The organism is Metabacillus sp. KH_069 (assembly GCF_057838075.1).
Genome location: NZ_JBYQOB010000002.1, coordinates 1 through 57,671 on the forward strand (window position 1 = coordinate 1; position 57,671 = coordinate 57,671).

Below are 57,671 nucleotides of genomic sequence, written 5' to 3' on the forward strand. Positions count from 1 at the left end.
ATGGGTGAATTAGTTGATGGACAGCATAACGAACTTGAAAATATAGATATAAAAAATTGGGTAACGAAATCTAACGAACTAATAGAAAGTACATACAAACTCTCCTTGCAAGAACAACGGATCCTATTAGTTATGGCATCTAAGGTTCAACCAAATGACGAAACCTTAAAGACTTATCGCTTCAGGGCAAGAGACTTCATTGAAATTATTGGGAATAAAAAGGGGACAGGCTTCTATTCTTACCTCAAAGAAATAGTTAATGGACTTCAATCGAAGGTTTTAACAATAAAGGAAGATGGAAAACAAAGAAATTACAATTGGGTTATTACTTCCATCTATGAAGATAAAGAGGGATACATAACATTACAATTCCACCCGAAACTTAAATATTTATTTTTAGAACTGAAAGAAAAGTTTACTACATACCAGCTTGAGAATGTAGTGCGGTTGAACTCAGTTTATTCTATTCGGATTTATGAGTTGCTTAAGCAATATGAACGATTAAAAAAACGGCAATTTACCATTGAAGAGATCCGAAAATTACTAGCAATCGAACCCGACAAATACAAGCAGTACGGTCACTTTAAAAGTAAAGTGCTTTTGGTAGCTCAATCAGAAATTAATGAAAAAACCGATATTGAATTTATTTTTACAGAGATAAAGACTGGAAGAAAAGTAACAAGTATAGAATTTCTGATTAATAGTAAAGTCTTAAAAAGGCTAAAGGAGCTTGGTGATCAAGTAGATCTAAAAGGTAGAAGTGAAAAAGATTCTATTAGAAATCTTCCCGAAGTCAATTCGTTATTACAAGAAAGCAAGGGCCTTAGAGAAAAACTAATTGAACTTGGAGTAGAAAAAAGTAAACTAGAATGGCTCTTAAATGAGTTCACGCATGATCGAATCGAACGCAATGTAAATTATGTCACAGAGCGACTTAAAACGTCACAAATCACTCATACAGGTTCATATACTGTAAAAGCAATACAACAGGATTATGGAAATGTTATTGAGAATAATCGGATACAAAATCAAAAAACAACCAAGAAACCAATACGTTCTGAGGTGATTCCTGAGTGGATGAAAAAAAATCAAGCAGAAAAAGAAATAATGGAGAATGGATCTACTGAAAAAAAACAACAGCTATATTTTGAAAAAAGAGGAAGCCAAGAGGAATTTGAGGATTTTTTACTTAATACCAAAGAAATAAAAATTAAATTAAATAAACGTGATAAAAATAAAAAATCCCCTGAAGAATTAGATGAAAGTATTAAAAAGTCAATTATTGAGGCAATAAAAAACGATATCAAAGAAAGACAAGAAGTTGGATTGAAACCTCAACTTATCAGTGATTTTAAAAATTTAGAATTACAAGATATTTATCAGAACCTTCTTTTAGAACAGTTATCACTGAGCCTATAACCAATTTGGTTTAGTTTTGAAGATTTACATAATGGCTGCAGCTATTGTGGTCATAACAGATGAACCACCTGCACTTATCTTTATAAAAAAGATAAACAGGTGGTTTTTTATTGTGTAAAAAGGATGATTACAGGAACATGCTGCTGAAAACTCATCTTATCTTAAAAATGCATTAATCACTTAAAGCGTTGACAATGTTAGCAAGAATAGAATAGTCCCCTTTTTTTATCTGATTTAAGACATCCCTGAACCTTAGACAAATCAGCTCCTCTACAGTTAAATTAATATCAGGATGTAGTTCACTTAGATCATGCAGCAATACTTCTCCCCTTAATACGTATTTTTTTAGAATTCTAAAAGAAATAAGTCTCTCTTGATTCATTCTCTGATTTTCCTTCTTCTGGTGCATATGGCGGACAATATCATTCAATTCAATTTTATTCTCCTGATTATCGTGATAATGTGTAACCTTTATATTCCTTACCTCTAGTTCGTTCAATTTAATTCTAATGGCATTTCCTAGAGTTTCTAGAGTCATTCCATAATCAATCTGCCTTAAAAAATCCTCATAAAGTAAAATAATAAATTTGTCTATTGAAAACAACTCAATATCTTCATCTTCATCATCTAATAAATCATTAACTGTACTTACAAACACTTGGGCACGTTTAAGATCGTACTGAGGAACCCATATATCTAGACGAGCATATTTAGAGTCAAACATTCTGTTAATGATATCCCCGGTTGGAGACAGCATCACATTATTTAGAAGGTCGAATCGGCTGAACTTCTTCATGAATTAAGGATCCTCCCTTATGAAGATACTCAACGACAGATAAAACGATATTACGGATCGTTTTTCTTTCTGATACATCCCAATCAATTGCTAGGTCAACGATTAGCTGCTTTTCTAATTGATTGGGTTTAACCGTTTTATAGTTACCTGTATCTTTATACTGATCAAATTCTCTAACCACACTTCGATTCCTTAACCCATATCTAACCATCATGGTCATAAACTCTGTAATGCTACCAGCTCCAACCTTTCCTCCATATTGGATAAATAGCCTACGTAACAACTTGCTTTCTGATTCTGTAACAGGGTATTTTATTGGGCTTGTCTTATCAAATCTTGTTGCTCTGTCCGATATTTTTTTTTCGTTTCTCACTGGCTGTAAAGGTATGTCACTGAATATAGGTGCAATCATCTTATTTTTTTTCATCCTCTTCTCTCCCCCACTTCCACTGTCTGAATCATGATTATCTAAGAGTCATAATTCCATAATTCCATTTTTTTATAGTCTATGAGGGAGGATGGAGGTCTATGAGTATAAGTTTCTAATTTTTTGTCCAAACTGATTTTAAAGGAGCTGATTACAGTGAAACTAAACAAAGCATTAGCTAAAGCCATCGCAAAAGCTGGGAACAAAAGTGCAAAAAAGTTGGGGTTACAAAGTACAAAAAAGAATAAAAAATAAAGTGGATGTAAATCGAAAAAAATTAATACATCAAAGAGTCTTACAAAATACACACCTAAGATGCATATTCAATACGTGAAAAGAAACCTGGTATTTCTTTTTATTTAACTTTATGCAATTCTTATCCGGAAAGATTAAAAGGACATAGAATGGGATTAAATATGTCTTCTCCTATTCGCTTCAATATAGAGTGGTGTCAAGAAATTAGCATCATATAACCCCTCTTCACGTCACAACTAAAACAAGAAGAATTTGAAAATACAGCATTCCAACAAAGTGCCATGTGTTGCCTTCCCCCTACTCCATGATGAAGAGCAAGTAATTGCGCTGCGGCTCGCTTAAAGCGCTATTAACGCTGCAAATCATATATGATCCGTATGAAACAGATACAAATTCTTAATGTAGAAACACCACATAAAGGGAAATGGCTAGTTAATCATTGTCTTCCAGCAGACCTCTCTTCTTCAGAAGACTAACCCACTCCGAATATATTTCAGATAATACATACCCCCTTTTTTAAATAACAACAATTACTTCTAAATTATCAGTAGATCCAAAAATAATTTTGTCTGGTAGTTAATTAAACTCTAATCCAATAGGTTATAGTGTATTTGAATTGCGCTGGCAATAAGGTATATAAATTTAGTGCAAATTACAAGCGCTATACAACGTGCACTACTTAATCTGAACGGATTGTAACGAATAATAGGATGCGTTTATTAATTATCTGGCAGCTCAAACCAGAAAGTACATTCACATTCTTTCTTTATCGCTACGCAGCGGCCAAATAACCAAACCGCCAAATAAAGATTAGGGAAAATAATAGAATTTAGCATTCAGCAATACAATAATAAACAGCTAATTAAGCATTTTTATTTAGAGTCCTCTCTGAGAGTCCTTATACAGAGTCTATGTTAAGAATATTATGAAAAAAATAATACATAGTCTGATTCTAAAGACTTCATATTCAGACTCTAAATATAGAGTCTAAATAAAATTATCGGTTCTTTTAGATTGATAAAATCTTATTTTTAATAAAAGTAATTATAGATTTATATAATAAATGACGATATTCTGAATAAAATTAATAAAAAAATGACTATTTATCAATAAGGGAGTCTTTATAAAGAGTCCTTATTTAAACTCTTGTGAATTATACATTTATAGGAGATGAAAAGAGTTGTTATAGTTTGAATAAATAGATTTAGAGTCTTGTATAAGAGTCTCATATAAGGTAACATATACTAAATCATGAATATTAAGGAGGCTTTGTATAATTGATTACAGAACTTCATTTGAAGTATGAAAAGGTAGTATTCAGCGGTGAGGTCGCATCAATGTTTGCAGAAATTATCGACAAAGATGTTAGTTCAAAAAAAGTATTAGTGTATATCTCTAAAAAAGCTAAAGAGCAGCTAACACTAGACGGACCCGGAAGTGGTGTTACCATTAATGAGATCGTAGAGAATGTAGAAGTCGATCGGTCTATAAGACAGGCAGCTAGAGGGAAATCCTTTACATATAAAACAGTAAATACGAACATACAGAGAAAAACCGCAGAAAGAATTGTTGATAAATTATTGGATATGTCTTTGATCTATTATAGGCCTGTAAAACCTTATAAATTTTTATATCCAACAAGACGCGGACTACAGGTACTTGGGGAAATCAGCAAAAGAACCAAAGGAGATGAAGCATAAAATGGCTAAAACCTTCACTATTAACAAACCAGCGATCAACATGACAATGGTTGGCTTCGGACAAGCTGGAACCAGAATGGTAGATAACTTTGCAGCATTAAAAGATGATAATAACAAGCCCTTCTACAACTGCTTAGCACTAAATAGTAATGACGGTGATTTACAAGGTTTAAAGCACGTTGACAAGGCAAATCGTGTTTCATTAAATTTAGGCGGATTAGGAAAAAACCCTCAAAAAGCGATCAAGATTCTTGAAGAAAATGAAGAAGTAAATTATAAATTAAAGCAATTTATTAATGAAAGAGTAAGACCGTCTGATGACCTTGTAGTGTTTTTTGCGGGTCTTGGCGGAGGTACAGGCACCTCAACTATTGTTAGAGCGATGGATGAGTTTCATAATACTTACAATAAGCCAAAAATAAAAGAAGAATTTGAAAAACTTCAAGCTAAAGTTCCTGGCACAGAATTAAAGGATAATCTTAAGAAGTACATGAAAATAGCCTTAAAGAATGCAGAAGAAAAATTTGTTAAAGTAGGTATTATTGTTACTCTCCCATTGCGTGCAGACGGCCCAGATGCGTTAAGGCAAGTAAATGACTTTGCACAAAGAATATGGAAAGTTGCAAATGATAAGACTAAGGGTATTGCCTTTGTATTATTTGCTGATAATCAACACTTTTATGATGAATTTAAGAGGTTACCTGAGAATGAGCGTGCTGGCATAGAGAACTACCGTGACTACGCCAACATAAGAATCAGTGAAATCATACACGAACTGAATACTGCAACTACCGGTGGAGGAACTGAAGTTACCTTCGATTCTCAAGACTTTAGAAGAATTATCCTTGAGAACACAGGGTGTTTAGTCGTTAATCGCCTTTCACACCCTATAAATGAAGTTAATAACGGATATGATGTTAAGAATATGTTCATTGAAGCGATGAAAGGAAGTTCTTTTCACCAACCTATTGAATTAATGAAGCAAGATGGTGATTCAATTTATGCTTCTAAGGTACACCATATGGGCCTGCTAGCTATTTTGGATCAAAAAAAGACAATTGGTAGCGGATTTATTGATGATGCGCGTGTTGAAATAACTGAAAATCCATCTTTCTCTATCACTGGAACTGTATTTACCGGATATCTTGAAGAAAAAAATGACCATTCAGCAAGTGTTTACACATTTTATAAAACAGATGGCCTCCCTACTCGGCTATCCAAAGGGCTAGTTACGGAATTTGAAGAATTTCAGGAGCGTCAAAAAGCCATTGTTTATGAAAAATCATCCATACAAACCATTACGACTGATGATGATGATGAAGATTTTGAGTTTAACTTCGAGGATTTTGGATTAACAGATGAAGTTGCAGCATCAAAATCAAAAGATCCAGATGAAAAGGAAGAAAAACTCAATTATGAGGATATTGATTGGGATAATTTAGATGATTAATTAAGAGACCGCATAAGTTGCGGTCTTTTTCTATTTCAAATTTACGCTGCGGTCTGTCCTGCTGCCAAAATAGCGAAAAATCAGTTGCGCTACAATAAAATCAATTCAACTTCACGAAGCGCTGCACTTCGCCCGCGGCGCTACACCTTGAAAATACAACCAAATTATCAGACGCAGTAAAAATGTCTGGTAGTTAGCAGAAAACTTAAGCTGCGTTAAACTCAATCTCGAAACAAACGCTTTAGATGCGAATCAAATCGAAACCTAAACGCTTAACAGCGTATTATTGAGCTATAGCTGAATTCAATTCATTTCAATTAACTTGATTTCACTTAATAGCTGTCAAACATATGCGTTTCGATCTGGTGCAATCATATAGCGTTTTGGTTGTTTCTCGTCCACGAAGCTGTAGCGCAAATAAAAACATTGAAATATAGCGGTTTGAAGGGTAGTATTGAATATAATGTTGTAAAATTTCACAATGAATTTGTGGAGGTGATTAATAATGGAGAAGACAATGCATGAGATATTAGAGGAAATCTTTAAAGATGATCCTATACGAAAAGAAATAACAATAAATAAATTAGAAGATGAACTATTTACTAATTCAATATTAGAAATGCATCATGAAACTACATATAGCACAGTAGATACTGGTAGAATAATAGGAAGACCTGATTCAACAATAAGAAACTACTTTAGAACTGATCTATTACAATACATAGAGCCTGTTAAATTTGGAAAATATTATCGGCTGGATTATAAAAGTGTTTTTAAAATGCATATGATTCTTTTATTAATTGAAAAAGCAGGGAAATCCACATCCGATATAGCATATTTTGTAGGTATTACTCCAGGAGTCTCAGTTTCAAAAGCAAAGAGAACCGGATATGTTGTGAATAATAATGAGGAATCACTGACACCTGATACAATAACAGATGCAGATAATAGAATTTCGAGATTAGAACAATTAATGCAATATAATCAAATGAAGTTGATGTATAAAGAAGAAGAGGGGGCTCTTATTTCTTTAGAAAACAAAATCGAACTCTGCGACACGGAAATCGAATCGATTAAGCTAAAAATTACACAAAAAGAACAAGAAATTAAGATTAAACAAGTAGAAAGTAAGTATTATAGAGTCCTTGATTTATCTCTTAGAAAAGCAATCAAACAAAACGTTCCTAAACAGACTGGGTTTTTTAGCAGCCTTTTTGGTTCTTCGAAAAGCAATGAACCAGAACTGGATATGGATGAATTATTGGCAAAAGCGAAGAGGACAGCAGAACAAGAAGTAGCTGCTGCAAGTAACGAAATATTAGAGAAACAAATAGATGATTTGAATAAAGAGTTTGAAGCTAAACAAAGAGTAAAAGAAAATATTCAAGAGAAATATGAAAAACAGAAGAAAAGGTTAATTGAACTGAAAGAAAATAATTTAAAGAAATTGCAGAGTCCTGACATGGAATTACTATCAGAAGACGATTTATAACATTCATATGACAAAAAAATGCAGATAATATTGTAGATTTAATTGAAGAACAAGGTGAAATTTATAAATTATTTGAATACAAGTAACATGCAGCCAAATCTTGGCTGCTTATTTAATTTTTTCATTTCTCAAATATATAGTTCTCGAGAACTTTTATAGTAAGAATATCGATTTAAGAAACCCTTGAATTAATATAATTTAAGGGATATTTATGTTCCGAATCAGTCAGAAGATAAAATGGTAAATCAATAGAACAATAGGGCATTTTTAAGAAATGCGATTCACATTTAAGGGATGAAAAATGAAAAGAAACCTAGGTGATTTCGACATCTACCTAGGTTTTTTAATATCATATTCCAAGTGCTTTTTTCGTAGCAGGACCAACGATACCATCTACAGACAGGTTTTTGGATTTTTGGAAAGAACGAACTGCTTTTTCTGTGTTAGAACCAAAAACCCCGTCTACGCCTTTAGTGTTGTAGCCTTTTGCAGTAAGTGTACTTTGAAGTGTTTTTACTCCGGTTCCGCGACTGCCCATTTTTAAAGTACCGCTGACTTTTCCCGTGGATGGTTTATCAGGTGTTGTTGGCTTTGTTCCATCTAGTGCTTTTCTTGTTGCAGGACCAACAACACCATCCACTGTTAAGCCGCGGGATTTTTGAAACTGACGAACTGCCTGATCTGTATTATTTCCAAACGCTCCATCAATACCTTTGGTGGTAAAGCCAAGAGAAGTAAGTTTGCGTTGCAGGTCTTCAACTGCAGGACCTCGGCTACCTTTTTTCAGAATCGAACCATTATTCATTGCAGGAACAGAAGATGATACTTTGTATCCGTTCGATGCAGCAATAGAATCAAATGACTTACCTGAAGAAGTAATAATTACTGGTGTGTTGGTCGGCACTTGGCTAAACAGCCATTCTACTTCATTGTCGAACATTCGAACACAACCACTGCTAACGTATCCACCAATTGAGTTCGGATTGTTATTGCCATGAATGGCATACGTTGTACCCCATGTTCCCCTCGCATTTAATCCTAACCAACGGTTTCCAAGGGGATTACGCGGATCACCGCCTGGAATGTTGTCCTTGTAGTAAGGTCTGTTCACAATTTTATTCACAATCTTGAATTTTCCTTCAGGTGTAAGTGATTGACTTCTGCCTGTGCCTACCCTAAACACTTTTTTCAGCTGACTGTTTTCATAATACGCAAGCTGATTAGTGCTCTTGTTGATGATGATGAATTTGCTTCCTGCTGCAGATGCATAACTCAAATCTAAACTAAAAATCATAAGAAAAGATAACACAAAAAGAATAAACATTTTCTTAATCACGGTCCCCATCCCCCTTATTCACCTGTATTCAACCTATATAACGAAGGATATTTCAATATTGTTCCATTAATTAACAATATTTTGAAAATAAAAAACAATCATATAAGATTGAATTAATCACTTAAAAAATTGGTCTTAAGCAATTGGACAATTGAGTTGAATAAGAAATTCTAAGGAACTTTTCTAATAAATACTCGCCTTATTAAATAAAGGGGTATAAATATGAAATATCAAACGGCAAGGATGTTCAAAAGGTAAGGGATATTCCAGATAAAACTGATTGGGAAAATGCAGTTGTAAATATTTCGAGTTCTTATGATTACCGATTTTTTTCAGTTTAAGAACCCTGAAATAGAACTCAATTAGCTGAAGAAAATTCGAACTATTGGTTAATTTTTTAATTTGGTGATAAAGTGGTTAACTTAATATAGTAGTTATTAAATCAGCAATTGAAAGCTATAATTGAAGAACAAAGGGAACTTCCAGTTAGAATGGAGTTCTCTTCTTTTTGTGCTGTCATATAACATACATGTATTAAATGTCAAAGAAAATAGAACACTCATTAGCAGCCAGCGATTTGAACCATTCTATAGAACCGATAACTATCAGCTTTAAATTATTTAGAACTTCTGTAATTTTTTTGTGAAAAAGAAAGAAAATATAAATAAGTCTTGAAAATATAATGGCTCTTTGGAATAATACATATATGAACATATAATCATATAACGAGGAAGTGAAATTATGGGACATTCACATGATCATCACGATCACGGTGGACATCACCATCACACGAATAACAAAAAGGCATTATTGCTGTCATTCATCATTATTACTGTCTATATGGTAGTGGAAGTGATTGGCGGTATCCTGACAAATAGCCTGGCTCTGTTATCAGATGCAGGGCATATGTTAAGTGATGCGGCAGCATTGGGTTTAAGCTTTTTGGCTATAACGTTCGGAGCAAAGGGATCATCAAGTTCAAAGACATTTGGTTATCAAAGGTTCGAAATTCTTGCAGCCTTTATTAACGGGATCACTTTAATTGTTATCTCACTCTATATTTTTTGGGAAGCTTATCAGAGGTTTTTAAATCCGCCTGAAGTTATCAGCTCAGGAATGCTCTTGATTTCTACAATTGGATTACTTGTAAATATTATTGCTGCGTATATTCTTATGCGGGGGGATAAAGATGAAAACCTGAATGTTCGAAGTGCATTTTTGCATGTAATAGGAGATATGCTGGGCTCGGTTGGAGCCATCATCGCGGCTCTTCTTATTATGTTCTTTGGGTGGAGTTTAGCAGATCCCATCGCAAGTATCATTGTGGCCATATTAATTATTATTAGCGGTTTTCGTGTGACAAGGGACTCGTTTCACATTTTAATGGAAGGGGTACCTGGCAACTTAAAAATTGAAGACATACGAAACGCTTTATTAAATATGGATGAAGTTAAGAATGTCCATGATTTACACGTATGGTCGATTACATCTAATTTTCCTGCTTTAAGCTGTCACCTGGTTGTTGAAGAAGGAACCGATAATCAAGAAATTCTAAAGAAAACCAATCAATTGTTACACGATACCTTCCATTTGGAACATACAACCATTCAAATAGATGAAAAAGAATCTTCCTGCAGTGAAAATTGCTGCAATTAAAAAGAGGAGACGTTATGTTTTCGTCTCCTTTTATCTAGTGCCTAGCATGTTCAATTGTTTGATTTAGAAGGTCAATGACATGCTCATCATCACAAGAGTAATAAAGGGTTGTACCTGCTCTGCGGAATTTCACCAGCCGAATATTTTTTAAAAATCGGAGTTGATGAGAAACAGTGGATTGGAGGAGAGATAATTTTTCTGCTATTTGATTAACTGGATGTTCACCCTGTATTAATAGGTTTAAAATTCTTAATCTTGTTGGATCGGATAACGCCTTAAAGGTTTGTGAAGATATGAGTAACGTTTCTTCGTCTAAATCTTGAAAATCAATCGGAGTATTAACTTCTTTCTCTGGATGTTTAATAGGAATCCCTCGTTTCTTGCACTCTTTCTTCAATTATAAGAAAGTCATAATATGAATACAAATGAAAAACATTCAAACAAATGATTGACCATTTTGAAATTTCATCATACACTAATATTCAAATGAATGTTTGAACATTGAGGTGAGAGTATGAAAACTAAAAGTCAGGATATATGCGAAATAACCTGTGTCGATAGTGAAAAAGTACAACGACTTAAAGCACAAATTGATGATCAAGAGACTTCGAATATCGCAAAAATCTACAAAGCTTTAGCTGATGATACGAGAGTGAAGATTGCGTTCGCGCTCTCTTTAGAAGAAGAACTATGTGTATGTGATGTTGCGCATATTGTAGGTGCAACGACTGCAACAGCTTCCCATCATCTGAGGCTCCTTCATAATCTAGGACTTGCTAAGTACCGGAAAGAAGGAAAGCTTGTTTATTATTCACTGGATGATGACCATGTGAAACAGCTTATACAAATTGCTTTTGCTCATCAAAAGGAGTTGAGTTATCGTGGCAAATGAAGGATTGGATCAAACGGCTGAAAAAAATGTGTACCGCGTACAAGGATTTACATGTGCTGGATGTGCAGGGAAATTTGAACGAAATGTTAAAGAGTTAAACGGGGTTCATGATGCAAAAGTTAATTTTGGCGCTGCTAAGTTGACAGTGGTAGGAAATGCGAGTGTTAAAGAATTAGAGAAAGCAGGGGCATTTGAAAATCTTAAACTATCACCTGAAAAAGGGAAAGTTCAAGCTGTAAAAGAACCTTTTATGAAGAAGTATGGATCTTTACTTGCTTCTGGACTATTTATTGCTATAGGGTATTATGCGATGATGACGTATGGGGAAGAAAGTGCTCAATCTATTCTTGCCTTTCTAGCAGCTATCATCATTGGAGGATATTCTCTGTTTATCGTCGGGCTTAAAAATCTGATCCGATTTGAGTTTGATATGAAAACGTTAATGACGATTGCCATCATTGGTGCTGCTATTATCGGTGAATGGAGCGAGGGAGCAATCGTTGTCATTTTATTCGCAATCAGTGAAGCATTAGAATCTTATTCGATGGATAAGGCACGTCAATCCATCCGTTCCCTGATGGATATCGCACCTAAGGAAGCTCTTGTTCGCCGTAACGGAATTGAAAGCATGATTTCGGTTGATGACATCGAAGTTGGGGATGTCATGATTGTCAAACCAGGTCAAAAGATTGCGATGGATGGTTTGGTTGTCAAAGGAATTTCAGCGGTGAATCAAGCTGCTATAACTGGGGAATCTGTCCCTGTTGAAAAAGGGATAGATGATGAAGTTTTTGCAGGAACATTAAACTCTGAGGGCTTATTAGAAGTCAGAGTTACCAAACATGTTGATGACACAACAATCGCAAAAATCATTCACCTTGTTGAAGAGGCTCAGGCAGAACGTGCTCCATCACAAGCTTTTGTAGATCGATTTGCGAAGTGGTATACCCCAGCTATTATGGTTGTTGCTGCACTTGTGGCTATTATGCCTCCTCTTTTCTTAGATGCCAGCTGGGAAACGTGGATTTATCAAGGATTAGCTGTACTCGTAGTCGGTTGTCCGTGTGCTTTAGTTATTTCAACGCCTGTTTCAATTGTGACAGCTATTGGTAATGCTGCAAAAAATGGCGTATTAATCAAAGGCGGAGTCTATTTAGAAGAAATGGGTGCATTAAAGGCAATTGCTTTTGATAAAACGGGTACACTTACAAAAGGTGTACCTGCTGTTACAGATTTTGAAATGTTAAATCCAAGTGTTGATGACAAAGAAATGCTGTCAATTATTACTGCATTAGAAAATGGTTCTCAGCATCCTCTAGCCTCAGCCATAATGAAAAAAGCAGAACAAGAAGGAATTGACTATAAGAGTATTCAAGTAGAAGAGTTTAAATCTATTACAGGCAGAGGCATCAAAGGGATGATTAATGGAAATTCCTATTACATCGGCAGTCCCAAACTCTTTGATGAATTGTTGCAAGGCAAGATACCAAATGATGTGAAAGAACGTGTCTTAGCTTTACAAAATCAAGGGAAAACCGTTATGGTAATTGGTACAAACACAGCCCTCCTGTCGATTTTAGCTGTGGCTGATGAGGTACGTGAGAGCAGTCAAAGTGTCATTAAACGTTTACACGAACTTGGCATCAAAAAGACAATCATGCTGACAGGTGATAATCAAGGTACCGCAAACGCGATTGGAAAAGAAGTAGGAGTATCTGATATTCAGGCTGAGTTATTGCCACAGGATAAATTAGAGACTGTGAAAAAATTAAGAAGTGAATATGATCGAGTCGCAATGGTCGGAGATGGCATCAATGATGCGCCAGCATTAGCTTCTTCAACAGTTGGCATCGCGATGGGTGGGGCCGGAACTGATACAGCTCTGGAGACAGCTGATGTTGCGTTAATGGGAGATGATTTAAGAAAACTTCCATTCACGATTGAGCTTAGCCGTAAAGCACTTACAATTATTAAACAGAACATCACATTTGCTTTAGGAATTAAGTTGCTTGCTTTATTACTTGTTATTCCAGGCTGGTTGACCTTATGGATTGCCATTTTTGCAGACATGGGTGCAACGTTACTTGTTACATTAAATAGTTTAAGACTTTTAAGAGTAAAGGATAAGTGATTAATAGGCTTTCTAAATGAAAGCCTTTTTGCTTGTAAAGACCACTAAAATGTCCAGCAAAGGTTTACAAAATTGTAGAAAATGATATCTGTTTGCTGTTTGATTAGGCGTTATGATAAGGATATGCATATTAGATTATTTCAAAAAGAAGGTGGATCAGTATGAAAAAAATCACACTACTATTATTCTTTATTTTAATTCTTATACCTACCATGGCATCTGCCCATACAGCCCTCACATCTTCAAATCCTGAAGAAGGAGAAGTAGTGCAAGGGAGTTTGAATAAGGTAAGTGTTCAATTTGAAACGGAGATTGAAGAAATCAGTACAATAAAACTGATTAAAGAGGATCAAGAAATTCCTTTTCAAGAAGTGAAAGTAGAAAGCCAGCAAATGATCGGCAAATTAAAAGAGCCCTTAGCAAATGGAACTTATACCATTCAATGGACGATTGTCGGTGAGGATGGTCATCCGATCAGTGGAGAAGTACCTTTCTTAGTAAAAGGAACTGAACCAGCTGTTGATTCCAATTCTCCAGAACAAGATCAAAATACAAAAGAAGAATTTAAAGACGAAACTAAAGAGGAAACTAATAAAGAAATAGCTGAAAGTAATTCATCAACTGAGAATAATCCTAAAGAAAAACAAGATAAAGAGACCGAGGAATCTCTCTTTGTTTTAGTGCTAATTGTTGCTTTCACAATTATTTTAGGAGTAAGCATCGGACTCATTTTCAAAAAGAAGAGGTAAATTATGAATCTATTTGTTCCCGTTACTGAATTTTTTCTTTATGTTCTTTTTTCTTTTATAGTCGGACATGTTGCCTTGCAGTTTGTGCCTGAATCAAACAAGCCGAACATTGTTGTAAGCAAGCCGGTATTGCTTTTAGCCACTCTCGGAATTATCGTTTTTTCATTTGGTCCTGTACTGCAAGTCATTCTTTATTTTTCGGAGAGTGTTGGACTAGGTTTAACGGCGTTCTCAGTGCTTACCAAATTTCAAGTGGGAATTGCGTGGATATTTACAGGCTTTATAGCAACTTTTTTATGGATGACCATATACGTAGAAGGTTCTAAATATATTCAAGCGTTTTGGTTAATTCTTATGATTCTTGCGGTAGGGTATGCGAGTCATGTGGCTTCCTTATCTTTCTGGTCAGGTTTTATCACTCATTCCCTTCATTTTACTGTGATCACCCTTTGGGTAGGTATTCTTATCCAAGTTTCATGGTTTTCGAAAGAGGCTAAAAATTGGGCAGCCTTTTTAAAATGGTTTACTCCTTTTTCGATTGGTCTCTTAATTGTTACGATAGTTACTGGTTTAATTCTTATGTTCTTTGTGGTTACTCCAAAGGATTATACCAATTCATGGGTACTCCCATATGGACAGATGCTGTTACTTAAGCACATCAGTATCATACCTGTTCTATTATTTGCATTCATAAATGGCGTTTTAGCTAAAAAATCGTATTCAAACCCTTTATGGGATCCTAAACCTTGGATTCGAACGGAGAGCATTAGTTTATTCCTTGTCTTCTTTTTTACAGGTGTTTTAGGTACCTTATCTCCTGCAGCTCATGATGTTGCCACAACGTTTAAATCCGAAGGTGCTGCACCTTTTGTGGAGTTTTTAACAGGAAATGAAATTATGGTTCCGATACAAACTGAGCTTGTGCCTACGATAGAAGGTATGACCTTGATTGCAATGTCAGCTCTATTTCTTTTAATGATCGTCATCAGTTTTTATAAACAAGTCAAACCAATCGTTGCATTTGGTTTTGGTATTTGTTTTTTAATAACCATGTACCTTGGAATTATGCTGAATCTTAGTGTTTAAATGTATTCTTAACTTATAAAATCTACTGATAAGGAAAAATAAGTCATGTATACATTGATCAGTCAATTTAGTAACGTTTTTACGCAGCCGTTTATGAATCTGTATTATAGTTTGGAAAACATTTCAGTTGCTGCAGCCCTAATCCTAGGAATAGTGGGATCATTGGCTCCTTGTCAATTAACGGCCAATACTAGTGCCTTCATGATTTACGGGAGCCGTTCAGTAAACAAAGGGGTATCATGGCCGCATATCTTATTATTTCTTTTTGGGAAAATGATTGTATTTAGTACTCTAGGTTTAGTTGTCTGGATGCTAGGGAATGAAGTGGAACAATTGCTAATTGGTCTATTTCCCTGGGCAAGAAAGCTTACTGGACCTTTACTGATTGTAGTTGGATTGGTTTTACTGGAAGTTATCAAACTGAAAAAAACCATTCAATTAGGAAATATTCCTGAAAAGTTCATAAAAGGAAAGTTAGGTTCTTTTCTAATGGGGATCAGTTTTTCATTGGGGTTTTGTCCAACTATGTTTGTCTTGTTTTTCGTTACATTGATGCCAATGGTATTATCAGAACCAATAGGTTTTATTTTGCCTAGCATCTTTGCATTAGGAACGACTCTTCCGATCATTTTTATCATTTTTATCATTTGGTATTTGGAACTTGATAAAAAGGCTATGAAAAAGAGCAGAAAAATAGGATCTGTTGTCAAAAGAATTACAGGAGTCATCCTTATTATGATTGGTTCAATCGATACACTTTATTATTTTTAGGGAGACTACAATATAAAAAGACCAATTCGTTTTTGCGAATTGGTCTTTCTATAGTATTTTTAAAGGAAATGTTCATTCTCCAGCCATTGTTTTCTTTTTTATAAATAATTTCATCTGAATATGTCAGCTGAAGCTTTTTCTATCACAGGACTGCCTTTATAGAACACTTGCTGATACGATGTATAGGGCTTTAAAATAAGTTATAAATATATCAAAATTTTTAATAGAAGTGATGTAACATCCTTAATTCATTAATAAATTTTAGACAATAAGGAGCTATCGATGATTCTATTTATTATTTTTATGGCATGTATAGGATTGATTCTGTCGATTATAGGATCAATACTCATAATAAAAGATGTAAAAAGGTCAATGAGAGAACGTATGAAAATTGAATCCGGAAATAGTTGATCTGTTTTTTAAACGTAACATCTTTAAGGAGGATGCTTTTGTGGACAAAAGGGCTCTTTATTTAATTTCTTCCATCCTTTTTATTTTTTCTTGGTTCATATTTTCTCATATATACTCCGAGCCTGATGACTGGTGGTCTATTCATTCACTAGGACAGTCAATAACGAACTCTTATCATTCAATTATTTCTTGGACTAAAGTTTCATTTTTAACTATAATCTGTTTGGGATTAGCTTATTTTGCATACAAAATTTTATTTATAAAACGCAAATGAGAGTTAGTAAAAATTACAAATCACTTATATTTTTACAATATTCATCCTGACTGGCGCCGTTCAAGATATCCTTAACGGCGCCTAATTGTTTTTAATGATAGTTAGAGACTGTTATAACTATTAGAACCATTAAATGATTAAAATGAAATGCCAATATCACAAAAATTATGACTTGCTGTTTTTGCAAATTTGATCCAGTTAGATAAATGAAAAAGACGATAGAATCAGTAAAAATTTACAAAGATGAGGATATTTCAATATCTTGAGGTGACATCATAATGACAGAAGAATTAGTTAAGATTTTAGAAAATCATTCTTCTATAGCAATAATAATAAGTATCCTTATAAATATTATAATTTCAATTGCAGGTGTTGTGCCAAGTGTGTTTGTCACTGCTGCTAACCTTACCTTTTTTGGTTTTTGGCAAGGAACATTTATCTCTTTTATTGGTGAAACATTAGGTGCTTTAATTGCCTTTTATCTATACCGTAAAGGATTTAAACGGATATCGCATGAAAAGTTAAAAGGGTACCCACGTGTGAACTCCCTCATGCATCTTGAAGGCATAGATGCATTTTTACTTATTTTATCATTACGAATTATGCCTTTTATTCCATCTGGAATTGTTACCTTTTTTTCTGCAATTGGAAGTGTTTCTGTCATTGGTTTTTTCCTTGGGAGCACAATAGGCAAATTACCGGCATTGCTTTTGGAGTCATATGCTGTTTATCAAGTCACAACAGTAAGTGTTCAAGGGAAAATAATTATGAGTCTAGCTGCATCTTATGGGATATTTATATGCTATCGAAACATAAAGAAAAAGAAGTGAGGACCTATAAAAAACAGTGGAACCTGCTGTAAAAGAAGGTTCAGCATTAAGGAAGTTTTTCAATACATTTAATTAAACGCGCTTCAATATCAGAAGCTATCTTTTCAAGATTATGATCCTCTAACATTTGAATAAGTGAGGTAGGTTTTGGCATCCCGATTTTAGTAGAACCTTCCTCACTATAAACAATTATTTTGCAAGGAAGAAAGTAACTTGCCAGTAAAGTTTCCTCTAATACCTTTTTGGCTTCAAAAGGATTACAAACCTCCAAAATGACAATTTCCTCAGAAAAATTGACTCCTTTGTCGTTTAATTTATCTTTTAAGTTGAGATTCCAAAGCACTCCAAAGCCTTTCTCTTCTAACAATTTAGTAATTGCATATACATTATCATTGACTGTACCATTTAATGTCTTAGTATAATGAAACATTCTGTCCTCTCCCTCTACTCATAATAAAAGAGCACCTGTATGAATTACCAGGTGCCTTTAAAAGTTGTTGCAATTATTTTTTAAGACGCCATTTTCCGGCATTCTTCCGCACATTTATAGCAGGCTTCGGCACATTTTTGACAATGATCATGATCATGTTTCTTACACTCATTCCCACATGCTTCACAAATTTCTGCACACAATTGACATATTTGTTGAGTAAATTGGCTGTTTCGCATCATAGCTTGAGCTGCAAATGCACAAATATCGGCACATTCTCGGTCTAGACGAATGCATTCTTTCATCATGTTTACATCTTCTTCTGATAGGCATTTGTCGAAACAAACATTACAGGCTTCTACACATTCTAAACAGGCTTTAATACATTCATAATGGTTATTCATGATAACATCTCCTTTAAATTTGCTTACGCTTAATATATTTCCCAATTAAAATAAAATAAAACTCAATAATTCGCCTATGGAAAAACTCCATTATTTCTGCACAATTTCTATTCATAATAAAGCTAGTGAATGAAATTGAAGGGAGGGGAATTTCTATGAGATCTATTCTATTTATTGGAGAAGAAACACATAGTCAAAAACAATTATCAGCGATGTTTGTTTTGCAAGGTTTTCGTTTTATGCAAACAATTGATTTAAAAGAAGCAACAGACCTTCTTCAAAAAGAAGCCGTAGACCTTATTCTATTAGATATAAAAGAGCACTCTCAATATGGAACAGAATGTAGCCATCAGATAAGATCGATTTCAAATGTCCCGATCTTTATAATATCTTCTAATATGAATAAAAATGATATCTTGAATGCATATCACTCAGGAGTAGATGATTTTATTAGCAAACCATTCGATATTGAAATACTTATGGCCAAGATAAACACAGTTTTAAGAAGAACATATAGAATTTCTGCTTTAAACTTTAAAGGACTTGAATTAGACGATAAATCTTATGAAATTAAATATCAGGGTGAATTAATCCATACGACTAAAAAGGAATTTTCCATTATAGAAAATTTTCTGAAGAATCTTAACCAGGTTTTTTCTAGAGAGGAATTAATCATGCAATTCTGGGAATACAAGAATCTAGATAATCGAACAGTTGATTCACATATGCGGAATATAAGAGATAAATTGCGAAGCGTTCAGTTTCCTGTAGAAGAGCATTTGATAACTGTATGGGGATCCGGATATAAATGGATTGAATAATCCTAAATAATGAGTTATATAAGTCCAATCGAATTCTTAAGAATTAATTTGTTGTAAGGATGCTATTAATCCTGTTGATTTCAGTTTTTTGTGATTTATTGGAATAGGAGTTTATAAATTTTATGAAAAAGGCTTTTGCAATTACTACCATCATTCTTATCATATTCGGCATTGTTTTAGGAATAATAATGTATTCAACCTTATGTATCCATCCCTAAATAGGATTTTTCCAGTAAAAGAAGGATATAGCTTTTCTTAACATTACTTTCTATATTCGTAAGAAGATCGAGGATAGGATAATTCTATAGTAATCAATCCTTTCCTAGATTTGGAGAGGATTTTGTATTTAATAGATTTGAATAACAATATTTTAAATAGTGTAAATGTCATTTAGATTAAATATGTAAAGGATAGATAACAAACTATGTTTCTACATAATTTCTCCACAATTTACACCTAAACTATCGAAGGGATAAGTGATTTTAGGTGAGGAGTTAATTCCAACATGAAAATACAAAAATTAATCAAGGATATAGAGATATTAAATAGTCCCGACATAGATCAACATTTAACCATCAATGGTTTAACTGACAACTCAGCTGAAGTTAATCAAGGATATGTATTTGTAGCCATAAAAGGGTTTAGCGCCGATGGACATAATTATATAGATCAAGCAATCCAGACAGGTGCCTCGGTTATAATCGGAGAAATAGATATGCCTGAGCTCCCGGTACTTTATATAAAAGTGAAAAATAGCAGAAAGGCGCTGGGACTATTATCTAAGAATTTTTATAAAAATCCTTCTTTAAACAAAGTAGTAGTTGGGGTTACTGGAACTAATGGAAAAACGACAATCAGCTACTTATTAAAGTCTATTCTTGAATTCAATGGAATATCCTGTTCCCTTATTGGCACCATTGAAAATGTAATAAATGGTGAGACCCTAAATTCCTCTAATACCACCCCTAGTTCCCTTGAACTGCATAAACTTCTTTCGAAAAGCAAAGATTCAGTTGTCGTAATGGAAGTATCTTCCCATGGTCTAAACCAAGATCGATTAGAAGGTATTGAATTTGATGTTTGTTTATTTACAAACCTAGAACATGAACACCTCGATTATCATGGTTCGATCGAAGAATACTTTTATACGAAATATACGCTTTTTGAAAAAATGAAATCAAAGGGAACAGCAGTTGTGAATACAGACGATTTTTGGGGTGAAAAGCTGAATGCTCTATTACAATCTAATGGGAAAAATGTTTTATCAATAGGGAAGTCAAAAGAGTGTTCTTTAAGAATAGTAGATGCCGAAGAATCAATTGCTCCATTCATATGTGTAGAAGACCAATTTGAAAAAATAAAGATTGGATTTCCAATGCCTGGAATTCACAACTTATATAATGCTGTGATGGCATATGCGACATCAAAACTGTTAGATATTAAGAAGGAAAACAGTATATTGGCTCTTCAACATTTTCCGGGAGTAAATGGTCGTTTTGAAATCTATCCCCAGCCAAATGGAGCTACAGCCGTAATTGACTACGCACATACTGCAGATGCATTTCTTCATTGTTTAACGACAGCCAAAAAATGCGGTGCGGCAAGAGTGATTCATATATTTGGATTCAGAGGAGATCGAGATGAAGACAAGAGGAAAGAAATGATAAGTATATCATCTGAGTTAAGTGATCTTTATATTCTTACATTAGATGACTTAAATTCTATTCCATTAAATGATATGTTAAAACATCTTCATAGAGTTAATGAACAATTTGGAAAAAGAAATGGATTGGTCATTCCGGATCGGACACTTGCAATTAAAGAGGCATTAGAGTTTAGCAGAGAAGGGGATTGGATTTTGATTACAGGTAAAGGACATGAGAAATATCAGCATCAATTCAAAATACCTGCTCAATCAGATAAAGACACAATCCTATACATCAATAACCACAAGAGCAGGTGACAAATTGAAATTTCTTCTATTATTTGCAGTTTTCATTATTTCCATGAGTTTTATTCAGTTAAATCAGGTTTTGGCATCCAGTCATGATCGATCTCCCGCAATTCAAAGCGAATCTGCCATACTGATTGATGCGAAGACAGGAAAGATATTATTTGAAAAAAATTCAGACAAACAAATGTATCCCGCAAGCCTTACTAAAGTGGCCACAGCCATTTATGCAATAGAAAAAGGGGATTTAGATGATATTGTTACAGTAAGTCAGAACGCGATAGAGGCTGAAGGTACTAGAGTCTATTTAGAAGAAGGAGAACAAGTTCCTTTAAAAAAGCTAATACAGGGCTTACTGATTAATTCAGGAAATGATGCAGGTGTAGCGATTGCGGAACATTTAGATGGCAGCGTGTCTGTTTTTTCAGAAAACATAAATGAGTATTTAAAGAAAAATATAGGCGTTACAAATACAAATTTTGAAAACCCACATGGCTTATTTAATCCAAAACATCTGACAACGGCAGAGGATTTTGCAAAAATCACTCAGTACGCGATTCAAAATAAATCGTTTAAAGAAATCTTTGGAACAAAAGAACTGAAATGGAAAGGTCAGACGTGGGATACCACTCTCTTTAATCACCATAAATTAATGCGAGAAATACCTTATGAAGGTGTAAATGGAGGAAAGACGGGTTATGTTGACCAATCAGGACACACTTTAGTTACCACTGCAAAGAGGGGGAAATTAAACTTAATAGCTGTAACATTTAAAGGTTCCTCCCAAACAGCTGCTTATTCCGATACAGTCAACCTATTAGAATATGGTTTTGAAAATTATCAAACAACGACGATAGCAAAAGGAAAAAAGTACGAGATCGATGATAAAGAGTTCGCCGCACCAAAGAACCTCTATTATAGCCATCCAATTGGTTCTCAAGTAACAGAAGTAATGAACAAAAATGGAACATTGGAAATATTAAACCAAGATCAAGAGGTTATTAGTGAATTCAGCTTAGAGTTAATAAATAAGACAGATGAACCTAATGCAGTAGAGGCATCAATAAAAAGGAATCCAGTTGATTTAGAGAATCATATTTCAAAAATTATTTTTTTATCTATGGGCTTAGCAGCTGGAATAGTTGGTCTTTTCTATAATCAAGTTCGAAAAATTTAGTTCTTAATAGTATTATTTGATCATTAAAAAAACATCATTGGCGGAGGTCGCTTTAAATTGAAATACAAACACGTTATACAGATAGTATGCACTCTTTTAGTAATAACTTTTATATTAAACGGGGTACAACCAAGAAAAGCAGAAGCTGCTGAGAGTGACGCCTTAAATATAAATGCGAAAGGGGCTATATTAGTTGAAGCCTCCACGGGCAAAATACTTTACAGCAAAAACTCAGATGAACAATTGCCAATTGCCAGCATGGCTAAAATCATGACGGAACTCTTGGTCTTAGAAGCTATTGATAATAATAAAATTAAATGGGATCAGGAATACGCTCCAAGCGACTATGTCTATCAAATTTCACAAGACAGAGGGCTCTCCAATGTGCCATTAAGAAAAGAAGGATCATATACCGTTAAAGAATTATTTGAAGCTATGGCTATTTATTCTGCAAACGGTGCAGCCATTGGACTAGCGGAAATCGTTGCCGGATCTGAAACGAATTTTGTGGAGCTGATGAATAAGAAAGGAAAAGAACTGGGTTTAGAAAATTTCACATTCGTTAACTCAACTGGTTTAGAGAATAAAGACTTGCTGGGACAGCACCCTGAAGGAACAGATGTCAACGATGAAAATAAAATGTCCGCCAGAGATATGGCGCTTCTTTCGCAAAAATTAATAGCTGAGTACCCAGAAGTGCTGAAAACAGCAAGTATTTCCAGAAAGATTTTTAGAGAAGGTACTGATGATGCAATCAATATGGATAATTGGAACTGGATGCTAAAAGGCTTGTTATTTGAAACTGAAGGAGTAGACGGTTTGAAAACTGGATCAACAGATTCAGCAGGGTCATCATTTACTGCTACAGCAGAGCGAAGCGGAATGCGTATTATTACAGTAGTATTGAATGCAGATAGTGAAGATGGTGACCTTAGAACATCACGATTCAAAGAAACTAAAAAAATGATAGACTTTGCATATAACAATTTTGCAATGAAAGACGTGTTTCCAAAAAACTATTCAATCAAAAATGATTCGAATTTATCTGTTATAGATGGCAAAAGCAAAGACGTAGCCATCCAAACAACTAAATCATTAAACATAGTAGTAAAAAATGGTGAAGAAAAATCCTATAAACCTGCATATGTTTTTAACAAAGATATAGTCAAACAAGATACTAAAGTCAAAGCCCCTATAAAAAAAGGTTTAAAGGTAGGTTATATGAAAGCAGAGTTCACTGGTGAAGGGAAAGATTTGGGGTATCTTGAAGAAAATAATGGAGCGTCTGTTGATATAGTTACTACAAAAGGTGTTGAAAAGGCGAATTGGTTTGTATTGGCTTTAAGAGGAATTGGAGGATTTTTTAGTGGGCTATGGGGTACTGTAATAGATGCAATATAATAATACTTTTTCATGATAGATATTAAACAATGGTAAATAAATGGTTAGCTTAAAAGTAGATAAGCTTCTTAATTTATGGCGATTCCTCTATGAAGGAACGCCTTTTTTATGATTTATTTTATGGCAGCTAAGGTAGTGATGTATCAAAATGTTTATGAGTAATCAAGAAAAAAGACGAGCATTTGTTTTCTTTATAGGATAAGTTTTGTTAAATAAGAAGTTGGTGCCTATTTTTTCAACTAATACCCTTTTTTATATTTCAGAGCATAGATTTTCTTATAAATTCAATGTATATACACTTTCTAATTTATTCTACTTTTTGGACCATTTGTCTTCTTTCAAATCCACAATAATGCGGCGATGTTTTCAAAAAATCTATGCGCTTCTACTGATTTCATATCAATGGTTTCCAGCGTAAGTTCGTCCTTTGTAAACGCAGAGAAAGCGTCTATCAGCTCCACAATATGCTTTGATTTTTTGATAATAAGCTCATAATATTCCTGTTTTTCACTTTCGGTTAGATTTTTCTGCATGGAGAACAACTCAACGAAGCCTGTTATAGTCGTCAATGGAGTCTTCAAATCGTGAGCGATAGCTGCAATCATATCAACCTGTTCCCTATGCGCCTGATACAGTCTTTCTTCCATCTCATTGAAATGATTGTACAATTATCCGATTTCGTCCTTCCTTCTTGAATGCAGGGAGGTTCGAGAATGACCGATATTCACTTTTGTCAGCCTTATATTTAGGATCTGAATAGGTTTGGTAATGTTGAAGTGAAAATATACAATTAATACAACAAACATCAAGCCCATTAAAATACTTAGGAACAGAAGCATTTGAAAATGAACCGGACTAAATATATTTCCTAGCCAAATGTGACCTTCATCTGCAGCTAACGATTTTATAAATAAAATAAAAAAGACAGTGATCAGCACAAACATCAGCAGGAACAGTAATGGAAGCTTGATTTTCAGCTTCATGTTTATTCGTTCCCTTCAACATATTTGTATCCGATACCCCAGATAGTTTTTATAAAATCGTACTGCCTGCCAATCTTTTTTCGGATATTATTGATATGCACCGTGACGGTGTTTAATTCTCCGTACTCGTCTCCCCAGATTTTCTCGTAAACACGGGTTAATACATTATTAGGGTGATTCTTCAGAAAAGATAAAATCTGAAATTCTTTGGTCGATAACTCCAACTTTTGATTATTTAAAAAAACTTCAAACGTCTTATCATTCAAAAAGAGTGGCGAACTTGAAGCTTGAGTATTCATATCTTTTTCCTGCCTGAGACCGTTCCATTCCTTATATAAGCGGTCCACCTTTCTGAAATAAGCTTTAATCTGCGAGGTAAGCTCTTGAATGCTGAACGGTTTGGTCATATAATCGTCAGCGCCTATTTCCAATCCAATAATCTTATCCATTTCCTTGTCGCGAGCGCTTAACAACAGAATGGGGATGCTGTACTCACTTCTGATATTCCTGCAAACTTCCAAACCGTCCATTTCCGGCATCATGATATCAAGAACGACAAAATCAATTTTGTTTTCTTTCAAAATAGATAAAGCTTCTTTTACTGAATAAGCCGGTATCGCCTTGAATTGTTCGAATTTTAAGCTTTCAGTGATTAACCTAACGATATCCCGATCGTCATCGGCAACCAAAACCGTTTTCTCCATTTTTTCACCAGCTTTATTACTTTTTTCATTTTGTATCAGCACTTTACAGCAATACCATGTTCATGACCTGAGAGGACATGTGATAAGGACATGTTTTATAGAGGGAGAACTTCTTTAAAAGGAAGGATTAGTAAGCACTATGTTTGCTTTACAGCAGTTATTGTACCTTTATACATATTCATGCCACATGTATACTGATAAGTCCCAGGTTTGAGGGATTTCACTTGAACATAGTTGTTTGAATTTGCTTTCAATGAAGCGTTAAACCCAGGTTTCTCTGATAAGATGATACCTGTGCAACCAACTTCTTCTGTTTTAAAGTTAATAATTGCTGGTATTCCAGCTTTTAGAACAATATTATCTGGCGTATATGCAGTAGGAGTTACAACAACTTCATGTATCGCACTACTTGTGGAAGTGAATTTTATGTCGTCTATTTCTTTTGATGTTTGTTCACTTGCATTTGTAAATAACGTACCTTTTTCAAATACAAGAACACCCATAAATACTAACAGAACAATTAAAACAATAGGATTCACAATTAAAGGCTTTTTATTTAAGGTTTCTAGTTTTTTTGTCTTTGCTTCTTCATCTATTATACGAATTAATAATATAATTACGAATACAAACACAATGTCAATAAAGTAAATCATTAACTCTATGGATTTCGGCTGCAGCATTACGCCTAACATGGAGCCCATCATTCCACCCATTATGCCTGCTGTTAATCCATCTAATGAAGCCATAAGGGAAACAGGCCTCCCGGTTATATATCCTACTAACATACCTATTAATACAGAGACAATTGTAGGGATGGTTAAATCTTTATCTTGTATAAGGGTGCCTAAAATAGTTCCAATTGCAATACTCGCCATCATCGAGTTTGTCATACTTATCATCATTCCAGCCATAGAGGTAAGCTTGTTCTTATGTCGGAAAGTGTTATAAACAACATAACTTGATAATAGAACGATTAACGTAATACTAACCGTTAGCAACATCCTGTTTCCTCTTTTCTACTTTGAAATGGGCTCAACCACTATCAATTACAATCTATAAATATTATAGGTTGTACTTGTTAATGAAAACAATGAACAATTTGTGACTGTCAACTAACCTTACTTATGCTTTTTTCACTTAAAAGTATGTAGAAAGACTGGACCCAATTTGAACTCACTGGATGAATTCTTCCGTCTTAGGGGGCTAATAATAATGAAGTAACGAACCCCTTTAAAAAGTGTCTAAGTGGAGTAAAATTTTATCAAACGGGGAAACAGACTTTAGTACTCTTTTTTTGGGGCATGAGCATACTCCACAATTTCTGCACATTTTATTGGTATGATTTTTTCAAACGGCAAAGGAGGATATAAAAACATGTTGAGAAAAAGAATGAATAAATCCATGAGTTTATCGTTATTTGCTGCCCTTTTCTTAGTATTGGGTGCCTGCTCGAATGAAAATGATGAAAACAAAGAGAAAAAAGAAAGCACAGAAGAAAAAGAGGATATGGAAGGCATGGATCATAGTAATATGGACATGGAGGGTTCAGGAGAAGTACCAGAAGGTTTGAAGGAGGCAGAAAATCCAACTTATGAAGTTGGAAGTAAGGCGATTATTGAATCAGATCACATGGAAGGCATGAAGGGTGCTGAAGCAACCATTGTGGGTGCATATGATACCACTGTTTATACTGTTTCATACACTCCGACAACTGGTGGGGAAAGAGTAGAAGACCATAAATGGGTGATTCAAGAAGAGCTGCAAGATGCTGGTGACGAACCTCTGGAACCAGGAGCTGAAGCTACTATAGAGGCAAGTCATATGGAAGGCATGGATGGTGCGGATGCTGAAATTGATTCTGCTGAAAAAACGACTGTATATATGATTGATTTCACTCCGACAACTGGCGGGGAAGAAGTTAAGAATCATAAATGGGTAACTGAAAGTGAATTATCTCCAGCTGACTAATGCTAAATGAATATATGATTAAAAAGAGCTTATTCCTAAATTAGGATAAGCTCTTTTTAAATAAGGTATTTTAGCAAATAGAGGTTAGGTAAATTGAAAATTAAATTTATAAAGTCCATAATTTCTTTAAATTTAAAATTTATAATAAGATTATGCAAGGGAAAAGATAAAATCTTTATCCTATTTTGTTTATTAGGAAACGGAAATGCTATTAGAGATAATCACTAATGTAAGAAAATTAATAAATAAACGGTAAAGCACTACATTACAAATTTCTATTAGGAGACTTAGATGAAAAAACTATTAATCGTAGATGATGAATGGAATATGAGGAATTTATTAAAAATATACCTCTCAGCAGATTTTTCTATCTTTGAAGCCAGTGATGGAGAGGAAGCTTTAGATCTAATAAAGACTTCACAATTTGATCTAATCCTTTTAGATATAATGCTGCCTGGAATAGATGGATGGAAGGTTTGCAATGAAATTAGAAAGATTAAATCAACACCAATTCTGATGCTTACTGCAAGAAATGAGTTAAAAGATAAGGTTCACGGTCTGGAAATTGGTGCAGACGATTATTTGATAAAGCCATTTGAGCCTGAAGAGCTTGCAGCAAGGGTCAGAGCATTGATTAGAAGAACGGAAATGAACATAGAGGAGTCTCAAGCGGAACTGTCCTTTGGGAATGGTTTATTAATCCTTAATACAGAAGGCCGTACGGTCACTGTAGATGGAAACAAATTAGATCTTACGCCAAAAGAATTTGAATTGCTGCATACAATTGCAGCAAACCCCAAGCGTGTTTTTACAAGAGAAGTATTATTAGATGTTCTTTGGGGTTATAACGACTACAGAGATACAAGAACGGTGGATTCTCATATTAAAAATATTCGTGTTAAGATTAGGGAAAAAGGCCATGATTATAATCCTATCCAAACTATCTGGGGAGTGGGATACAAATTTCAGGAACCGGATGAACCTCTATGAAATTAAATAGTATTACTGTTAAGCTTGGCGGGACGATTATGGTTCTTTTCTTGGTTGTTTTGTTTCCTATGGTGTATACAATCGATCAGTTATTTACAGGTTTTTACTTCAATCAGCAACAAGAACAAATTAATCATTTCGCCAGTAAATATACAGAAACAATAAAAGATGTGGAAGATGAAAGCTCCTACCATATGTTTGAAATGATGTCTGACATCAGTAACACGGATTTATTTGTTTTTAATAAAGAAGGTAGAATACTAAAAAGTACAGGTATTATGGATTTTAAAGAAGACAATGAAGTAAATGAAGAAATTTTGTCTCCTATATTAGATAAAAAAGATTTAAAAATGGAGTATAGCGATAAAGGAGCGGATAACCGTTACTTAATAGCTGCTAAACCAATCATTATTAAAAATGAGGTAAATGGTGGATTAGTGGTTGTTTCGAATATGGATAGCATTAATGCTTCAGTAGAGCAAGTACGCTCTTGGCTTACAGTTTCCGTAATAGGCTCGCTGTTAATCGCTGTAGGATTTATATTTTTTTTATCACGTAAATTATCAGCTCCTCTTTTACAAATGGAGCATGCAACGCGTGAGATTGCGAAAGGGAAGTTAATGACAAAACTTATTCATACCTCCCAAGATGAAATTGGTTCCCTTGCTAAAGCTATTACAGAACTTGGGGAGGAACTAGAAGAGTATCGTACAAATAGACGAGAGTTTTTTGCTAATATCTCCCATGAGCTGCGCACCCCAATTTCTTATATAAAAGGCTACGCAGAAGTTATAACTAACGGTTTGTATAAGGATGGGAAAGAAAAACAACTTTATTTAGAAATTATCAGTGATGAAGCCACTCGTTTAACATCACTGATAAATGACCTGTTTGAATTAGCAAAAATGGAAGAAGGTAAACTTGATTTACATTTTGAATGGCTCGATATATCTGATATCATTTCTAGTTCAGTTAAGAAAGTAAATTTAAGAGCAAAAGAAAAAGGGATAAAATTAGAAATGGATATTCCGCGCAAATGTCCTCTGGTTTTTACTGATGGAAGGCGGTTAGAGCAGATTCTTATCAATTTATTAGAAAACTCAATTCGATATAGCAGCCAAGGAAATCAAGGGATAGGCATTACCCTTAAAGTCCATAAACAGTTTATTGATATTATAATAAGAGATAATGGAATTGGAATACCAAGTGAAGATTTGCCATATATATTTGAACGTTTTTATCGTGTTGAAAAATCAAGAGCAAGATATTCAGGAGGAACAGGTCTAGGCCTTGCAATAGTAAAGAACCTGATTGAGTTAATAAATGGTGAGATAAGAGTCAGCAGTACTGTTGGAAAGGGGACTTTATTTACAATTACACTACCTCTTGACAGAGAGCCAGGTGAAAAATCGTGAAGAGTTTATTGAATATCATTCCTGTAATTTTTATTGTAATAGGAATTGGCTGCTTAACGTTAACTAGTTCTATCTTTCATTCTAATTCTATACATCGGTATATTGAGTCATTTTTTGGTATATGTATATTTATGATTATCCCTTTGGTTTTTTTTATAGTATATTTTTTGCTTTTAAGAAAGAAAAAATAAATGATAGATCTGCGTATATTCTACACATTTATTTATTAAAATAGATTTTGTTGTAGAGCAGTATGCTCAGAAGAGAAAAATCCCTTTTGGATTTTTCTCTTTTTTTTTAAGGAAACTATAAACTGTATTTTAGAAGAGGATTGGGAAATAAAGTTATTTATTTACTAACTCGCTAAAAAAGATAATAGCCCTAAGAAAGGCAAAAAGCGTCTTAAGGTAACGTCTAAAGAAGTGTTTGTCTACATATATATTGTACAAACTTCTTTTTAGGAGGAATTTATCTTGTCTATGTCTTTAGTGATTTTAATAACGACAGTCATTTTTACATTTTCTCTAACCTTTTTCTATATTAGTAAACACAACAGGGAAATTAGGGCTATGACCGGTATGATGGCTGCAATGTCAATGGGAATGCTGATTGGATTGCTGGGTGGAACAATAGTTGGTATATATTTTGCCGAAAATCTTTATCTATCCACCATTATTGGTTTAGGAATTGGAATGATTGCTGGTGCCATTATTGGGCTTCCTTTATCTTTATTGGCGACTATTGAAGGAATGCTTTCAGGTTTAATGGGCGGCATGATGGGAGCTATGTTAGGAGCAATGATTTCCAGCGAGAATATTGATTCAATCATCAAGATTCTTTTTTTAATTGAAATTGTTTTTAATCTGATCATCTTATATTTACTCGCAAATGAGAGCAAAGAACGAAAAGAGTGGTTCTTTGTGAAATGGCTGAAAAATCCAATGATTTCAGGTATAGCCATAATGTTGTTTTTTTTCTTGTTTAATACGGCTGGTCCCATTACTCTTTCAAAGACATTAACCAATAATTCTTCTCATGAGCAGCATAATGTTCAAAATGAGTCTGCAAAAGATAAGGAAGTGAATGTTATTCAAATCGGTGCAACAGATAATAAGTATAATCCCGTTGATTTTCAAATAAAGGACGCGCAGCAAGTTACAATTAATTTTAAGAATACTGGGACAGTTGACCATGATATTCAAATTGATGGATTGGAAGCTGAGATCATTAATATGGAAAGTCATCAGCACGGAGCTGAAGGAATACATATTCATGCTAAGCCTGGAGAACAATCATCCATTACATTTAAAGCGCTAGAAACAGGTGTTTTTGAATATTATTGTACGTTACCAGGTCATAAAGAGTCAGGTATGATAGGGAATATGAGCGTCCTATAGAGAAAATAGTAAGGGTCCAGCTAATTGAATAATCACTGAAAAAGCATACTCTAAAAAAATAGAGTATGCTTTCGCTTTATTTTGTACAGGCTGGAAAACTATGAATAGTGATTGAAAGCCTAATTATTGTTATTCAGGCTTATTATTTGCCTCTGGGTCAGGAGTAAAGTCTGGTTTAAATCCTTCATAGTTTACTTCAGTAACCATTCCCGCAGATGCATGATGCAGGTCGTGACAATGGAACATCCAGTTTCCGGGGTTATCTGCTATAAATGCAACCTCATATTCCTCACCTGGTTTAATATTTAAGGTATCTTTAACGATAGGTGAGCCCTTTATTGGTTCACCGTTTTTACTCAAAATTTGGAAGAAATGACCGTGTAAATGCATTGGATGATCATCTTTTTTTGAATTGTTAACTAACTTAACTTTTACTAGGTCACCTTCTTTTACTTTTAATTTCTCTGTGTTAGGAAATGTCTTGTCATTGATGGTATACTTTTCTTCTGAATCTTCCATCATGGTATTTAAATCCATCGTATAGGATAAATCATATTTTGGGTCTAAGGAAAACTCCCCCACCTCTTGCTCGCCATATTTTGATAGGTCAAATACTGGGAGATCTTCTGTTGAATTAGATTGATCATTCGATTCTTTTTCATAGTCTTCATACTCAATTGTTGTTCTCATTCCCTTAGCAGCGTCTGTTTCACCGTGATTTTCCAATAGCCATTTGCCGGGATTATCAGCTGTAAACACAATATCATACCTTTCTCCGGGTGCAATGGATACGATTTCATCTTTTATACCTTTAGGGTTATTAATTTCTTGACCATCCGTGCTTATCACCTTGAAATCATGGCCATGCAAATGAATTTTTTGAGACATAAATCCTGCATTTACTAAACGTAATCGAACTTTCTCATTTTGTTTTACTTTGAGGTTTTCGACAGAACTGCCGCTTTTCCCGTTGATGGTGAATGTATCGTACATGCTCATCATATCGTGTCCCTTACTTTCAGCAGGGGCCTCGTCTGACTCCATGTCCATACCTTCATGGTCCATTTCTTCCGTGTCTTCAGAATCCATATCCATTTCTCCATCTTCCATATTCATTGAATCCATATTACTCATCCACTCATCAAGGACTAAAGTGTAATCACGATCATATTTTGGTTCTTCCTTACCTTCGATAATGAATGATCCATACAACCCTTTATCAACTTGGTTAACACCGTCTTGATGAGAATGGTACCAATACGTTCCAGGAACAGAAGCTTTGAATTCAAATGTAAAACTTTCATTAGGCTGTACCGCATTCATCGTCATACCGGGAATTCCATCCATGTTGTTAGGGACGGGAATCCCATGCCAGTGAATGGTAACAGGATCAGGCAATTCATTCTTGAGATTGATTTTGACGGTTTCCCCTTGTTTTACGCGTATTTCTGGACCTGGGACAGAACCGTTGTAGGTCCATGCTGTTACTTCTTTATTGTCAGTCAGAGTGTGAGTTCTTTCTTGTGCTGTCAATGTGAATTCATTTTTGTTTATCTTCTCAGTTACTGTCGTTTTTTCTGCTTTTTTATCACTTGTTTGCTGTTCTTCAGAGTCGTTCCCCATATCCATCTTGCTGTGATCCATTCCGCTCATTGAATTTGAACAAGCTCCTAGGATTAATATAAATAAAGAAACGAAAAAAAGTTGAATAAATTTCCTTTTCATATCTACACCCCCAAAATATTTACATATTCATCATATCTGGAAATTGTGGAGAAATAGTGCAGGCGATTTATGGAAATCGATAAAAATAAATAACTCATATGAAATGTATAAATTATTTTATTATCGTTCATAATGCTAAGGGGGTGAAACTATGAAACAATTATTTTCTATAATAGTCATTATTTGTTTTATCTTTATACTTAATCTAAACAATGACGTATCAGGAGAATTAAAAGACACTGCATTAAATGACTTACATCAAATGGCAGTGAATCAAAATATTAAGATCGAAAGTTGGAGTATGTATACAAAACAAACAGAAAATAAGTTAGATATTCAAAGTGTTAAAAAAGAAATAAAACAAGTGAAAAAAAAGGGATCCATTTACTCTTGGGAGACGGAACTGGATGAGCATCATATGACACTTACAGGAACCTTTAAAAATAGTAACCGCAATGAAAAAGTGATAGTGGGTGTTGTTCCAAGTGGAAACTCTTATACTTTATCATTTTCTCATTCTGTGAAAGGGAATGGTAAAGATATAATGGCTCAGGCCGAATTGGTTTCAATTCCATTTCAATATCATCAAGTAAATCAATATGTGACAATTAGTGGGGAAAGTGCGCGTCCGATTGGATTGAATCGTTTAAAAGAAAAACTCTTAAACGAGTCTGGTGCTAGGGAGATAGAGTCATTGAAAGAGAAGAATTTTTATTCAATATCGGGTTATACTTCAAAGTGGGATAATGGTATCGCTGCAATTAATGATCAATTGATGAACTTTCAATTAGGTCTTCGGAAAAATGATAATGGAATCATTCACATAACCATGGGTACACCGATCATTACATCTGAGTATTAGCTATAGTCCACAGCTGTGGACTTTTTTCATTTATTCCATAATTTCTTCATATGTTTCTTATAAGCTATTATTATAAGAATTACTTCATGAGGTGAGCAATTTTGTTAAGATTTATTAAAGAAGTCAAATTAAGAAAAAATGGGCAAATCCTTATACCTAGCGAAGTTAGAAATGAATTCAACTTAAAAATTGGAAATATTGTTAAGATTTTATCTGAAGATAATTCTATTATTCTAACTAAAGATAAAGATTTAAAACTTGAGAATGAATCAGTTATAAGTCAAAGAGGTTCTGTCAGTATCCCCATAGAAATCAGAAAGATAAAAAAACTTTCAGAGAATATGATTTTTCAAATGGGCGTCGATAAAGATAGAAAAAGGATTTACTTATTTCCAAAATTATAATAAAGGAATTGAGGAGAATGTATACCTACATTAATCAATTTAGCAATTACTTAATGCAGCCGTTTATGAATCTGTATTATAGTTTTGAACATTTCACAATTACAGCCGCATTAATTCTTGGAATTGTCGGTTCGCTTGCTCCGTGTCAATTAACTGCAAACTCCAGCGCTTTAATCATTTACGGAAATCATTCTGCAAAAAAAGGGGTTACTTGGGACCAGCTTTTTCTATTTCTATTAGGAAAAATCATTGTATTTAGCTTATTAGGTTTATTGGTTTGGCTTGTTGGACAAGAAATGGAACAAAACTTAACGATGCTTTTTCCTTGGGCAAGGAAGCTTATCGGCCCATTGCTTATTGTAGTAGGACTCGTCTTATTAAACGTATTAAAGATTAGAAAATCCATTATAATTGGAAAGATTCCAGAAAGATTAATAAAAGGGAAAATGGGCTCCTTCTTAATGGGAGTTAGCTTCTCTCTAGGATTTTGTCCAACAATGTTCGTATTATTTTTTGTAACGCTAATGCCTATGGCATTATCGGCTCCATACGGTTTCCTATTGCCTAGTATCTTTGCCTTCGGCACAACGGTTCCTATTTTTCTTATCATCTTTATCATTTGGTTTTTAGAACTTGATAAAAAGATTATGAAAAAAAGCAGAAAGATTGGTTTAATCGTCCAAAAGATAACAGGAATCTTACTTATCCTAATAGGTATTAGTGATATAATTATCTATTTTTAAGGAGCCAAAGATGGAAGTATATTTTTTAGTACTAGCTGGAGTTTTAAATATTATTATTGGGTTTCTTTATTTAACAAGAAAAAAACAAAAAATGAAAAATTTGTTATTTACATATTGCGTCTTATCATTCATGTTATTTTTAGCACTTGTCCTACTAAATTATGACTTACATAAAGAAAAAGTTATGGCTCTGTTTAAGGAAGAAAGGAAAGAGATAACCAAGGTGAGCAGCAGTTCCATTACTCTCTTTCCTGAGATTAAAGAAAACAAAAACAGATATTTAGACGCCCCACTTATTTCTCAGCTGCCTGAATTACCTAGAGGATGTGAAGTTACAAGTCTAGCTATGCTCCTTCAAGCCGAGGGGATAAAAATTGATAAGATGACACTCGCTGAACAGGTAAAGAAGGATCCTACCAAAAGGAGCTATAAAGATGGAAGAATATTTTTTGGAAACCCAAATGTAGGTTTTGTTGGAGATATGTACTCTTATTCTAACCCGGGTTATGGAGTTTATCATCAGCCCATATTCGATTTGGCCGAACAGTATCTACCAGGAAAAATGGAGAACTTAACAGGAAGTGAATTTACTGAAATTTCCGATAGGATAATTAATGGAAAAACAGTGTGGGTTATTATCAATACAACGCTTAAACCTTTAAATGAAAACCAGTTTCAAACATGGGAAACAGAATCGGGACCCATAAAAATTACGTATAAAGAACATTCTGTACTTATTACAGGAATTGATGCAGAAAATGTTTATGTTAATGATCCATTGAGTATTAAGAAAAATTTGAAAGTCAACAAGCAAGAATTCATCACTGCTTGGGAACAGATGGGGAAACAAGCCATTTCTGTAAAAACCATTACAAAGTAGGTTTTATCAAAATCTCTTTTGATGAAAAGGAATGAAAAAAATGAATAATGATACTGAAAAAGGTCTCGCGGTCAGAGCTTTGTATATTATGTACAGTGATTCAATTTTTCATTTCATAGAAAGGATGATTAGGGATTATCACAGAGCCGAGGATTTAACCCAAGAGACGTTTATGAAGGCATTTATATCCTATGATTATTTCAACCACCAGTCTAGTATAAATACATGGTTATATAAGATAGCGAGAAATATTTCGATTGATTATATTAGAAAACAAAAAAATTTTTTACCTCCATTCAAATCAATGATAAATATGAAAAAGAGTATATAAAATCAACTGAAATCATAGTCGAAGCAAGAGAAAATTCATTTGAGTTATATCAAGCAATTGAGAAATTGAAAGATACATATAAAAAAGTCATTATTCTTAGAAAGATAATGGGATATTCAATAAAAGAAGTATCAAATATATTAGGCTGGTCAGAAAACAAAGTGAAATTAACCCTCTCAAGAGCATTAAAAGTGTTAAAAAAAGAGATATTAAAAAACTGATCTAGTGCAGTTCTACCAATATGATTAATTAAAAATAAACATCTTATTAAGGTCACCGATATAAAGTATATAACGTGTAAGGGAATTCTTTAAAAATTCGAGGAGTCCAAATAAGATGAGTTTAAAAAATATAAAAGTACTATTAGCTTTAAGTATCGTGTTGTTTTTGATAACTGTGGCAGCTATTATTTTTCTATTAGTTAAAGATCCTAAAGAATCCATTTTTCAACCTGAAAAGAACATGGATAAAACTGTAGATAAACCAAGTGCCATAAAAAATGTTCCTTCTGCAAAAGAGAATATCGTAACCAATGAAGAGTTAATGCCTAGAAAAGAAGCTTTGCAAATAGATCAGAAACTGGATTTTAATAAAATAAAAGAGCCCTCTTTTAACATACAGGAACCTCAGATTTATCAGGATCAACATCATAGTACATATGGAAGAAAAGTGGTCTATATTTACTTTTCGCATAATAGGGAATCATTTTTACCTTATTTCAGTAAAGGTACATCACCGGAGATGGCGTACCATTCTAAATTTAATGTGAGCATTGTAGGTGAACGGTTGAATAAGAGTTTAAAAGTGAATGGCATTGGAAGTTTAGTGAGTACTGCGGATATCATTCCACTGCTTCATGAACAAGGCCTAAGTTATAACAGTTCTTATTCAGTTATAAGAGAGATGATTCTTAATGAGAAAAAAACAAATAAAGATTTAGATATATATCTTGATATACACCGTGACTCTTTGCCAAAAGAATATACAACTACATTCATTAAAGGAAATCAGTTTGCCAAGATTCTTTTTGTTGTTGGAAGTGGGCATGAGAATTTTGAATCAAATCTAGCATTTACCAAAGATATTAATGCTTTTCTGGAGGACAGTTATCCCGGATTGTCCAAAGGAATTATAATTAAAGATAAGAGTCAAGGTAATGGTGTTTATAATCAAGACTTGTCGCCAAATAGTGTAATTATCGAGATTGGTGGGGTAGAGAATAACATTGAAGAATTATATCGGTCCGCTGATGCATTAGGCTATGCTGTTAGTCAATATTATTGGACGAAAGAATATTAAAATCTTATTTGTTATGACCTAAAAAAAAGCGCTGTTATAAAGTAACAGCGTCTTTTTCTGCATCATTCTATACTTGTACTAGAGTTTCCACTTTTGGATCTTGATTCTTGTAAAATTCATACTTGTTTTCAATAAATACTTCGTGCCAAATAATAAAAACAAGGATTGTCCAAAGCTTTCTGCTGTTATCTTTGAAACCAGAACAATGCTGATGCAAAAGATTTAATATTTCGCTTTTATTTAGGATATGATCGATGTTACTTTGTGTGATTTTTTCTACAGTCCAATCATGTAGTTCAGCCTTAAACCATTTTCTAATAGGAACAGGAAAACCAAGTTTTTTTCGGTCTAATATATGAGGAGGTACAATTCCCTCAGCTGCTTTTCGTAAAATATATTTTGTTGTCCCACCAGCTATTTTTAAGTCTGTAGGAATTTTTGCAGCCGTTTCGAAGACCTTGCGATCTAGAAAAGGAACTCTCAGTTCTAATGAATGGGCCATGGTCATCTTATCTGCTTTAAGAAGAATATCACCTCTTAGCCATGTCATAATATCAACCTGTTGCATTTTCATCACTTTATCATAATCATGTATACAATTGTAAATAGGGGCGGTGATATCCTTAAAATCTATATCAGAACTAAACGTTTTTAAGATTCCTTTTTTCTCTGCCTCTTTGAATATTTTAGCATTGCCAATATATCGGTCTTCAAGAGGAGTACAGCCTCTTTCAATCAGGCTTTTGCCCCTAACACCCTCGGGGACAGTTTTAACTAGATAATTTAAAGCTCTCTTCATGGAGGCGGGAATTATATTAAAGCCCTGTAAATCTTTTGGCTCTCTATAGATATTATATCCTCCAAATAGTTCATCAGCTCCCTCTCCAGAAAGAACTACTTTCACATGTTTTTTAGCTTCCCGGGCAACGAAGTACAAGGGAACAGCTGCAGGATCGGCTAATGGATCATCAAGATGCCAGATAATTTTAGGCAGCTCGTTTATAAATTCTTCAGGTTTTATAAGGTAATCTATGTTTTCTACATTTAAAGCTTCTGCAGTTTGTTTCGCCACATCAATCTCACTATAGCCTTCATCTTCAAATCCAACAGAAAAGGTTTTAATAGCAGGATTGATTTTTTTTGCTAAGGAAACAATAAAACTTGAATCGATCCCACCAGATAAAAATGAACCGACGGGAACATCACTTCTCATGTGTATTTTGACGGAGTCCATCAGAACGGATTGCAGTTCCTTTTCTAATGTTTTTTCTGAAGATTGAATGGGATGAAATCTTGGCTCCCAATATTTCTTCTCAAGAATAGGTTTTCCTGGTTTTTTTATAAAGTAATGACCAGGCTGTAGCTTTTTTATATCGAGCGACATTGTTGATGGTTCAGGTACATATTGAAAAGTTAAGTAATGCTGTAATGACTCTTCACTAATCTGCGTATCTTTGTAATCCAATTGAATGCTTTTTCTCTCAGATGCAAATATTGTTTTATTTGATAATTCCAGATAATAAAACGGTTTGATGCCAAAAGGGTCTCTTGCGCCAAAAAGATGGTTAAATTGACGGTCCCATATTAAAAAGGAAAACATTCCTCTTAAATGATCAAGCATTTTTTCCTTTCTAGAACTATATAACGCCAAAAGAACTTCTGTGTCAGATTGTGTTTGAAACTGAAAACCTTCACCTATTAATTCTTTTTTTAATTCCAAAAAATTATAAATTTCTCCATTAAAGACAATCCAGTATCGGCCATTTTCGTAGGATAACGGCTGATGACCAGCTTCCAAGTCGATAATACTAAGTCTTCTGAAACCCAGTTGAATAAAATTGTCATAATAATAACCTGAATCATCAGGTCCACGATGATATATAAGATTATTCATATCCTCAAAATTTGGATTTTTATATAAATTGTCTTGTTTTACATCGGACAACACACTAACAAAACCACACATTTTTTTCACCTCTAGAAATTAAACTATTAAAACATTACCTCACACATAATCTATCCTCTAAATTTGTAGAAAGTGTGTAGTTTGAAAAAAAGTAAAAAATATCATTCGGGTTTCAGGTTTAGAGGCAGCTATCGGGGATAAAACAATAGTAGGAGAACAAAGGAGCTAGCATTAGCAAATGCAGATTTAGGGATAGCTGTAGATACTGGGAAAGTTGCTGCATTTGATACGGCAGATGTTATTTTGGTTAATAGTGCTCCAAGGGATGTAGAAGAAATTATTACACTCTCAAAAAAAACATATCGAAAAATGGTCCGAAATTTGTGGTGGCCCGCGGGTGTTAATATCCTAACGATTCCCCTGGCAGCAGGCGTTTTTCATAAATTCAGAGTAGTGTTGATTCTGCTGTAGGTACGGTTTTAGTGTCTTTAAGTACAATAATTGTAGCGATTACGCCAAATTGTTAAAAGCTAAAATAGAATTGTTTGATGATTTATTTTTTGTTTCCTCCAAGGTTTCACCACATTTCTTCTTTATACTACTTATATAACACTAGTAAAGGAATGATTAAAAGATGAATGAAATGATGGATAGTACGTCAATGATGGGTGATTCATCAATGATGATGATGTGTTTTATGATGTTTATAGGCCTTATTTTCTTCATTGTCATAATTGGAGTGACAACATACTTAGTTATTCGATTACTAATGAGAAACAATAAAGTGGTGGATAATCCGTTGATGTTACTAAAAGAGCGATTTGTCAAAGGTGAAATAAGCGAAGAAGAATATGAACAGAAAAAGAAGAACTTAGATAAAAGGTAGAAATGATTTACTTTTAATATGGAAAAAATCTAACTATTTTAAATTGCACAGTGAAGGATACAAAGAAAACTTAAATGAAAAAAGCATTCTTAATTGAATGCTTTTTTTGTGTGTGCCAGGCATGGCAACTATCTAGGTGGTGAAAGTCCACTGTGGGGGTACACATCGACCAACCACTAAGGAAGCGCAAGGTACTTATTGCGAGGTAAGGGCTGGAGGAAGCGTGGAATAAAATATTGGCTCGACAAACAGAAATCTGATACCAAGGCTCTTCAAAGGGATAAGGCTCCACAACAAGTCAAAGTCCAAAAGATGTGCGTAACTTTGTCGGGTAAAAGAGGAAAGATAGTTGTCTTACCCTGGGAGGTCTTGCGGATGTACGGAAGTACAGTCGAAAAAGGTTAGTCGCAAGAAGTCAGCAAAGCCATAGTAGTGAGATTAATTCATGAAGGGCTGAACAATTTATAGTGTTTCAACACCACGAATGCGTAAGTGACGTACTCCGAATGTATTAATGGTGAAAGTATGAGCGTATCTCAAAGGCTAACCAAAATGGAGCTATTACTTACTACGTGAGAGGGAAGGAGAAACGAGTGTGGAACTTTTAGAACAGATTCTAAGTAACCAAAATATGAACGAAGCCTACTTGCGTGTCTATAAAAATAAAGGTGCAAGTGGGGTCGATGGAGTAACAGTCGACGAATTAAAGCAATACTTGAAAGAGAACAAGGATGAGCTACGTCAGCGCATTAGAACAAGAAAATACCAACCACAAGCTGCCTTAAGAGTGGAAATCCCAAAAGAAAATGGCAAGATGCGCAAGTTGGGAATACCAACAGTAGTGGATAGAGTAGTTCAACAAGCCATTCATCAAGTTCTCAGTCCGATATTTGAAAAGCAATTCAATGAATTTAGTTACGGCTTTAGACCAAAAAGAAGTTGTGAGATGGCTATAATTAAAAGCTTGGAATTCCTGAATGATGAACACGATTGGGTAGTAGACATTGACCTTGAAAGATTCTTCGATACAGTTAACCACGATAAGCTCATGCTAATTATTGCTAATACAATAGATGATGGTGATGTCATCTCGCTAATCAGGAAATACTTAGTCAGTGGCGTTATGGTGAATGGAAAATATGAAGAAACACCAGTTGGGACTCCGCAAGGAGGTAACCTTAGTCCATTATTGAGTAATATTATGTTAAATGAACTCGATAAGGAACTAGAGAAAAGAGGACTACGGTTCGTGAGATACGCTGATGACGCTCTCATCTTTGTAAAGAGTGAGAAAGCAGCGAGCAGAGTTATGAAAACAATCGTGAGATTTATAGAAGATAAACTAGGATTAATCGTTAACGCAGAGAAGAGTAAAATCTCACGGCCAAAAGAATTAAAATTTTTAGGATTCGGCTACTATTACGATGTTAACAACCAAAGGTACCAAGTAAAATCCCACCTAAGTTCCATTCAGAAATTCCAAAGGAAACTTCGAAAACTGACAAATCGAAACTGGGGTGTCCCTCTAGACTATCTAATATTGAAACTGAGACAAGTCATTTTCGGGTGGGTAAACTACTTCAGGATAGGAAACATGAAAAAAGCAACGGAGCGAATAGATATGAAGCTTCGCTCCAGAATTAGGGAAATCATCTGGAAACAATGGAAAGTACCTAAGAAACAAATCAAATCGCTCATTCAGCTTGGGATTCCGGAGGAAGAAGCGAAAGGATTAACCTATTGTCGAAAAGGTTATCGGTATATAGGATTATCGAAAGTTGTCCACAGAGCCATCTCAAATAAAAGACTAAAGCAGAGGGGACTTCCCTCTGCTTTAGAACATTATCTAAAAGTACACACTGTAATATAAATTGAAACGCCGTATACGCGAACCGTACGTACGGTGTTGTGAGAGGGGGGGGGGAATAAATTACTTTATTTTCCCTCTACTTCTAAAAAAATTCATATTGAACATTACGATAAAAAAATAAAAGAATTTCTATTGAGTGGAGTAGTCTGATGTCTGGCAGTTAATAGATCCTGTAGATTTTCATGGAAGTCTGTAGGTTATAAAATAATTCTCAATTCAATCTTTGTCATTAATTCTGTGATTAATTCAAAAGCGGAAATTTCTATTCTAGATTTAAAGACCAGCGATATGAACCTAATAGAAATGCCTAAATTGAAAAGAATTTATTACATACATTGATAATACTCCTAGGCAAAATGAAAAAATTGTATTTGCCAAGAGCGATAACAAAATTATTTAAAAATCTAGGGGAAAGTGGGAAATGATTTCTGAGAAAGGGAAGGGTAGTAAAGGCGAGTAATTACTAAAAGATAAAAAATGGGTAAGAAATCAAATGAAAATAACTTTACATAGGGTATAGGGGTATTGTATATTCTTTTTGAGGTGGGATGTCAATGGAAAAGGGCGCAGGGGAAATTGATCTTTCTTTTGAGGATGTCTGCTGTAATACTTCTTCCCGAAAAAGTCATCACTCAGATGCAGTAAAGAAAAACTTAGTAACCCGTTTAAATCGTGTTGAAGGGCAAATCAGGGGTATTAAAGGTCTTATAGAAAAAGATACTTATTGTGATGATGTTATTACACAAATAGCAGCGACTCAAGCAGCTCTTAACAGTGGTGCAAAAATTCTGCTTGAAGGCCATTTAAAGGGCTGTGTAGTTGATCGGATCAATGAGGGCGATATGGAAGTTCTTGATGAGTTTGTCGTAACGATACAAAAACTAATGAAAAAATAAAAGGAGAAGTGAAAAATGGAAAACGTAAAATTGAATGTAAGCGGAATGTCCTGCGGACACTGTGTAAAATCTGTAGAAGGCAGTGTAGGGAAACTTGAAGGTGTTAGTGAAGTAAAGGTACATTTAGAAGATGGAAAAGTGGATGTTGCTTTTAACCCGGAAAAAATTTCTTTAGATAAAATTAAAGAAACAATTGATGACCAAGGCTATGATGTTGAATAAATAAAAAATGAGAGTGCTTTTTTGAAGTGACCCCTAAAAGTTAGACACAAAATTTCGTTAAGCTACTTGATGGGCAAGAGTACGGTATTGTACCGGGCTCTTGCCTTTTAATTTTGTCTTAATTCGTTTGTGGTTATAGTAATGGATGTATTCCCTTAGTTCTTCTTTGAAATGTTCCACATTTTTGAAGTCTTGGTAATTAAAGAATTCTGATTTTAGAATGCCAAAGAAATTTTCAATGACCACATTGTCATAACAGTTCCCTTTACGAGACATGCTTTGAATGATGTCCTTTTTCTTCAAAGATCGCAGCTGTCTCACCGAGGGACGTCCCGTGTTCGTTCATATAGGTAAGTACCATTAATTTATCGTCCAAAGAATAGGTTGTATATCGTTTTTTAAACGCCTTTTCTCCGTTATATTGATACTGCTGGATCCACCTATGAAAAACCCCGTGAGCTACTCCTATGGATATTGCGATCGCTTTGTGCCCTTCTGTGCCATTAAGATATCGCTTAACGGCATTTACCTTTTCCTGCTCTGTAAATTTAACCATAAAAAAAATGCACCTCCAAATGTTAGATCGTGTCTAACATTTGGGGGGCAGTTCATTTAAGCACCCCTTTTTCATGAAAAATATACCCCGAATAATAGGTATGAAACTAACACATACCGACCCAGTAATGAACAAAATTTATTACTAACAAACCATCTTCATATTCTCCTCAGAAAATTCATATTTCAGTATTATCATAGAAGGAAAAAGATATTTAAATTTGAGAGGAGCTTAAATATGCCCGAGGCAGCAGCATTGGATCGAGTAGCTTTCCAATTGGGTTCCATCACCGTATACTGGTATGGAATCATTATAATGGCAGGTGTAGTACTGGGAATTGTGTTAGCAAATAAAGAAGGGGCGCGTCAAGGCTTGCCTAAAGATACATTTACGGATCTCATATTTATAGCGATACCAATGGCCTTGATTTTTGCAAGACTATACTACGTTCTGTTCGAATGGGATTATTATTTTAAAAATCCTGCAAAAATTGTAGCGATCTGGCAAGGGGGTATCGCAATACATGGTGCATTGATTGGAGGTACTATAGCTGCAATCTGGTATGCAAAAAGAAAAAAGATTCCATTTCTTAAGTTAGCAGATATCGCTGCACCTAGCTTAATACTAGGTCAGGCAATCGGAAGATGGGGAAACTTTATGAACCAAGAAGCTCATGGAGGTGTTGTTGCTAGAACATTTTTAGAAAACTTATATTTACCGGAGTTTATTATCAATCAAATGTATATTGATGGTCTATATTATCATCCTACCTTTCTTTATGAATCTCTTTGGAATCTATTGATCTTTACTCTTCTAATATTTCTAAGAAAAAAGAAATTAATACAAGGGGAGATCTTCTTTAGTTATTTAATTTTTTATTCGATTGGAAGATTTTTCATAGAAGGGATGAGAACCGATAGTTTAATGTTATTTGATATTATACGAATGGCACAAGTAGTCTCGCTCGTTTTAATAATTATCGGGATATTCATGATTATATATCGTAGAAAGCGTCAAAATAATTTTTCCAAAAGCGAGGAAATAATGTGAGAAAAAGAACAAAAAAAGAAACAACTTCAAAAAATAATCGGTTATTTATTTTAATAGGAATATTAAGTGTCTTCCTAGTAAGTGCTGGCATTCTTATGTTTTCAAATCTAAACAAAAAAGAAAGTGTGCAGTTTGAACATATTCATGGTTTAGGATATTCGAGTAACGGAGAAAGTTTAGTCGTGCCAGCACATGATGGACTAAGAATATATCAAAAGAATAATTGGGAAAAGTCAGAGAATGAAGCTAATGACTATATGGGCTTTTCAATGACCAAAAGCGGATTTTACAGTAGTGGCCATCCTGCACCTAATAGTAAGTTGAGAAATCCTTTTGGTATTATTAAAAGTGATAATTCTGGTTCAAAAGTAGAACCTCTAGCGTTATATGGAGAAGTTGATTTTCATGGAATGGCAGCAGGATATTTTTCAGATGCAATTTATGTGATTAATGCTTCACCTAATTCACTCATGAAAAGTCCTGGTCTCTATTATTCAGTTGATGAGGCACAAAACTGGAATCAAAGCAAAGTTGAAAATCTAAGCGGACAAGCATCAACAATTTCTGTTCACCCTACTGACAGCAAAATGGTCGTCATGGGAACAGATGAAGGAGCCTATATATCAAAAGATAGTGGTAATCGTTTTGAAAATGTAATAAAGGGCGAGCCAGTTTCATCTACAGCATTTACTTTTAATGATAAACTTCTAGTTGGTTCGATTGAGAAGAATAAAGCCAAGATTTCCGTAGTTGATTTAAACTCAAATGTGAAAGAAGAGTTGCCTTTGCCTAAATTAAACAAAGATGAATTTATTACTTTTATTGCGAGTAACCCTGAAAAGGTAAATGAAATTTCAGTTTCAACCTCAAATAACAACATTTTTTTAACTCGGAATCTTGGTGAGAAGTGGGAAACTATTGTTCAGAAAGGAAAGGGAATCCAAAGTAAATAATCTAAATGATTCACTAAAACAAGTCACTTAATTATTGAGTGAAGGACTCTTCATTTTCGAATGAAGAGTTCGCTTTTTTTGTGATTGAAAATGAAGAAATGAATGAGGAGTCATTTTAATAATTGACAATACTTGATTTATTTTAGTCTTTAAAACAAAGGTTCTCTTCATTGTTTTCTTGTTACACTCACTTTTTAGAATAAATGAGTTCACATACGAGAGCTGTAGGAATCTGGTGTTGGGATGTAACGATTAACAGGTACTAATCCATATTAAACTTACTATTATCTTTTTAATAATTTTGTTTGAAATTGTTCCCAAACAGTCTATCCCACTATTGCTTAGTGTTCAGCAATATCCGAGATCATAAATATACATACGAAATAGACAATTTGTTGTCCTTTCCGAATAACGGTTGATGGGTATCTAAACTTTAATTTCCTACTTTAATAAGAGTATGGAGGAATAGAACCATATCTTTAAGCTTTTCTTATGGTAACTATTAAAATGAACCTCCTTTTGCTGTAATAAACTTGAAAAAACCAAGCCCAGACAGCTTTATGACTAACTTAACCTTTACCTTTATATTTTTTTGTATATATATATAGACATTATCTACATTATACTCGTTAGCGATCCAAGTCCTTTGGCTTTCCTGTTATAGTATGCAGTTCCTGTGAACCAACTGTGCAACAACCTTTTACTTGAATTGTTTTTACAGTTATAGGTTTTCCTTTTGATTCAATCCATTTTTTTGCTTTACCATCTAATTTAATATTTGTACCTATCATCATTCCTTCTATTTTATATGGAGAAGTTCTAAATCACCCAATATTAGAACGCTAAAGTATATATTCCTCTAACCTAATATCAACCGATTTGGTTCCTAACTTAACGTTTTATTATGAAAGAAAGTCCATTTTATTAAAATACGTTTAATTTAATAGATTTTTTACTGTTGACTAAATAGTAAGCGATTAAAATCGAAGCCACGCTTAACCAAAATGTGAAATAACCTATTTGGGGCAAATAATCCATCAGGACACTATACCGCGGCATCATTCCAAACACATAATCAATCATTTCATTATGTACGGTCCACAACGCAGCAACGATTAAATGCCATGCTTTAAAGCGGTAATAAGGAGCATATAAAAGTCCTTGAATAGCCATACCGAGATGAGACAAGATTAACATGTAGCCGACGGGATCAAGAACTCCTGTTTCCTTTAAAACAAGCAAATTCATGACCACTGCCCACATCCCATATTTAAAAAGACACACGATCGCCAAGGCTTCAAACAGAGGTAAGTTCTTTTTAAATAAAAATCCTATCAATACAATTGTAAAAAACAAACTAGCAGTTGGGCTATCAGGAACAAAAGCTAAAAATTTGGCAGGTGTGTCATATAATTGATATCGATACCAATAGTAACCATAGATTGTTCCAAGTAAGTTTACAGTGAAGATTAAGAACAAAAAGGGTTTTCTTGCTATTAAGTACAAAAACCAATTCATATTAGATCAACTTCTTTCTTCATAATTAGATCCTCTATTTTTACCTTTTATATAGTTTTTTATTTTAAAGGCACATTCGAATATTGTTTATTTGATACCAAGAACATTGCCTTCGGGAGTTGTAAAAAAGAGAACTATAAAGAGAGCTATGATAACTGCTCCAATAATAATGAAAAAAGTATCTTTACTTTTTAATTTCTTCAATATCAAATTCCCCTTTCCTCTCAATACATAAATATCATACCTTTAAAATGTGAATAAACAATGAATATACTTCAAGTTTATAACATCTTAAAAAGATATAAATAGATTGGAGTTCTTTTGAGTTTTTGGTTGCTTTTACTTTTCTAAATTCACCGACAATCTAAGATAATGGTTTAACTTGTATTTCATGAAAGAATGCAACCTTCTATAGTTCATGAAATCGATCAATAACCTCTATCAGGAAGAAGATGGTCTGTTTATACAATTAGCGACATTGAAATAATTTTGTAATATTATTATGTCATTTTTTGCCGAAATATGGTGATATAATGACTTCTAGCATAAGAAGACTCTAAAAACACCTTCATTACAATACAAATAGTCAGACCGGTATAAGCTATTGTAGTAGGTTACTATTGAATAGCTAGCTGTTTATTCCTAATTGTTAAAATATATTAATTTTTTATTACTATAAGCGGTAATAAGGTGATTTGATAGCTTTATTACTAAGATCTCTAAAATCAAAGACTAGCAATCTTAATGAATCGTTAGTTCCTTGATATTAGTTTTAGATACATAAGGGAGGAACGAAAGCGTGAGAAAGAAGATACTATTGCTTGGATTATCTGCATTAATAGGGACAAGCACCATCATTATTCCCTTTAATAATGAAGCTGTTTATGCAAATTCCGACTTAGAGAAGAAAAAAGAAGATCTCCAAACTAAACGTTCTGGGGTAGATTCAAGTATTCAGGACAAGCAAGGTGAAATTTCAGATTTAGAGAAACAAAAACAACGTCTTAACGACGAAATTAAACAATTTGATATGAAGATGAAGGATATCACTGAGAAAATTGGACAACGTCAAGGTGAGATTGATGAAACTCAGCAAGAAATAGAAAAATTAAAAATACAAATTGAAGAAGTGAAACAGCGTATTGAAAAACGTAAGCTTCTTTTAAAAGACCGTGTACGCTCCCTGCAGGAAAGCGGAGGAATGATTAGCTATTTAGATGTGCTATTAGGTGCTCAAGACTTCGGTGATTTAATCACTCGTGTTAGTGCCGTAACTACAATTGTCGAAGCTGATAAAGGGATAATTAGAGCCCATGAAGATGACATTAAATTTCTAGAGCAAAGTGAAGCAGAGCTAAATAGTCAGCTTGAAGAATTAGAAGCTGCATTGACTGAACTTGAATCATTAAAAAAACAATTTAATTCACAAATCATAGAAAAAAATAAATTAATGGAGCAAGTGAAGGTAGATCGAAAAGCGGCAGAAGCCGATCTATATGAATTAGAAGATGAAGCAGTCTTCCTTAAAGAACAGGAAGCAGCCATTCAAAAGGAATTGGAGCGTAAAAAGCAAAGAGAAGAACAAATAAAACGTGAAGAGGCTGAGGCAACAGCTAGAAAAGCAGAAAAGGCAGAAGATGCTAGAGCAGATGCAGCAGAGAATAAATCATCTGAGTCAGGAAGTACTCCTTCAGTTTTGGAATCATCAAAACCTCATGCAAAAGAATCAGCTTCAGAACCAGTTGCAAAAGAATCACAACCGGCTCCTGTTGCAAAAGAATCATCACCAGCTGAAACAGGTGGTAGCTTCATGTGGCCAACAAAAGGGTCATTCACATCTGGTTACGGTCCTCGTTGGGGAAAATTACACGCCGGAATTGATATAGCGAATGCATCTCCTGACGTACCAATTGTTGCAGCAGCAGAAGGTACAGTTATTCGTTCTTACTATTCAAGCAGTTATGGTAATGCGGTTTTCATCTCTCACAACATTGATGGAAAAGTATATACAACCGTATACGCTCATATGGATTCGCGCTTAGTAAGCAGCGGACAATCAGTAAGCAAGGGACAACAAATTGGCTTTATGGGTAACACTGGACAGTCAACAGGTAAACATCTACACTTTGAAATTCATCAAGGTGCTTGGAAAAACCCTGTAAACCCTATGGAATACTTGCAATAGGAAAAAATTTACTCTTAAAACAAAATTGTTTTAGGAGTTTTTTTTGCTCTTACTTAAAGATTAGAAGCATAAAGTAAAAGAGTATTCGAGCTTTGTTACTATTCTCTTCTATTCCTCAAAATCTATTTAAACGTACAGTTTTTATGATCATACAACTAATTCAATTATTCACTTTTCTCATAAACAAGGGAAATGAAAAAAGTGAATAATTGTGAAAATGTTGAATCTTCAATAATTCTACACAATTGAATTATATAATATAGGTAACCCGATGTTTTATTTTTATTCCCCCTTAATGTCTCCATTTTTTGGAGACTTTTTTATATTAATGTGTTTTCTGCACAAACATCGACCTTATAGTTGTGTATAAACTTCTTTACATTTACTGTTATTCATTATTTCTTCATATTTATAAGATATAATAAATCATTGTGAGGGAAGGGGAGTTTTGCATTGAAAAAATAAGAGTTAAAGAAACATGCTTCATAATCATTGGGGCATTTATTATCGCATTCTTTATTATTCTTTTTTTTACGACTCCAGAGGGAAATGTTGTTGCTATTAAATAAACGTTAGTATAAATAATTTGAACAATTTGTGGCATATTTTTGTAAAAGGATACAAAAGGGAAATTCTAAATATATAATAATTGTAAGCTTTCCCCTTTTTAATAGAAAATGAAAAGAAACCCTTATAGGATTAACTTATCCTAGAGGGTTTCTTACTTATAAGCTTTACTAACCGTTTAGCTCATTATTTTAACTGTGTGCAACTTGGGCTCTGGTAAAATTAATAACAAATGCCTAGCTTGTGCATAAAACACCGAAGGTAAGCAACCTTACTAATATATCTTTAATCTATAAAGCAGTATGTGTCAATATCATGACTATTATCAATAATGCTATGATTTTTTTTTTGAAAAAAGTAAAATTTAATAGGTAATAAAATATAGAAATGAGTGATATCTTTGAAAAAGCAAAACAAGACAAACAAAAAAACAAATACAAAATCTCTTGTATTAATTACAGCTGGAATAACTTTATTAGTAGCCATTTTTGTTTTATTTATAAATAACAAAAGTGAGAATCAAGAACTAGCAAATCATCCAAATATCGATAATCAGCCAACGATGGGAAATAAGGATGCAAGCGTTTCATTGGTTGAGTTTGGTGATTATAAATGTCCTTCATGCAAAGCTTGGAATGAAATAATCTATCCAAAATTAAAAGCAGACTTTATTGATACCGGAAAACTGAAATTCACTTATATAAATGTCCTCTTTCATGGAGAAGAATCAGCATTGGGTGCAGCTGCTGGTGAAGCCGTTTATAAACAAGATTCAGAAGCTTATTGGAAATTTCACAAACAACTGTTTGAAGAACAGCCTAAAGAGCTGCATGATAATTTATGGATAACACCCGAAAAAGTCGCAGAAGTGTCAAAAGAATATGTACCCGAAATTAACCAAGATAAATTCAAGAGCGATATTAGCAGCGAAGAAGTAACACAAGAAGTTGAAAAGGATGCTAGTTTAGTAAAAGAGTTTAAGGTCGAACAAACACCTTCAATTATTATTAATGGCACCATGTTGGAAGACCCTTTTAATTATGAAGAAATCTCAAGAATCATTAATGATCAGCTAGAAGCTGAAGAAGAGTGATGTTATGAATATAATTCGCAAATATGCTTTATATCTTGCATGGATAGTCAGTTTAACAGCGACATTAGGAAGTTTGTATTTCAGTGAAGTTCGTGAATTTGTTCCCTGTGAACTTTGCTGGTTTCAAAGAATAATGATGTATCCACTTACTCTTTTCTTAGGAATAGCAACATTTTCAAATGACTATGGAATTAAAAAATATATACTGCCTGTCTCTATATTCGGCAGTTTGATCTCACTGTTTCATTACTTAGAGCAAAAGGTACCTGGCTTTGCCAGTATTAAACCTTGTACTGACGGGGTTCCGTGCAACGTCCAATATATAAACTGGTTTGGATTTGTAACGATTCCTTTCTTAGCCCTCACAGCATTTATCTTAATTACACTGCTCATGTTAGTTGTAAAGCCTTCTCCTCAAAAATGAATTAGTTGCAGTTTCTATTAATTTAATTTCTAAGGGCGACTAAAAGGAGGAAGCGAGTATTTGAAGAAATTAGTTATTTTATTTATTACATCTGTTTTCATCTTATCTGCATGCAATGCCTCTTCAGGCAATGATGAGACAGAACTAAATGTCATAGAAGTGAACTTATCTGGTTCGAGTTATAAACCGAGTCGAGAAGAGTCCATCATTCAGGCTTTGGTAACACAGGGTGAAGAGAAAGTAACGGTTGCAAAGGTAAACTTTGAAATCTGGAAAGATGGAGATAAGGAACATGTGATGGTAGAAGGGGATAATATAGGAAAAGGACTCTATACTATGAATAAAATCTTTCACCGAAGGTTCGTATAATGTAATAGTCCATACATACGCCAAAGACATGCATATCATGCCCAAGATTCAATTTCAAATTAATTAAAACAAACAGAGAAGAAATGAGAAGAACTTTATCGTCTTCTCCTTTTTTATAAGGTTTAAAAACTATAAATATCTTAACTCGTTTTTATTTATTACATTAATCTATCCCCAGAGTAAATTCTTTCATTTATTGAAAATCTGGAATGATAGGTGGATATCTATTTAAGACAGAATAGGAGTATTAAAAAGATGAAAAATAAAGGAACTAGAACGTTTATACGCATTAGCTTATTGCTGATGCTAGCAACTGCAATTGGCTTCACTTTGTATCAGAATTTCTTTACTGATAAAACAAGGGTACAGGCAGGCGATCAAGCACCTGATTTTGTCCTTGAAGATATGAGTGGAAATAAAGTGCAGCTGTCTGAATTAAAAGGAAAAGGCGTCTTCCTGAATTTCTGGGGAACATGGTGTAAACCTTGCATAAAAGAAATGCCATTTATGGAAAGACAATATAATTATTTTAAAAATTACGGAGTTGAGACGTTGGCAGTCAACATAGCGGAAAGCGACGTTGCAATAGAGTCATTCGTGAAAAGGCACGGCCTTACTTTCACGATCCTTAAAGATAAAAATCGAGACGTGACAGACGCTTATGATATTACTCCAATTCCCACGACTTTTCTAATAGATAAGAATGGAAAGGTTGTCAAGGTCATTACAGGCAGCATGACAGAGAGAGATATCGCCAATAACATGGAGTTAATCAAACCATAAAAGGTCAGGTGCAAATTCTTGGAACAACTAAACTTATTCCTTGCTTTTGGAGCAGGGTTTTTATCATTTCTTTCACCATGTTCACTTCCTTTATATCCAGCCTTTCTCTCGTATATTACGGGTGTATCTGTCAATGACTTAAAAGGGCAGGGAATATTAAAAAGCAGTGCTTTCATACATACGATCCTTTTTCTATTAGGATTTTCTATCATTTTCTTAGCATTAGGGTTATCAACTTCGTTTATTGGAACCTTTTTTAGTGACTACAAGGATCTATTAAGACAAGTGGGCGCTATTTTAATGGTGTTTTTTGGTTTGGTCTTAATAGGTGCACTAAAATTTGATTTTTTACTTTCAGATAAGAAAATTCAATTTCAAAAAAGACCATCAGGTTATGTAGGATCCATTTTAATCGGAATGGGTTTTGCAGCTGGCTGGACCCCTTGCACAGGTCCTATTCTTGCAGGCGTTATTGCTCTGGGTGTTTCAGATCCGGGAAAAGGTCTGCTTTATATGATGGTATATAGTTTGGGATTCTCTGTTCCTTTTCTCATAATGACGTTTTTCATTGATAAGATGAATATTTTGAAAAAAAACAGCAATCTCCTTATGAAAATAGGCGGATATTTCATGATTGGCATTGGGCTGCTCCTGTATTTTAATTGGATGGTAAAAATTATCGCGTGGCTATCTCCTCTATTTGGCGGCTTTACTGGGTTCTAAAGGATGATTTAGGGCCTTATTCAGACATTTGTTATTTTTTCAATATATAATATAGAAGAAACAGAGGATCGGACGGTCTATGTATGCTGGAAATCATTTCTGCAGGAATCGCCCCTAGTTTGGCATTGTTATGTTATTTTTATCTAAAAGATGAATATGAATCAGAGCCTATTTCATTGGTTCTAAAGACTTTTTTTTCTGGCGCTTTTTTAGTACTTCCTATTATGTTTATACAATATGCCTTTGCAGAAGAGGGTCTGTTGACTTCGCCTTTTGAAAAGGCATTTTTATCTGCAGGATTACTGGAAGAATTTTTTAAATGGTTTATTTTGTTTTTCATGATTTACAAACATGCAGAATTTGATGAGCATTACGATGGGATTGTATATGGAGTTGCTGTGTCCCTTGGATTTGCGGCTCTTGAAAATATTTTCTATTTATTAGCAAACGGTCTTCATATAGTGCTTGGCAGGGCCATTCTCCCTGTCTCGAGTAGTGCATTATTCGGGGTTATCATGGGATATTACTTGGGGAAGGGAAAATTCTCGAATAATACCGACAAAGCCAAATGGATAGTATATTCTCTATTTATTCCGATCCTCTTACATGGCATGTATGATTATATTTTGTTAATTGGTGACAGGTGGATTTATTTGCTTGTGCCATTTATGATTTTTTTATGGTGGCTTGGTCTCAGAAAAGTAAAAAAGGCAAAAAAACTTTAGGGAGGATTACTCTAAATTATTTCCTGACTATCAGTTGAGAAGAATGAAGCCACTGATAGTCAGGATTTTTCCTATGTATATCATTCTTAAAGGGGTACCGCCAACATTTTGACATAAAACCCACGTTAAGACATTTTTTACCATATAAAAAACCGATATCCTTTACTCTAAGGGTACCGGCTTAGGAGTTTATCGATCTAATGGTCTTAAAGAGTTGAGTCCTGTCATTTTTTTTATGTCAAAAGTATACTCTCCTAAGAAATTAATGTGTTCCCATCCTAATGGTGAAATATGTTTTATCATTTGCTCTCGTAGTATCCCTTTTTCACTTAGAACTTTTGTTGCTTCTGTGAGATAAACTGTATTCCATACAGTGATAGCATTAATGATGATATTTAATGCACTTGCACGTTGAAGCTGGTCTTGTAACGCTCTTTCCCTGAGTTCACCTCGTTTTCCAAAAAATAAGGCTCGTGCTAAGGCATTCATAGCCTCCCCTTTGTTTAACCCTCGTTGAATTCGACGACGTATTGCTTCATTTGAAATATAGTCTAATATGAAGATTGTTTTTTCAATCCTACCCATTTCACGGAGTGCTGTAGCCAAACGATTTTGCCTTGAATAGGACCCCAACTTTCCCATAATAAGTGAACCAGAAACTTTCCCTTCCCGAATGGAGTGGGCTAGACGTAAAACATCATCATAGTTTTCTAGAATAACCTTTGTATTAATACGCCCCCGTAGTAATTTTTCTATTGTTGGAAACTCACCAGCTTTATCTATTACATATAGTCGAGTATCAGACAGATCTCGAAGGCGAGGTGCAAAACGAAAACCAAGTAGATGGCTCAGTCCAAAAACTTGATCCGTATAACCAGCCGTGTCTGTATAATGTTCTTCAATATTCAATTCAGATTCATGATGCAGCAACCCATCTATCACATGAACTGCGTCACGAGCGTTGGTATTAATGACTTTTGTGTAGTAAGAAGAAAACTGATCACTTGTAAAGCGATAAATCGTAGCTCCTTTACCAGAACCATAATGAGGATTTGATTCTGCATGTAGAGAAGACACGCCAACTTGTACTCTCATACCATCTGAAGAGGAAGTACTTCCATCTCCCCAATATGAAGATAAAGCAAGCTGATGATGGAAATTCACAAGTGTTGCCTGAGCTTTATTCATCGCATCATCATAAAGACGCCACTGAGAAGCATGAGCCATTTGGTGATAGGTAATTCCGGGTGTAGCATCTGCCATCTTTGTTAAGCCAATATTTGTCCCCATCGCCATTAGCGTGGCCAATAAGATCGACTTTTCCTCTCCTTTGGGAGGACGGCTTGAAGAAGCATGAATAAATTGTTCATCAAAACCTGTCCAACTTGCAACCTCCATTAGCAGATCCGTTAGTTTTATCCGTGGCAACATGCTGTATAGGGATGAACTAAACGTCTTGGCTTCTTCTGGAGTATCCTTTTCGAGACGGTCAATGCGAAATTTTCCCTTATCTATACTGACACCCTCTAGTTCATCAACGTTATCGGACATGGCTTGCAGCCGTTTTCGTAGAGAATCCATTCTTTCGGTCAAATATTCTTCAGCAGAACTGCCTACAGCAAGGCGATTATGATGTAATCCAGTTTCTAACCATTCTTCTTTTGGAATTAGATACTCTTCAAAATCTTTATGTTGTTTACTGCCTCGAACAGATACATCTCCAGATCGAATATGATTTCGTAATTCAGTTAATGCTGCCATTTCATAATAATGTCGATTGATGCTTCCATCCTCGTCATATACGTGTTTCTGCCACCGGTTAGAGACAAACCCAAGAGGAGCTCCTTCTGGAACTTTTCGTTTACCTGAATCATTCATATTTTTAATAATATCTAGTGCTTCTATCAATGGTTTTGCTGATTGGGTCGATTGAAATTCTAGTGATTTAAGTAAGGTAGGCGTATATTTTCGAAGATAAAAAAATCGTCTTTCTAAAAGATCTAAATAATCATAGTCGATAGGACGTGATAATTGTTTGGCCTCTTCCACCGATGCAATCATTTTCTCCCAGGACATGACGGTTTCCAATGTAGTAAACGGATCCAATCCTTCATTTCTTGCCTTTATTAGTGCAGCACCGATGTCAGCAAACTGTATGATTTTTTCATTAATTGTTTTACCGTTTTGTCTCTGCATTTCTTCTTGGGCCTTACGGCCCTTTGACTGCAAGATCATAATTTGGCGATCGTGGATTTCAATGGCTTGATCAATTAAGTCTTGACTGAGATTTAAGAGATAAGCCACAAGAATGGCATATTTTTTAGACTCATTAAATCTTCGGAAGGAATGAGGTTCATATCGCGCACCTAAACGCGACAATTGAAGAAGCCTGTTCGGGTGTATGTCATTACAATCAATAGATAACTCAAGTTTTTTCACATACTCTAATCGTTCAATGACTTTTAAGAAGGCATCAGGTGAAGATTGTCCTGGGATTTCTTTTAACCAAGCAAGAGGTGTTTTTCCACTATCCAGAGTAGGCTCCGTCATTAGGATCAAACTTTCCTTTTGCAAAGAGGATAGAGACCGCGATAATATCTTATATATTTTTTGTTCAGCTCGATGACGTGTTTGCCAAACCAGACGTTCAATAGTCGACATAGCTGGAAGAATAATTTTTCGCTTCTTCATTTCTTCGATAGCCGTCCTAATCAAATACATTGAGTTCTCATTTTCCATTGCATGACTTAGTAAAGAAGAAGAGATGTTACGGTATTCTCTTGTTGAGAAGTTCTTATAACCATACTCTTTCCGAATTTCAACCATATGTTCATGCTTAGTTTGTTCCCGTTCGGCATATGATTGAAATTCCAAGGGATCAACCTTAATTTGATTGGCAATAAACCATAAAACTGACTTAGGTATTTCTTTAACATCCGATAATGTCCATCCCGGAAAGCGAAACAAACATAACTGAACGGCAAATCCAAGTCGATTATAGTCTCGTCTTCGACGTTTAATCACTTCTAAATCATGTGGTGATAAAGTGTAGGAGGTAGCTATTTCCCACTCACTAATATCAGCTGGAATTGTCATGAAATCTATGCGTTGTTCAGGTGTAAGTAGTTCTCTTGCTCTCAAATACAAGATAGTGCCTCCTGTTCATTTCTATATACGTTCTATAGCTCGATACAACACAGATTTACTAACACCAGTCATATCTGAAATCTCTTTTATACTGTACTCCTTAGAAGCATGTAGTTTTAATGCTCGTTCTACTAATTTTGGATCCTTAATTGGTCTTCCGCCACTTCTACCTCTAATTCTTGCAGATTGTAATCCTGCTTTAGTGCGTTCACTGATGATATCCCGTTCTAACTCAGCA

Annotated in this window: 57 protein-coding genes and 2 pseudogenes (1 of these 59 running past the window's edge); 40 read left to right on the top strand and 19 right to left on the bottom strand. The window is 34.4% G+C overall.

The window, feature by feature from the left end; all coding sequences use genetic code 11:
* Positions 1-1,419 carry a replication initiation protein gene (locus AC3ISE_RS22170; protein ID WP_489224481.1) on the top strand — a complete coding sequence of 473 codons (1,419 nt, stop codon included), beginning with the start codon at positions 1-3 and terminating at the stop codon, positions 1,417-1,419.
* A gap of 172 nt (positions 1,420-1,591) precedes the next feature.
* On the opposite strand, the gene AC3ISE_RS22175 is transcribed toward AC3ISE_RS22170, so the two are convergent.
* Positions 1,592-2,215 carry a hypothetical protein gene (locus AC3ISE_RS22175; RefSeq protein ID WP_489224482.1) on the bottom strand — a complete coding sequence of 208 codons (624 nt, stop codon included), beginning with the start codon at positions 2,213-2,215 and terminating at the stop codon, positions 1,592-1,594.
* A complete protein-coding gene (locus tag AC3ISE_RS22180) occupies positions 2,181-2,642 on the bottom strand; it encodes a hypothetical protein (protein WP_489224483.1) in 462 nt (153 codons plus the stop codon). The genes AC3ISE_RS22175 and AC3ISE_RS22180 overlap by 35 nt, the downstream gene beginning before the upstream one ends.
* Before the next feature lie 1,532 nt (positions 2,643-4,174).
* Here AC3ISE_RS22180 and AC3ISE_RS22185 point away from each other — a divergent pair.
* From AC3ISE_RS22185 to AC3ISE_RS22195, 3 genes are all read left to right on the top strand, one after another.
* Positions 4,175-4,597: a hypothetical protein gene (locus AC3ISE_RS22185; RefSeq protein ID WP_083328327.1), complete on the top strand. Its 423-nt coding sequence runs from the start codon at positions 4,175-4,177 to the stop codon at positions 4,595-4,597.
* Between the two features lies 1 nt (position 4,598).
* Positions 4,599-6,047: an FtsZ/tubulin family protein gene (locus AC3ISE_RS22190; RefSeq protein ID WP_489224484.1), complete on the top strand. Its 1,449-nt coding sequence runs from the start codon at positions 4,599-4,601 to the stop codon at positions 6,045-6,047.
* 505 nt (positions 6,048-6,552) lie between these two features.
* Positions 6,553-7,539, top strand: coding sequence for a coiled-coil domain-containing protein (locus AC3ISE_RS22195; RefSeq protein WP_489224485.1), 987 nt, complete (start codon positions 6,553-6,555; stop codon positions 7,537-7,539).
* 349 nt (positions 7,540-7,888) lie between these two features.
* Here AC3ISE_RS22195 and AC3ISE_RS22200 read toward each other — a convergent pair whose 3' ends face one another.
* Positions 7,889-8,884: a L,D-transpeptidase family protein gene (locus tag AC3ISE_RS22200; protein WP_489224486.1), complete on the bottom strand. Its 996-nt coding sequence runs from the start codon at positions 8,882-8,884 to the stop codon at positions 7,889-7,891.
* A 732-nt stretch (positions 8,885-9,616) separates the two neighbouring features.
* Between AC3ISE_RS22200 and AC3ISE_RS22205 the strand changes: the two genes are divergently transcribed.
* Positions 9,617-10,531, top strand: a complete 915-nt coding sequence (locus tag AC3ISE_RS22205) for a cation diffusion facilitator family transporter (RefSeq protein ID WP_489224487.1) — start codon at positions 9,617-9,619, stop codon at positions 10,529-10,531.
* 34 nt (positions 10,532-10,565) lie between these two features.
* Here the strand turns inward: AC3ISE_RS22205 and AC3ISE_RS22210 are convergent, their stop codons facing one another.
* Positions 10,566-10,862 carry an ArsR/SmtB family transcription factor gene (locus tag AC3ISE_RS22210; RefSeq protein WP_489224544.1) on the bottom strand — a complete coding sequence of 99 codons (297 nt, stop codon included), beginning with the start codon at positions 10,860-10,862 and terminating at the stop codon, positions 10,566-10,568.
* Between the two features lie 183 nt (positions 10,863-11,045).
* Here AC3ISE_RS22210 and AC3ISE_RS22215 point away from each other — a divergent pair, with 183 nt between their 5' ends.
* From AC3ISE_RS22215 to AC3ISE_RS22240, 6 genes are all read left to right on the top strand, one after another.
* The gene (locus AC3ISE_RS22215) at positions 11,046-11,423 is read left to right on the top strand and encodes an ArsR/SmtB family transcription factor (RefSeq protein WP_489224488.1); all 378 of its coding nucleotides are present in this window, start codon (positions 11,046-11,048) and stop codon (positions 11,421-11,423) included.
* Positions 11,413-13,554, top strand: a complete 2,142-nt coding sequence (locus AC3ISE_RS22220; protein WP_489224489.1) for a heavy metal translocating P-type ATPase — start codon at positions 11,413-11,415, stop codon at positions 13,552-13,554. The genes AC3ISE_RS22215 and AC3ISE_RS22220 overlap by 11 nt, the downstream gene beginning before the upstream one ends.
* A gap of 161 nt (positions 13,555-13,715) precedes the next feature.
* Positions 13,716-14,303, top strand: a complete 588-nt coding sequence (locus AC3ISE_RS22225; RefSeq protein ID WP_489224490.1) for a copper resistance CopC family protein — start codon at positions 13,716-13,718, stop codon at positions 14,301-14,303.
* Positions 14,304-14,306: 3 nt separating this feature from the next.
* Positions 14,307-15,389: a copper resistance D family protein gene (locus AC3ISE_RS22230; RefSeq protein ID WP_489224491.1), complete on the top strand. Its 1,083-nt coding sequence runs from the start codon at positions 14,307-14,309 to the stop codon at positions 15,387-15,389.
* A 45-nt stretch (positions 15,390-15,434) separates the two neighbouring features.
* A complete protein-coding gene (locus AC3ISE_RS22235) occupies positions 15,435-16,160 on the top strand; it encodes an urease accessory protein UreH domain-containing protein (protein WP_489224492.1) in 726 nt (241 codons plus the stop codon).
* A 963-nt stretch (positions 16,161-17,123) separates the two neighbouring features.
* Complete coding sequence (locus tag AC3ISE_RS22240) at positions 17,124-17,675, top strand: TVP38/TMEM64 family protein (RefSeq protein WP_489224493.1); 552 nt, start codon at positions 17,124-17,126, stop codon at positions 17,673-17,675.
* 46 nt (positions 17,676-17,721) lie between these two features.
* Here AC3ISE_RS22240 and AC3ISE_RS22245 read toward each other — a convergent pair whose 3' ends face one another.
* Together AC3ISE_RS22245 and AC3ISE_RS22250 are read right to left on the bottom strand one after the other, a co-directional pair.
* Positions 17,722-18,105, bottom strand: a complete 384-nt coding sequence (locus AC3ISE_RS22245; RefSeq protein ID WP_489224494.1) for a DUF302 domain-containing protein — start codon at positions 18,103-18,105, stop codon at positions 17,722-17,724.
* Positions 18,106-18,185: 80 nt separating this feature from the next.
* On the bottom strand, positions 18,186-18,509 hold the full coding sequence (locus AC3ISE_RS22250) for a four-helix bundle copper-binding protein (RefSeq protein WP_191567508.1): 324 nt from the start codon (positions 18,507-18,509) through the stop codon (positions 18,186-18,188).
* 155 nt (positions 18,510-18,664) lie between these two features.
* Between AC3ISE_RS22250 and AC3ISE_RS22255 the strand changes: the two genes are divergently transcribed.
* The 4 genes from AC3ISE_RS22255 (at position 18,665) to AC3ISE_RS22270 (ending at position 23,859) form a co-directional block, all read left to right on the top strand.
* Positions 18,665-19,330: a response regulator transcription factor gene (locus tag AC3ISE_RS22255; RefSeq protein ID WP_489224495.1), complete on the top strand. Its 666-nt coding sequence runs from the start codon at positions 18,665-18,667 to the stop codon at positions 19,328-19,330.
* Positions 19,331-19,835: 505 nt separating this feature from the next.
* The gene (locus AC3ISE_RS22260; protein ID WP_489224496.1) at positions 19,836-21,293 is read left to right on the top strand and encodes a UDP-N-acetylmuramoyl-L-alanyl-D-glutamate--2,6-diaminopimelate ligase; all 1,458 of its coding nucleotides are present in this window, start codon (positions 19,836-19,838) and stop codon (positions 21,291-21,293) included.
* Positions 21,294-21,297: 4 nt separating this feature from the next.
* Complete coding sequence (locus AC3ISE_RS22265; protein WP_489224497.1) at positions 21,298-22,458, top strand: D-alanyl-D-alanine carboxypeptidase family protein; 1,161 nt, start codon at positions 21,298-21,300, stop codon at positions 22,456-22,458.
* A gap of 57 nt (positions 22,459-22,515) precedes the next feature.
* Positions 22,516-23,859 (top strand): serine hydrolase, encoded by a 1,344-nt coding sequence (locus AC3ISE_RS22270; RefSeq protein WP_489224498.1) that lies wholly within the window; start codon positions 22,516-22,518, stop codon positions 23,857-23,859.
* Between the two features lie 338 nt (positions 23,860-24,197).
* On the opposite strand, the gene AC3ISE_RS22275 is transcribed toward AC3ISE_RS22270, so the two are convergent.
* The 4 genes from AC3ISE_RS22275 to AC3ISE_RS22290 form a co-directional block, all read right to left on the bottom strand.
* Positions 24,198-24,527 carry a sensor histidine kinase gene (locus AC3ISE_RS22275; RefSeq protein WP_489224499.1) on the bottom strand — a complete coding sequence of 110 codons (330 nt, stop codon included), beginning with the start codon at positions 24,525-24,527 and terminating at the stop codon, positions 24,198-24,200.
* Positions 24,528-24,842, bottom strand: coding sequence for a hypothetical protein (locus AC3ISE_RS22280; RefSeq protein WP_489224500.1), 315 nt, complete (start codon positions 24,840-24,842; stop codon positions 24,528-24,530). It abuts the gene before it with no gap.
* Between the two features lie 2 nt (positions 24,843-24,844).
* Positions 24,845-25,546 (bottom strand): response regulator transcription factor, encoded by a 702-nt coding sequence (locus AC3ISE_RS22285; RefSeq protein WP_489224501.1) that lies wholly within the window; start codon positions 25,544-25,546, stop codon positions 24,845-24,847.
* A 137-nt stretch (positions 25,547-25,683) separates the two neighbouring features.
* Positions 25,684-26,547, bottom strand: coding sequence for a cupredoxin domain-containing protein (locus AC3ISE_RS22290; protein WP_489224502.1), 864 nt, complete (start codon positions 26,545-26,547; stop codon positions 25,684-25,686).
* A 373-nt stretch (positions 26,548-26,920) separates the two neighbouring features.
* Here AC3ISE_RS22290 and AC3ISE_RS22295 point away from each other — a divergent pair, with 373 nt between their 5' ends.
* From AC3ISE_RS22295 to AC3ISE_RS22310, 4 genes are all read left to right on the top strand, one after another.
* The gene (locus AC3ISE_RS22295) at positions 26,921-27,514 is read left to right on the top strand and encodes a YdhK family protein (protein WP_489224503.1); all 594 of its coding nucleotides are present in this window, start codon (positions 26,921-26,923) and stop codon (positions 27,512-27,514) included.
* A gap of 291 nt (positions 27,515-27,805) precedes the next feature.
* Positions 27,806-28,504, top strand: a complete 699-nt coding sequence (locus tag AC3ISE_RS22300) for a response regulator transcription factor (RefSeq protein WP_489224504.1) — start codon at positions 27,806-27,808, stop codon at positions 28,502-28,504.
* A complete protein-coding gene (locus tag AC3ISE_RS22305; protein ID WP_489224505.1) occupies positions 28,501-29,919 on the top strand; it encodes a sensor histidine kinase in 1,419 nt (472 codons plus the stop codon). Before AC3ISE_RS22300 ends, AC3ISE_RS22305 begins: the two co-directional genes overlap by 4 nt.
* Positions 29,920-30,398: 479 nt before the next feature.
* Positions 30,399-31,316: a cupredoxin domain-containing protein gene (locus AC3ISE_RS22310; RefSeq protein WP_489224545.1), complete on the top strand. Its 918-nt coding sequence runs from the start codon at positions 30,399-30,401 to the stop codon at positions 31,314-31,316.
* 129 nt (positions 31,317-31,445) lie between these two features.
* Here the strand turns inward: AC3ISE_RS22310 and AC3ISE_RS22315 are convergent, their stop codons facing one another.
* Positions 31,446-33,041 carry a multicopper oxidase family protein gene (locus tag AC3ISE_RS22315; RefSeq protein WP_489224507.1) on the bottom strand — a complete coding sequence of 532 codons (1,596 nt, stop codon included), beginning with the start codon at positions 33,039-33,041 and terminating at the stop codon, positions 31,446-31,448.
* A gap of 151 nt (positions 33,042-33,192) precedes the next feature.
* On the opposite strand from AC3ISE_RS22315, the gene AC3ISE_RS22320 reads away from it, so the two are divergent.
* The 7 genes from AC3ISE_RS22320 to spoIIP all read left to right on the top strand — a co-directional run bounded on the left by AC3ISE_RS22320 (position 33,193) and on the right by spoIIP (position 37,560).
* Positions 33,193-33,903, top strand: coding sequence for a YwmB family TATA-box binding protein (locus AC3ISE_RS22320; protein ID WP_489224508.1), 711 nt, complete (start codon positions 33,193-33,195; stop codon positions 33,901-33,903).
* Positions 33,904-34,004: 101 nt separating this feature from the next.
* Positions 34,005-34,307 (top strand): AbrB/MazE/SpoVT family DNA-binding domain-containing protein, encoded by a 303-nt coding sequence (locus AC3ISE_RS22325; protein WP_489224509.1) that lies wholly within the window; start codon positions 34,005-34,007, stop codon positions 34,305-34,307.
* A 17-nt stretch (positions 34,308-34,324) separates the two neighbouring features.
* Positions 34,325-35,050 carry an urease accessory protein UreH domain-containing protein gene (locus tag AC3ISE_RS22330; RefSeq protein ID WP_489224510.1) on the top strand — a complete coding sequence of 242 codons (726 nt, stop codon included), beginning with the start codon at positions 34,325-34,327 and terminating at the stop codon, positions 35,048-35,050.
* A 10-nt stretch (positions 35,051-35,060) separates the two neighbouring features.
* A complete protein-coding gene (locus AC3ISE_RS22335) occupies positions 35,061-35,930 on the top strand; it encodes a C39 family peptidase (protein WP_489224511.1) in 870 nt (289 codons plus the stop codon).
* A gap of 124 nt (positions 35,931-36,054) precedes the next feature.
* Positions 36,055-36,261 (top strand): RNA polymerase sigma factor, encoded by a 207-nt coding sequence (locus AC3ISE_RS22340; RefSeq protein ID WP_489224546.1) that lies wholly within the window; start codon positions 36,055-36,057, stop codon positions 36,259-36,261.
* A 14-nt stretch (positions 36,262-36,275) separates the two neighbouring features.
* On the top strand, positions 36,276-36,482 hold the full coding sequence (locus AC3ISE_RS22345; RefSeq protein ID WP_489224547.1) for an RNA polymerase sigma factor: 207 nt from the start codon (positions 36,276-36,278) through the stop codon (positions 36,480-36,482).
* 115 nt (positions 36,483-36,597) lie between these two features.
* Positions 36,598-37,560 (top strand): stage II sporulation protein P, encoded by a 963-nt coding sequence (gene spoIIP / locus AC3ISE_RS22350; protein WP_489224512.1) that lies wholly within the window; start codon positions 36,598-36,600, stop codon positions 37,558-37,560.
* 67 nt (positions 37,561-37,627) lie between these two features.
* Here the strand turns inward: spoIIP and asnB are convergent, their stop codons facing one another.
* Positions 37,628-39,526: an asparagine synthase (glutamine-hydrolyzing) gene (gene asnB, locus AC3ISE_RS22355; RefSeq protein WP_489224513.1), complete on the bottom strand. Its 1,899-nt coding sequence runs from the start codon at positions 39,524-39,526 to the stop codon at positions 37,628-37,630.
* Positions 39,527-39,694: 168 nt separating this feature from the next.
* Between asnB and AC3ISE_RS22360 the strand changes: the two are divergent.
* The 5 genes and pseudogenes from AC3ISE_RS22360 to copZ all read left to right on the top strand — a co-directional run.
* A pseudogene (locus AC3ISE_RS22360) lies at positions 39,695-40,076 on the top strand (hypothetical protein); the annotation flags it as partial.
* 24 nt (positions 40,077-40,100) lie between these two features.
* Positions 40,101-40,352, top strand: coding sequence for an SHOCT domain-containing protein (locus AC3ISE_RS22365; RefSeq protein WP_489224514.1), 252 nt, complete (start codon positions 40,101-40,103; stop codon positions 40,350-40,352).
* 595 nt (positions 40,353-40,947) lie between these two features.
* Entirely contained in the window at positions 40,948-42,222 is a 1,275-nt protein-coding gene (ltrA, locus tag AC3ISE_RS22370) for a group II intron reverse transcriptase/maturase (protein WP_489224515.1), read from the top strand.
* A 554-nt stretch (positions 42,223-42,776) separates the two neighbouring features.
* Positions 42,777-43,118, top strand: a complete 342-nt coding sequence (locus AC3ISE_RS22375) for a metal-sensitive transcriptional regulator (RefSeq protein WP_489224516.1) — start codon at positions 42,777-42,779, stop codon at positions 43,116-43,118.
* A 15-nt stretch (positions 43,119-43,133) separates the two neighbouring features.
* Entirely contained in the window at positions 43,134-43,340 is a 207-nt protein-coding gene (copZ, locus tag AC3ISE_RS22380) for a copper chaperone CopZ (RefSeq protein ID WP_191567663.1), read from the top strand.
* Between the two features lie 57 nt (positions 43,341-43,397).
* Here the strand turns inward: copZ and AC3ISE_RS22385 are convergent.
* Positions 43,398-43,646, bottom strand: a pseudogene (locus tag AC3ISE_RS22385) (IS3 family transposase); the annotation flags it as partial.
* On the bottom strand, positions 43,606-43,896 hold the full coding sequence (locus tag AC3ISE_RS22390; protein ID WP_489224517.1) for a transposase: 291 nt from the start codon (positions 43,894-43,896) through the stop codon (positions 43,606-43,608). The pseudogene AC3ISE_RS22385 and the gene AC3ISE_RS22390, both read right to left, overlap by 41 nt.
* A gap of 237 nt (positions 43,897-44,133) precedes the next feature.
* Here AC3ISE_RS22390 and lgt point away from each other — a divergent pair, with 237 nt between their 5' ends.
* Both lgt and AC3ISE_RS22400 read left to right on the top strand, forming a co-directional pair.
* Positions 44,134-44,946 (top strand): prolipoprotein diacylglyceryl transferase, encoded by an 813-nt coding sequence (gene lgt, locus AC3ISE_RS22395; RefSeq protein ID WP_489224518.1) that lies wholly within the window; start codon positions 44,134-44,136, stop codon positions 44,944-44,946.
* Positions 44,943-45,899 (top strand): F510_1955 family glycosylhydrolase, encoded by a 957-nt coding sequence (locus AC3ISE_RS22400; RefSeq protein ID WP_489224519.1) that lies wholly within the window; start codon positions 44,943-44,945, stop codon positions 45,897-45,899. Before lgt ends, AC3ISE_RS22400 begins: the two co-directional genes overlap by 4 nt.
* 502 nt (positions 45,900-46,401) lie before the next feature.
* Here the strand turns inward: AC3ISE_RS22400 and AC3ISE_RS22405 are convergent.
* The 3 genes from AC3ISE_RS22405 to lhaT form a co-directional block, all read right to left on the bottom strand.
* Positions 46,402-46,536 carry a hypothetical protein gene (locus AC3ISE_RS22405; protein ID WP_489224548.1) on the bottom strand — a complete coding sequence of 45 codons (135 nt, stop codon included), beginning with the start codon at positions 46,534-46,536 and terminating at the stop codon, positions 46,402-46,404.
* Positions 46,529-46,693, bottom strand: a complete 165-nt coding sequence (locus tag AC3ISE_RS22410; RefSeq protein ID WP_489224520.1) for a hypothetical protein — start codon at positions 46,691-46,693, stop codon at positions 46,529-46,531. The genes AC3ISE_RS22405 and AC3ISE_RS22410 overlap by 8 nt, the downstream gene beginning before the upstream one ends.
* Before the next feature lie 130 nt (positions 46,694-46,823).
* The gene (gene lhaT / locus AC3ISE_RS22415) at positions 46,824-47,417 is read right to left on the bottom strand and encodes a lipoprotein heptaprenylglyceryl N-acetyltransferase LhaT (RefSeq protein ID WP_191567659.1); all 594 of its coding nucleotides are present in this window, start codon (positions 47,415-47,417) and stop codon (positions 46,824-46,826) included.
* Between the two features lie 799 nt (positions 47,418-48,216).
* Here lhaT and AC3ISE_RS22420 point away from each other — a divergent pair.
* The 7 genes from AC3ISE_RS22420 to prsW all read left to right on the top strand — a co-directional run bounded on the left by AC3ISE_RS22420 (position 48,217) and on the right by prsW (position 54,286).
* Positions 48,217-49,602: a murein hydrolase activator EnvC family protein gene (locus AC3ISE_RS22420; RefSeq protein ID WP_489224521.1), complete on the top strand. Its 1,386-nt coding sequence runs from the start codon at positions 48,217-48,219 to the stop codon at positions 49,600-49,602.
* Positions 49,603-50,569: 967 nt separating this feature from the next.
* Positions 50,570-51,262, top strand: a complete 693-nt coding sequence (locus AC3ISE_RS22425; protein WP_489224522.1) for a DsbA family protein — start codon at positions 50,570-50,572, stop codon at positions 51,260-51,262.
* 4 nt (positions 51,263-51,266) lie between these two features.
* A complete protein-coding gene (locus AC3ISE_RS22430) occupies positions 51,267-51,686 on the top strand; it encodes a disulfide oxidoreductase (RefSeq protein WP_489224523.1) in 420 nt (139 codons plus the stop codon).
* 60 nt (positions 51,687-51,746) lie between these two features.
* A complete protein-coding gene (locus tag AC3ISE_RS22435) occupies positions 51,747-52,055 on the top strand; it encodes a FixH family protein (protein ID WP_489224524.1) in 309 nt (102 codons plus the stop codon).
* A 255-nt stretch (positions 52,056-52,310) separates the two neighbouring features.
* The gene (gene resA, locus AC3ISE_RS22440) at positions 52,311-52,838 is read left to right on the top strand and encodes a thiol-disulfide oxidoreductase ResA (protein ID WP_489224525.1); all 528 of its coding nucleotides are present in this window, start codon (positions 52,311-52,313) and stop codon (positions 52,836-52,838) included.
* Between the two features lie 18 nt (positions 52,839-52,856).
* Positions 52,857-53,561 carry a cytochrome c biogenesis CcdA family protein gene (locus AC3ISE_RS22445; protein WP_489224526.1) on the top strand — a complete coding sequence of 235 codons (705 nt, stop codon included), beginning with the start codon at positions 52,857-52,859 and terminating at the stop codon, positions 53,559-53,561.
* Between the two features lie 83 nt (positions 53,562-53,644).
* On the top strand, positions 53,645-54,286 hold the full coding sequence (gene prsW, locus AC3ISE_RS22450; RefSeq protein ID WP_489224527.1) for a glutamic-type intramembrane protease PrsW: 642 nt from the start codon (positions 53,645-53,647) through the stop codon (positions 54,284-54,286).
* Between the two features lie 189 nt (positions 54,287-54,475).
* On the opposite strand, the gene AC3ISE_RS22455 is transcribed toward prsW, so the two are convergent.
* Positions 54,476-57,433: a Tn3 family transposase gene (locus AC3ISE_RS22455; protein ID WP_489224528.1), complete on the bottom strand. Its 2,958-nt coding sequence runs from the start codon at positions 57,431-57,433 to the stop codon at positions 54,476-54,478.
* 21 nt (positions 57,434-57,454) lie between these two features.
* Positions 57,455-57,671, bottom strand: partial view of a recombinase family protein gene (locus AC3ISE_RS22460; RefSeq protein WP_489224529.1) — the 3' portion only. It continues 338 nt past the right edge of the window; the window shows 217 of its 555 coding nt (coding positions 339-555); its start codon lies beyond the right edge, outside the window — the gene reads right to left on this strand; it ends in the stop codon at positions 57,455-57,457.

Excerpts from the sequence above, each read along its gene's own strand:
- AC3ISE_RS22170 (WP_489224481.1), top strand. The coding sequence starts at position 1 with ATGGGTGAATTAGTTGATGGACAGCATAACGAACTTGAAAATATAGAT.
- AC3ISE_RS22175 (WP_489224482.1), bottom strand. The coding sequence starts at position 2,215 with ATGAAGAAGTTCAGCCGATTCGACCTTCTAAATAATGTGATGCTGTCT.
- AC3ISE_RS22180 (WP_489224483.1), bottom strand. The coding sequence starts at position 2,642 with ATGAAAAAAAATAAGATGATTGCACCTATATTCAGTGACATACCTTTA.
- AC3ISE_RS22190 (WP_489224484.1), top strand. The coding sequence starts at position 4,599 with ATGGCTAAAACCTTCACTATTAACAAACCAGCGATCAACATGACAATG.
- AC3ISE_RS22195 (WP_489224485.1), top strand. The coding sequence starts at position 6,553 with ATGGAGAAGACAATGCATGAGATATTAGAGGAAATCTTTAAAGATGAT.
- AC3ISE_RS22200 (WP_489224486.1), bottom strand. The coding sequence starts at position 8,884 with ATGGGGACCGTGATTAAGAAAATGTTTATTCTTTTTGTGTTATCTTTT.
- AC3ISE_RS22205 (WP_489224487.1), top strand. The coding sequence starts at position 9,617 with ATGGGACATTCACATGATCATCACGATCACGGTGGACATCACCATCAC.
- AC3ISE_RS22215 (WP_489224488.1), top strand. The coding sequence starts at position 11,046 with ATGAAAACTAAAAGTCAGGATATATGCGAAATAACCTGTGTCGATAGT.
- AC3ISE_RS22225 (WP_489224490.1), top strand. The coding sequence starts at position 13,716 with ATGAAAAAAATCACACTACTATTATTCTTTATTTTAATTCTTATACCT.
- AC3ISE_RS22230 (WP_489224491.1), top strand. The coding sequence starts at position 14,307 with ATGAATCTATTTGTTCCCGTTACTGAATTTTTTCTTTATGTTCTTTTT.
- AC3ISE_RS22235 (WP_489224492.1), top strand. The coding sequence starts at position 15,435 with ATGTATACATTGATCAGTCAATTTAGTAACGTTTTTACGCAGCCGTTT.
- AC3ISE_RS22240 (WP_489224493.1), top strand. The coding sequence starts at position 17,124 with ATGACAGAAGAATTAGTTAAGATTTTAGAAAATCATTCTTCTATAGCA.
- AC3ISE_RS22245 (WP_489224494.1), bottom strand. The coding sequence starts at position 18,105 with ATGTTTCATTATACTAAGACATTAAATGGTACAGTCAATGATAATGTA.
- AC3ISE_RS22250 (WP_191567508.1), bottom strand. The coding sequence starts at position 18,509 with ATGAATAACCATTATGAATGTATTAAAGCCTGTTTAGAATGTGTAGAA.
- AC3ISE_RS22255 (WP_489224495.1), top strand. The coding sequence starts at position 18,665 with ATGAGATCTATTCTATTTATTGGAGAAGAAACACATAGTCAAAAACAA.
- AC3ISE_RS22260 (WP_489224496.1), top strand. The coding sequence starts at position 19,836 with ATGAAAATACAAAAATTAATCAAGGATATAGAGATATTAAATAGTCCC.
- AC3ISE_RS22280 (WP_489224500.1), bottom strand. The coding sequence starts at position 24,842 with ATGAAGCTGAAAATCAAGCTTCCATTACTGTTCCTGCTGATGTTTGTG.
- AC3ISE_RS22285 (WP_489224501.1), bottom strand. The coding sequence starts at position 25,546 with ATGGAGAAAACGGTTTTGGTTGCCGATGACGATCGGGATATCGTTAGG.
- AC3ISE_RS22290 (WP_489224502.1), bottom strand. The coding sequence starts at position 26,547 with ATGTTGCTAACGGTTAGTATTACGTTAATCGTTCTATTATCAAGTTAT.
- AC3ISE_RS22295 (WP_489224503.1), top strand. The coding sequence starts at position 26,921 with ATGTTGAGAAAAAGAATGAATAAATCCATGAGTTTATCGTTATTTGCT.
- AC3ISE_RS22300 (WP_489224504.1), top strand. The coding sequence starts at position 27,806 with ATGAAAAAACTATTAATCGTAGATGATGAATGGAATATGAGGAATTTA.
- AC3ISE_RS22305 (WP_489224505.1), top strand. The coding sequence starts at position 28,501 with ATGAAATTAAATAGTATTACTGTTAAGCTTGGCGGGACGATTATGGTT.
- AC3ISE_RS22310 (WP_489224545.1), top strand. The coding sequence starts at position 30,399 with ATGTCTTTAGTGATTTTAATAACGACAGTCATTTTTACATTTTCTCTA.
- AC3ISE_RS22315 (WP_489224507.1), bottom strand. The coding sequence starts at position 33,041 with ATGAAAAGGAAATTTATTCAACTTTTTTTCGTTTCTTTATTTATATTA.
- AC3ISE_RS22320 (WP_489224508.1), top strand. The coding sequence starts at position 33,193 with ATGAAACAATTATTTTCTATAATAGTCATTATTTGTTTTATCTTTATA.
- AC3ISE_RS22330 (WP_489224510.1), top strand. The coding sequence starts at position 34,325 with ATGTATACCTACATTAATCAATTTAGCAATTACTTAATGCAGCCGTTT.
- AC3ISE_RS22335 (WP_489224511.1), top strand. The coding sequence starts at position 35,061 with ATGGAAGTATATTTTTTAGTACTAGCTGGAGTTTTAAATATTATTATT.
- AC3ISE_RS22340 (WP_489224546.1), top strand. The coding sequence starts at position 36,055 with ATGATTAGGGATTATCACAGAGCCGAGGATTTAACCCAAGAGACGTTT.
- spoIIP (WP_489224512.1), top strand. The coding sequence starts at position 36,598 with ATGAGTTTAAAAAATATAAAAGTACTATTAGCTTTAAGTATCGTGTTG.
- asnB (WP_489224513.1), bottom strand. The coding sequence starts at position 39,526 with ATGTGTGGTTTTGTTAGTGTGTTGTCCGATGTAAAACAAGACAATTTA.
- AC3ISE_RS22365 (WP_489224514.1), top strand. The coding sequence starts at position 40,101 with ATGAATGAAATGATGGATAGTACGTCAATGATGGGTGATTCATCAATG.
- AC3ISE_RS22375 (WP_489224516.1), top strand. The coding sequence starts at position 42,777 with ATGGAAAAGGGCGCAGGGGAAATTGATCTTTCTTTTGAGGATGTCTGC.
- copZ (WP_191567663.1), top strand. The coding sequence starts at position 43,134 with ATGGAAAACGTAAAATTGAATGTAAGCGGAATGTCCTGCGGACACTGT.
- AC3ISE_RS22390 (WP_489224517.1), bottom strand. The coding sequence starts at position 43,896 with ATGGTTAAATTTACAGAGCAGGAAAAGGTAAATGCCGTTAAGCGATAT.
- lgt (WP_489224518.1), top strand. The coding sequence starts at position 44,134 with ATGCCCGAGGCAGCAGCATTGGATCGAGTAGCTTTCCAATTGGGTTCC.
- AC3ISE_RS22410 (WP_489224520.1), bottom strand. The coding sequence starts at position 46,693 with ATGATGATAGGTACAAATATTAAATTAGATGGTAAAGCAAAAAAATGG.
- lhaT (WP_191567659.1), bottom strand. The coding sequence starts at position 47,417 with ATGAATTGGTTTTTGTACTTAATAGCAAGAAAACCCTTTTTGTTCTTA.
- AC3ISE_RS22430 (WP_489224523.1), top strand. The coding sequence starts at position 51,267 with ATGAATATAATTCGCAAATATGCTTTATATCTTGCATGGATAGTCAGT.
- resA (WP_489224525.1), top strand. The coding sequence starts at position 52,311 with ATGAAAAATAAAGGAACTAGAACGTTTATACGCATTAGCTTATTGCTG.
- prsW (WP_489224527.1), top strand. The coding sequence starts at position 53,645 with ATGCTGGAAATCATTTCTGCAGGAATCGCCCCTAGTTTGGCATTGTTA.